Genomic DNA, 57,060 nt, shown 5'->3' with positions numbered 1-57,060 from the left:
AAATCTGAAACAGAAATTAACTTACCTATCGTATGATAACCAAGGTTTTCCACGAGATATATACGTAAGACTTTGGAGAGATAAGTTGATTTAAGACTCTCATTGGTGGGAGAGTTTTGACGTAGAACTTCCGAACGGCTCTGAAGAACAACGGAGCCTTGTTGCTGTGAATTAAAAGCACGTTTTAGTACTTCTTCTGAACGATTTTTAATATTGACTCTTATTTTTTATTGAGTTAACTTTTTCCAGGCTAAGACAGTTCTCTAAATCCTACTGATAAATTATTACTCAGAACCAAGCTACAATCTCATCGGATAACTCATACCTTGAAGATAAATTAATTTATTTGAGTACTTTTTACATCAGACTCTCCACCAATAACCAAATGTTCAATACAGTAACAATCGTAGCAAGAAAATATAAGAAAGCCGAATTCCACGAACGATTGGCGTAAATTCCCATCACACGCTTAGAAGACGTAAGACTCACTTGTAAAAAAACGGTAAAGGGAAGTTGAACACTCAAAATCATCTGTGAGTAAATCAATCCTTCAAATGGATCAGCAATGAAAAAAATGATGAGCAATGCCGCACCGAGTGAGATCAAAATCCCCACAATGGAGTGTGTATCTTTGGTATTATACGCCTCACCGAACATCCCCGCAAAAATACTTCCGGCTGCCATTCCACTCGTAATCGTACTCGAAATTCCCGCTAAGAGCAAAGCAATGGCAAAAATATTACTGGCATTATTACCCAATAACGGTGCAAGAAGAGCCTGTGCTTGGGAAAGTTCTTCCACGTGTGTACCATTTTGGAAAAACGTAGAGGCAGCGAGCAAAATCATAGCACTATTGATTGCCCAACCTGCGGCCATTGAGAAAAGCGTGTCCATAAACTCATATTTCAGCGTCTTCTCTATATTCATTTTTCCTTGGATATTGATCTGCCTACTCTGAATTACTTCAGAATGAAGGAATAGATTATGGGGCATCACGACTGCTCCAAGTACACTCATAATAATGAGCAAACTACCGTGCGGCACACTTGGAATGACCCAACCATAAGCTGCTGCAGGCCAGTTGATATCGACAAGAAAAAGTTCATAAACAAACGACAAGCCAATCATTGATACAAACCCGATGATGGCACGTTCCATCCGCCTATAAGAATTGGTGAAAAGCATAATGAGTACGGCTGCCACGGTAAGAATTGACCCCCACGCAATTGGGATTCCGAACAGCATTTGCAGCGCAATGGCAGCCCCAAGTATCTCTGCCATCGACGTAGAGATACTCGCCAGGACAGCACTGATGATGATGGGGCGCCCCACCCAACGTGGTGTGTACTTCTCGGCTGCTTCGCTCAAACACAATCCTGTCACGATACCAAGATGCGCCACATTATGCTGCAAGGCAATAAGCATAATCGTCGAAAGTGTTACCACCCATAACAACGCATATCCGGACTCTGACCCAGCAGCAAAGTTGCTGGCCCAATTTCCTGGATCAATAAATCCGACGGTAACAAGTAATCCCGGTCCGATATATTTCAAGATATCAAGTCCACCCAAAATTCTCGGATGATCTTTCCTTCTCAACTCCTGTAAAATATTCATTGCAGTGCAAAGTTACAATAAAAAGCGATATACTCCTTATCTTTCCTACACTATTAGTTTATTAAATAATAATAATAATAATTATAGGTATATGCAATATCGTACTCATTCCACAAATTACTAAGATTTGAGTATCCCTAAGATAGACTGCGCTATCTACTTTCAATAACGAAAATCATTTTGAGCCCACACATCATTGGCAGTCAGGACAAAAGAAGAAGAAGAAGAGGAAGCTCCGGAACCATCGAAAAACCTACCGGTATATTGTGTAATCACATTACGTTTAACAGGTACTTTACTGAATATTTGCTCTTTAATAGTATTGCCGGCAGCATCCAAAGCCGTGACCGTTATTTTCAATTTATCTGCTTCTTCGTGAGGGAAAGTGTAAATCTCGAATTTTCCTGACTTATTCACTGAAGCTGCATCAATGGTCCGTATCTCCGTTTGACGCGATTTGACACAACCGAATCCCGTCACAGCATTCAGTGAACTACTACCTCCGGTATAATAAAATCGTATTGCTGCAACTCGCTCCGGAATCGCATCTTCGGTAATCAGCCGAAACATAGATACAGCTCGTTTAAGCTCTATATTGTATTCTGTATCATTCCCCACGGTAACATTACTACAATAATAAAAGGTATCAGTCAACTTATTATCAGGAAATGAAATCTTTTCTGGCGAAGTTATAGTTGCCGTTCCTTTACAACTGTGAGCAATAAGAACGATTTTATAAGTACCTTTCGGTAAATCGGCTGTAATTGTTCCGAAATGTTCATCGCCGGCTTTCTGACTGATTGTCTTTACTTTCCCACCATTATTAAATACGGCCAAATGGATATGCGTACAAATATTGTCAACACTTACATTCGCCTTTGTTACATCGATACCATCATTAAATGGAATCTGTTCAAAACGTTTGACATTGAACACCACACGAACTTCATCTCCCTGAACCGGTTTCTGACCTCCATCATCCCAATTCGCTTTCTCACACGCCGTCAGTATCACACTCACCAGTACAACAACAAATACCCACAAAATGTTTCTTTTCATCATAGTTCTTAGTTTTTTATTGACTGCAAATATAGCGATTATTATTGAAAACAGAAAATAAAATAACATTTTATTTAATTTTAATAAGGAGAAAGACTATTATATATTAAACTAACCAATTAAAGGACTGCCAACACACAGACCCAATTATTCTAATTTGCCTAATTCACTCCGTATTTAGTTAAAAAATCACACAAACCTCACTTATTTGAAAGAAACTTTATACCTTTGCAAAAAAATAAGTTTAAGCTTGTTGAGGTAACAACGAACTCATAGTTTTATTACGAGGTATGTATTATATTTAATAATAGTGTATAAATATTAAGAGAATAATTTCTAATTTATTAATTACAAAAGTTTTATGAAAGAAAAATCAAACAACTGGTTAGAGCAAATCTATGCTACGCCGGAAATTGAAATTATTGCATTACAGGATGAACAGCCATTGATGGCAGGTAGCAAAGGAAAAAAACCGAAAATCGTACCAGGCGAGGGAGGAGGTAGCGAAGACGAGGAGGACCTTATTATCCCGGGATAGAATCATTCCCAGAAGAGACAAAGAGATCAATTACTCTACTTGAAAAACGGATATTTCGATTTCAAGTAGTTTTATTATTTAAATTCCGCAAGTCCATCAGTCTTGCGGAATAAAAATAAAAGTATGAAAAATATAAAAGAGAATCGTTTTTTTAGAAGCACTACCACGATATTCGGCCTCATGCTGATGGCGATACTGGCGGTAGGGAGTTGCACAGACAGAGAGTTGATGGATAACAGCCAAAGAGATGGCAATGGCTCTTCTGTACGTTTTAATGTCATCGATGGCCAGCAGACGGCTCTCGAGCAGATGCAGAATGCGTTTACGCGAGGAGGCTATTTTTCTCCTGCATTCAAGAAGTTCATTCCCCAAGAGCACAAGGTTATCGGTCCGGCAGAGTTTGCTAACACCTGCCTATTAGAAACTACCGTAGAGGGAGTGAACCCTGTGATGTATGGTGCTGCTACGCGAGGGAAAATAAAGTCCGCAATTGACAGTGATTTTGGCGTTTTAGCATACACCGGAATGACAGAACAAGGTATCTCCAAGACGCCCAATTATCTGTACAATGCCCAGAGCGATAAGAGCGGGAAACTCTATACTCCCAAATCATGGCCACAGAACCATAAATACGGAATCTTCTATGGTATTTTCCCCTATACGGAAAATAAGGCGACAGATAAAATACGCCTTTCTGAGGCAACCTATGAAGGTGTACCTTATGTAAACTTTACCGTGGAGGATGAAATCACTAAGCAGGTTGGATTATCCACCGCTTGTTCGGGAATCGTTCAGGATAATTTGCCTAACGAAGGGCCTACTGCCAACCTTACATTCCGCCCCGTACTTACTGCCATCCGCTTTGCTGTCGGTCAGAATCTCTCTTGGAATAAAGTGATCGACAGATTAGAGATTAGAAATGCTTATAGCAAAGGCCGTTACACGCTCTCCGATAAAGCCGACGGAACAGGTGGCAAATGGAGCAACCTGAGTGATAAGAAGAATTTTGTTCTCGACGGTATCAACGTGAGCACCAAGGAGAATCCAAATACGATCATTATCGGAAAGGATGACGATGACTATGCATTCCTGATGGTTCCTCAGATGCTTACAGGAAAAAATGTAGAGGTACGCATTCACTTTACAGACGGGACGGAAGTCAAGGTCCCTCTGACAGGCGAATGGGAACCCGGTGTAACCAAGACCTATAAACTGAGCAGGTTGCAGAGCAACTGGGAATACGTTCTCACGGCTTCCTCTCCTGCCACCATCGACTACAAAACATCTGTGACAGGCAACTATGGCATTACGAGTTATCGCCAGGCGCCCGACGGCACGCAACAACCTGTGGCTTGGGAAGTAGTAGGCTACGATGGCAATAATGACGGCAACTACACGATGACACAGGAAGATAAAGCTTGGCTTACATCTTTGAGTAAGACAGAAGGAACCGGCGGTATGTTCGAAGAAAAAGGACAAGCCACTGTTAACAACACTGGAGCTATCATCAACCTGCTTGAGCAGCGTAACAATAACTTGCGGAATGCACCTCGGAAAGGCAATATTGGTAAAGAATACGACCTGTCCACTCATCTCGCCGATGGAACCAAAACAGCGATGACCACAGCCAATTGCTACGTCATTTCTGCCCCAGGGTATTATAAACTGCCGCTTGTCTTTGGTAACGCAATGGTCAAGGGCCGGCCGAATGAGAGTTCGTATAGATATACGTCTTCCAAACCTTATGATCAATATGTTATGTACCGCTTCCAGAACCATATGGGCAACCCTATAAACAGCCCATACATCTGCGGCGTGAAGCATGCGCGCACTAACCTGTTCGAGTTTAAGCCCACAGGCGCGAAATTGATCTGGGCAGACGGGGAGAGTCTTGTCAAGAACCTTCGTATCATCGGAAGTGGGAAAAAGAGTTATCTGGCTTTCGAAGTCACCAAAGACGACATCAAGCACGGCAATGCAGTAGTAGCTGCACTTGGCAAGCTCATCACATCCAGTGGTCTTCGGGAAGAACGTGTGCTGTGGAGCTGGCATCTGTGGTTCACAGAATCGGATGTATTGAAACCAATTGAAGTCAGCGACCATGATTATATGAAACATGGATTTACCACCGAAGATTTGGGCTGGAAATACACGCAATGGCGTGGAACTTCTTACAAAGAACGTAGTATCAAGGTAAAAGTTATGCAGAAAGTTGGTAATCAGCCCAAACAGACAGCAATCATCACTATCAGCCAGACCGGTGGTACCACAGCAAGCGAAGGCTATTCCACCCATTATCAATGGGGACGCAAAGAAGCATTCCCGGGAACGGAAAGTCTGTCTTCTCAGTCTATGTCGATAGCAACGGGAGGTAATGGTGTATTCCAGAGTGCAGCCCTCCAACACCCAGCTACATTCTATGTGGGAATCAGCGCGAATCCGGATTGGAGCTACTGCCACTACAAGAACCTGTGGTCTGCTGCCAATGAAGACCATGGTTACAGCGCAGCACCTGTCGTCAAGACCATTTACGACCCCAGTCCTGTCGGGTTCCATGTACCGTCGTCCTCCGCATTTACCGGCTTTACGACGTCTGGGAAAGAAGAGTCTGCACCCGCAGGCATCAAGGTAGATGGTGAGTGGAACAATGGATGGAGTTTCATCGGCATATCCCGATTCTCTCCGGCATACTTCCCCGCAGCCGGACACCGAGGTAGTCATGATAACAAACTATATAAGAACAAAGTAGCCGGCTATTACTGGACAGCCATACCGTCATCCTTATATCAGGCAATATCACTATATCTCGACCAAAACAAGGTAAACCCTGTGCACAGTGCATTCCATCGTGCCAACGCCTTCTCTATTCGTCCGGAAACAGATAATTGATATATTACTTGATACAATTATAAATAAAAGCATTACCATTTAAAATGGTAATGCTTTTTTGGTTCTTTATATAGGTTTGTAAAGTTATTATTATGACAAAATAAAGCTTAGTAGAAATCGTAGACCATCCTAAACTCATATTACAAAAATCTATCCATAAAAGCCCTTCTAATATGAGAAGAAGTACGGAACTTCTGCCCCACAAGTCCCATAGTTCTCATCATCAAGTCGTATAGTTCTTATTCGACACAAATATACTCAAAACAGAATAAAACAAAAGTATAACAGAAATATACCAATAAAAAATCGACAGAAATATAAGTGTTTTTCTTTCAAATCTCAACTCGTTTTAAATCCTCAAACGGTATTATCTATTTGCTTTATCTGTTCATTTTCATAAACAACTACTTTTATTCAATCGATTTTATACTCAGTTTATACAACAATAGAAAATGGAAGTGTTCGGATTTTATTTACTGCAAGAAATTCCCGGAGGAGATAACTAATCGATAGAGCTGATATCAAAGTGACAGATCGGCCAAAAGACCATTCTCGATAGGTATGCTATCAGCCACCAAACATTAGGTCTATTAATTTATGAATACCGACTTTCTTTATTGAACATTATATATCTAAACAAAATAAAAACAGTCTTTCCAATGCCTCCCATCCGGAATAACTCCTATGGGATGACAGTGAAAAGACTGTTCTCTTTAAGCGATATTATTGCAAAGACCTGTAATAAATTACTGATCTACAAACTGGATTTTCTCATCTAATTTAGCTAATTCGGCTTCTGTATCCCGAATCTTCTTTTCCAACGTTTTGACTTTCTTTTGGCTCTTTGCCAATTTATCATTAGCTTTCTTTACTTTCTTCAAAACTTTAGCGCGCTCTTTGGCAACTTTGGCTGTGGCCGATGCGTCGGAAGTAGAGTAAGAAGCTGCAGTGGTCGAGCTATTAGCTTCGGCATTGGCCTCAGCAGCTTTTTGTTGCAGTTCAGCTGTCTCTTGGATAGCTTTCTGATAGTCCATTCGTAGCCCATTTAATTTAGTATTGAGCTTCAATACTTTCTGTTGCTCTTTCATAGACTCCATTTTCGAGTCGCCTTGGGCCAGACAAACGGTACTTAACGAGAGCATCATCAACGATGCGAGAAATAATTTTTTCATAAACTTGCAATCTTAATGTTATTTCTTTTTTACCTTAAAACGCTGCAAAGTTATAAAATATTCATAAATAAACAAATAAAATCATCATTATTTCTATCGATTATTTAGGACATTTACTAAACAGGAAAAAGCCCTTCGATATATTTGCAGAGGATTCCGATGCCTTTGACATTCTCGCCACCTTGCGGTATGATGAGGTCGGCATAACGTTTCGTAGGTTCAATAAACTGTTCGTGCATCGGTTTAAGCACTTGCAAATAGCGCTCAACGACCATCGAAACGGTACGTCCGCGGTCAATGGTGTCACGCTGAATATTGCGGATCAATCGTTCGTCGGGATCGCAATCGACAAAGATTTTCAGGTCCATCACGTCGCGCAACTTTTTATTGAGTAAGGTCATTATCCCCTCAATGATGATCACAGGCTTAGGTTCGACGTGAACGGTTTCAGCCAAACGGTTACATTGCAGATACGAGTAAGTGGGTTGCTCGATGGCTTTACCCTCTCGCAGTTCATTAACTTGCTTGATCAGGAGCTTCCAATCGAAAGCATCGGGATGGTCGAAATTGATGGCGTGGCGCTCTTCTTCGGTCATCCCCGTTGTGTCGTTGTAATAAGAGTCCAAAGGAACCACAGCCACATAATGCGGCGGCAGCGTTTCTACAATCTTCTTGACGACGGTGGTTTTACCTGAGCCCGTTCCGCCAGCGATACCAATAATAGTCATATGTGAGTTTTTAGTTGATGGGGTTGTAAGTTGATGAGCTAACCGGTTGGTGAGTTCTTAAGTTTTTGAGTTTGTAAGTTTTTTTAGTTAACGAATTGCTAAGCAATAACAGAGAACTCATTAAACTTACAAACTCAAAAACTTAAGAACTCATTAACTAAACAGCTTTTATATATTTCGGCCTTGCTTTCTACACGCATCGGATATGCGCGAGAACTGCTCGGCATTCGGTAAAGACGCATCAAACGCCCCTCGAAGGTAAAGTTTGTGAAATGACCGACCTTGGGCGGAGTAATACCGAAATGATCGACGGCAACCGAAGTGGCCAATTGCCCCGTAGTAACAATGGCTTGACAATGTCTCAGTTGTCGCAACATTGCATCTAAATCCGACTGTTCGACAATTTCTAAGTCTTTATCTGAGGCTGTATTTTTAGTACGGCAGACACGTCTGGCAGTATCAAAGATGGCAATTCCCTTATCTTTCAACAAAGCAACAATATCGTCAACATCGAATGTCTTACGGTCTTTCACAACAAAATGATTCTTATCTCCGAAGAAAACAAGGCCGAATATGCGCCACATATCATTCTGAAAATTGGGGTAATAAAACTCCATACACCAGCGTTTCCGAGCCGGAGGAAACGTGCCCAACATCAACATCCGAGCGTTCTCGGGCATAAACGGTTCGAAAGGGTGTGTTTCTATCTCTTTCATTACTTTTGTTCTTTAACGAGGTAAACTACCACCGGCAAGTGGTCGCTATATCCGTCGAGCCACACGCCACCTGACGTAGTACGTTTGGGAGCACCTTTATACGCACCCTCGGTTTGCAAAAGATAATCGAAACGGCACACTTGATTCTTCCAAAACTTTAATGTAGAGAAGTCTTTCTGCCCTTTCTCATTGAGCAAATTAGGCGTCAATACAATCTGATCAAAGAGATTCCACGAACCTTGATACTGCAACGTGCCTTTTCCCTCCTTAACCAAGAGATTATACCAAGGATTAAACATATCACCGTCCTTCACTTCCTCGATATTTCCTTTGGCGCTGAGTTCGTTGTACATACTCTTATTAATGGGGTCGTCATTCATATCACCCATTACTAATACCTTACAGGCAGGATTCTCTTTCAACACAGAATCCTTAATCGCTTTAACCTGCCGAGCAGCTGATTCGCGATAAAATGACCCGCTGAAACGGCTCGGCCAATGGCAAACAATCACAGTCAACGGTTCGCCTGCAAGTTGGCCGCTTACTGTGAGAAACCCTCTCGTATAGAAAGCGCTGTCTTTCTCCAATTCCTGCATATAGGAGACAAGACGTGAATTCGTCACTTTAAAAAGCACAGGATTATAAAGCAAGGCACAATCTATTCCCCGTCTATCAGGTCCTTCGATATGTACATATTTATATCCGCGCGCGTGTAAAGGAGCTTGTGCTGTGAGATCGTCCAACACTTTGTCGTTCTCTACTTCGCTCAATCCGATGATCGCACATCCCACTTGCGGCAAGACGTCGGTTCCCATATCGGCAAGCGCCCGCGCCATATTACGGAGTTTATGGGAATATTTCAGTCCGTCCCATTTATAAGAACCGTTTGGCAGAAAATCATAGTCATTTTTTCCTGCATCATGACACGTGTCGAAGAGATTCTCCTGATTATAGAAGCCTACGGCATAAACAGCAAACTTCTTCTCGGCAAAAGCCGAAACCGATATCAACAGCGATAACATGATCGCAAAAAGATGCTTCTTCATAATGTATCTCATCTCCATATAACTTCTCGAATGTAGTGAATCTAACGTGCAAATATCGCAAAATAATCCGACAAAAAGGCAATATTGTCGATTTTTCTTAAAAAAATCCTTTCTTTTTTAAAACTTATTTTGTTACTTTGCAGCAATAAGAATAATAACTATTAATCGTTTTCAACTATGCAGAAAAAGCTGAGATTAGCTGTAATCGCCCTGTGTTATGCTCCTTTGACATTTGCTCAGAGTACTAAAACACAGCAACAGACGGCCAAATCTATTGACGAATCGGCCTTCACTTTCTCTGAATCGCAGTTGGGAGAGGATGATGATATGTCTCAGAATGTGACGATTCTCAATTCCAATACCAACATCTACGCATCACAAGTAGGATATCTGTTCTCGCCGATGAGATTTCGTTACCGTGCTTTCAATCAAAAGTACAATGATATTTACATCAATGGAATGCCGGTAAATGATATGGAGTCAGGTCAGTTTCGTTATTCAATGATCGGCGGTCTCAATCAACAGACCCGCAATGTAGATTTCGCATTGCCATTCGAAAACAGCAACTTTGCTGTAGCCGGTATGGCCGGAAGCAACAACTACAACTTTCGGGCCGGCAATATGGCAACCGGTCACCGTGTATCTTTACTCGGTTCAAACGGCAATTACACATTGCGCGGAATGTATACCTATGCTTCCGGTTTCAACAGCAAGGGCTGGGCTATTGCCGCTAACGTCACTTATCGCTGGGCTAATCGGGGTTACGTAGAGGGCACTTTCTATAATGCACTCTCTTATTTCTTCGCTGTTCAGAAGCAATGGAACAACGGCCATTCTGTATCATTCAGTACTTGGGGTAATCCGACCGAACGTACGTCACAAGGCGCTTCTACCGATGAGGCTTATTGGTTGGCTAATGATTATTATTACAATCCTTATTGGGGCTATCTCAACGGACATAAACGCAACTCGCGAGTTATCAACGATTTTGCACCATCTGCTATCCTTACGTGGGACTGGGATATTAATAAGGATATGCGACTTACCACTTCTCTTTTCGGGAAATATAGTGTGTATAAGAGCACAAAGCTCAATTACAGCAATGCAGAGAATCCTCAACCCGATTACTGGAAGAATATGCCGAGTTCATTCTATGATGTTTGGGGAGAGCGCAATGCAGCCAATCATAACACCAATGCTGCCGCTTTCAACGACTGGCAAGCTGCTTATGATTACTGGACTGCTGCAAAGGCTAACCGACAAATCAATTGGGACCGTCTCTATTGGGCTAACGAGCAGGCCGGAAAGAATGGAAACGACGCGCTCTATTACGTTCAGGCTAAACACAATAACAATGCAACAATTACACTCTCATCTGTTTTGACCACCCATATAGATAAAAATAAGGTATGGAATTTGGGACTTGTACTAGGACAAAACGAAGGTCGCCACTATCAAACAATGGAAGATCTCTTAGGCGGAAAGTCTTTCCACAATATCAATACCTATGCCTTGGGCAATTATCCTGCATTGAGCAACGCAATCCATTACGACCTTAATACAGCCGGTCCTAACCGTTTGGGCAAGTTGGTATACGAAGGAGACAGGTTCGGTTATGACTATCGACTTACCATTCACAAAGGTTTAGTATGGAGCAACTATGCCGTTACCACCGGGAGATGGCATCTGATAGCGGCAGGAAAACTCGGAGCTACGGATATGCAGCGTTATGGATACATGCGCAACGGCTTGTTCCCGGAAAACTCTTACGGCAGAGGTAGGCGCGCAAAGTTCGGTGAAGGCGGAGGTAAGGGGGCCGTAACGTTCGACGCTGGATACGGACACGTATTCAAATTCGGCTTCGGTTACGAGTGGCGCGCACCCCAAGCAACAACCGCTTTTATGGCACCCGAAATGAATAACGATTTCGTTTCCAACCTGAAAAACGAACACGTACTGAGTAGCGATATCAGTTATCAATACCAAAATGCATGGCTGCACGCCAATCTGAGTGGCTATTACAGTCGGTTAGACCATGTAACGGAGTGGCAAAACTTTTTCTTCGACGACGTGAATTCATTTACTTATGTCTCGATGACAGGCATTAAGAAAGCGTATTACGGTATAGAGTTAGGGGTGAAGTTCAAAATTACTTCATATCTTGATCTGAAAGCTATCGGCACTTGGAGTGAAGCAAAGAATACCAACAATTCGCGCGTGGCTTATCTGAATTCAACTTCGGCCCAAATAACCGAAGACATTGTGATGAATAAAGGTATGCGCGAAGCCGGAACACCGCTTACGGCTAGCAGTATCGGACTAAGTTTCCACCAAAACGGCTGGTATGCGGATCTGAATATGAACTATTATGATCGCATCTACTTGTCTTATACGCCGAGTTTCCGCTATCAAGGCACCCTCACCACGATGCACAGCATCGACAACGAAGGCAATTTCATCGTGCCGGAGCAGGCGAAAGGGCACGGCGGATGGATGATGTCGGGCAGCATCGGCAAGTCAATCCGTCTCCATACAGGTCAACTCAGCTTTAATCTCATTGTCAACAACATTCTGAATAACCAACGAATCGTAACTGGCGGATATGAGTACAGCCGGAGCAATTACACCGTTAAAGATGACGGTACGCTCAACAAGATGCGCACTTACTCATTCCTTCATAACCCCAAAAAGTATTATGCTTTCGGAACAATCGGTATGTTCCAAGTCGCTTACAGATTCTAAATAATTTCAAAGATATGAAAAGACTGACATATATTATAATGGTAATGGTCGGCACACTGCTCACTTCCTGTATGGGAAGCGATTACGCAGGGCCTGATTTCAACCGAAAGGGGGCACCGTGGGGTAACAACAGCCTGACGGAATCAAACGTAATCACGGTCGCCCAATTGAAGGCCACTTACCAATCTGTTATCTCCGGTAATAGTTATAAAGAGATAACCGAAGAGCAACAACTGAAAGTCATCGTCACGGGTAACGATATTCAGGGAAATCTTTATCAGCAAATCGCCGTGCAAGACAAGACCGGCGCCTTACTTGTCGGCATTGGTGCGACTGGCCTTCACGGCTATTTGCCCGTAGGACAAGAGATTCTTATCAGCCTTAAAGGCTTGGTAGTAGGCGGTTACGGACAACAAGCTCAACTCGGAGGTATATATACCAACACCGCGACTGGTGCCCAATCCGTGGGAAAAATGAACCGCTTCACGTGGCAGGAACACTTCAAACTCATCGGCGAAGCAGATGCCACGAAGGCTCAGGCACTGGCAGAAGAGTTTGATATGAGTCGTATCAGCGATGCCAAATACCTGGAATCCAATGCAGGAAAACTGATGACGATCGCGAAAGTGGTCTTTGTAGGTGCTGATGGTAAGGCCGTTTACGCGCCCAAGAGCCAGAAAGATAAGGGCGGGAGTGTTAATCGGCAATTGAAGGATCTGATTTCAGGCACGAATATCAGCACCGGAAATCTGGTGGTTCGTACCAGCACATTTGCAGATTTTGCCAATGCGCCAATGACAAAAGACACCATCAATCTCACCGGAATCTTCACCCGCTACCGCAACACGTGGCAGATATCGATGCGAACACCAGCAGACATCGAGAAGACCGTATTGGCTTATTTCAGCGAAAAATTTGCAACGGGACAGGGGGCATTCACTATTGACAGTCTGAAATTAAGTGGAGACCTCAAGCAAGTGTGGGCACACACCACCTATAATGGCATTTCTTATATGAAAGCCAGTGCTTATGCTAATGGTAAAAACAATGACGCCAAAGGTTGGTTGATATCGCCTGTTATCGATTTGAGCAAAATTAAGAAAGCAACGCTGACTTTCAAGCAAGTCATCAATGCTTATTTCGGAAAGCTGGAAGAGGAAGCTATGGTTTATATCAAGACCGAAAAGGGCAAATGGGAGCCCTTGAAAATCGGTTATCCGGCCAAACCCGAGAAAGGCTTTACAACGTTCTCAACTCCCGGAGCCACACAACGCATCGATATAACGAAGTATGCCGGCAACAAGATTCAGGTAGCTTTCGTCTACAAGGGAACGTCAACCACTGCGGGAACTTGGGAAATCAAGGACTTCACCATCGAATAATTATATCATCATCTGCAATTAATAAAAGAACATCAATATGAAAAAGCTCATTTATTCAATGCTTGTGCTGGCTCTTATAGCAATGACTTTCGTCAGCTGTGAAGACGTTCCGGCGCCTTACAACACTCCGACCAAGAATGAGGAGAAACCTCAACCAGTCGATCCCAAAGGTACAGGCACACAGGCAGATCCATTTAATGTGACAGCAGCACACAACTTTATCAAAGCTGGAATCGGCTTAGATAAAGAAGTATATGTAAAAGGCAAAATCGTGTCGGTGAAAGAAATAGATGGCAAAAAATATGGCAACGCCACCTATTATATATCCGATGACGGTACGGTTAACAACCAATTGGAAGTATTTCGCGGCTTCTCGCTCGGTAAAGTCAAGTTCAAGACAGAGGGCGAAATCAAAGCAGGCGACGAAGTGATCGTCTGCGGCAAACTCATCGACTTCAATGGTACACACGAGTTTGCACAAGGCAACTATATTTATTCGCTCAACGGAAAGACAGCCGGCGGCTCTTCGGACGAAGGCGATCCCCAAGGCAGTGGCACGCAAGCCGACCCTTACAATGTAGCAGCAGCTTTAAAGACAATCAAAGCACTAAAAGCCGATGTCAATTCAGACGATATGTACGTAAAAGGTAAGATTGTATCGATTAATAAAATTGACCTACAATATGGCAATGCTACCTATTATATTTCCGATGACGGCACTGAAAAGAATCAGCTTTACATCTTCCGCTCGAAAGGATTGGGCAATCAGAAGTTCACATCCGACAAGGATCTCAAGGTGGGAGACGATGTAGTGGTCTTTGGGCCGTTCGTCAATTTCAAAGGCAATACACCCGAATCAGTTACCAATAAGACCTATCTTTACTCCTTGAACGGTAAAATTTCGGGCGGTGTTACACCTCCGACCCCATCGAGCGACGTTGTAACCATATCGGAAAAAACTGTCACCATGATCAACAAGGCTGCCACAGCAGGCACTGAAACGATTGAAGTGGATTTGGCAAAACAAAGTTTTGTCCATAACAAACCAGTCACAACATTCACTCTAACAGATGGAACGACCATCACCTTTGATGCTAACGGCGAGACGAATGCTCCTCTATTTCATTCTAAGACCAAAGGAGTACGTGTCTACAAAAACAACACCATCACGATCAACGGCAAGAAAGCAATAGCCAAAATCGTATTTACCTGCGATTCGTTTAAAGGCACCAATTATGTGGGTAATGCCAAAGCAACTGTCAAATTTGATGGGGTGAAAGCCATTTATACCAATGTCTTTACCGAAGCAACAGGCGGTGGCATTCAACTTCGCGTGCAAACGATCACCATTACATATGCAAACTAAAAACATCGAGAAATATTTGGCGGGCTGCGAAATTCTTAGTAATTTTGCAACCCATATTGAATAGAATCAAGATTAAACAATAAATTAAAAATGAAAAAAGGTATTCACCCAGAAAACTATCGTCCCGTCGTATTCAAAGATATGTCCAACGGCGATATGTTCCTTACAAAGTCTACTTGCAAAACAACTGAGACAGTAGAATTTGAAGGCGAGACTTACCCCGTGGTTAAAGTCGAAATCTCAAGCACTTCACACCCGTTCTATACCGGTAAGAGTAAACTTGTTGATACGGCTGGTCGTGTCGATCGCTTTATGAACCGTTACGGTAAGATCAAGAAATAGAATATCGTAAGATACATTAAGGAAAATAAAAGTGCGTTCGGCCGTAGTTGCATATGCGGTTGGTCGCACTTTTTTATTGTATTATAGCTATGAGAGTTATCAAAATCATTATTTGTCTCGTCTTCTCTGTTTCAAGTTTCATATCGTGCAGCAAGGATGATAACGACAACAAACATCCTACTACCCCTAATGCCAACGCCAATATACCTACGGCAGACATCCCCGAAGAAATCGTCCGACTTGAATTTCCAAAACTCAAAAACGGAAACAGCATCGTCCTTGTGCATAAAACAAACGACCAATATGGCGTAAACTATTCTACGGAGTGGGATACCCGGTTGTCGGCTCAGCGCTGGTCGTGTTATCAGATGTATGATAGCAACAGCGGCGGACACGTGGGTCGCTATGACACTAGCAACGGTTATCCCAACGATGAATTGTTGCCGCATGACTATCAACTGATTCCCGATCCTTATTACGGTTCCGGATTCGACCACGGGCACATTTGTCCGTCGGCTGATCGACAATATTCAAAGGAGGCAAACAGACAAACTTTCTTCCTCACGAATATGCAACCGCAGTTCAAAGAGTTCAACCAAGTGGATTATCCGTGGGAACAGATGGAAGAACAAGTGCGTAGTTGGAATATGTCGAGCTTTCGTGACACGCTTTATGTGGTCAAGGGAGGAACTATCGACAATGGAAATATTCTACAATATCTCAGCAGAGGCTCTGTAAGAATCCCCGTTCCAAAATTCTTCTTCGTAGCAATCCTCTGCAAAAATGCAACCGGTTACAAGGCGCTGGGCTTTTGGTTCGAGCACAAGAAATATAAAAAGAAGCGTCGTCTCGGCGATTACATCACGAATATCGACCAATTAGAGGAGCTTACGGGAATCGACTTCTTCTGCAATCTACCCGATAATATAGAGGAACACGTAGAGAGTCAACATACCGATAACATTAAAAGAGCGTGGGGATTGAAATAAACTTAGTCGGAAAAATTTGGAAAGAAACGAGCCCAAAGACTTAGAAGCAAAATAAAATCAAGCAAGCCTAATAGGATATTCCTATCAGGCTTGTCTTATTTTATACAAATCAACCGAATCGCCGGCATCATTCTTCAAATACGATTTTCATCTGTTTGACATTCGCTGAATAACGTTTGAAATAGAAATCATCTATTTCACCGCCGTCTGCTGCATAGAGATAGCCCGTGAAAACACGATCATTAAGATTCAACTCTTTGTAAGGAATCCGCATTTTATAATCTCCTTTCTGTTCTTTATACGTGAGATAGACGTCTCCCGATTGTCGGTCAATCTCCCAAGAGAATGCTCTCACATAGTCGGCATTATCCGATGAGTTTCCTTTCTTAAAGTCATACTGTGTTCCTGTGCCGTTGATTGCACGACTATTGCTCTGTATAAACTCGATATCCGTACTGAAATCAATACTGTCTATGGCTTTTCCGCTCTTATCAATTTCATAAGCTCGCATCGTGCCTCTCCACTTTCCAGCCATTGTCTGGGCCATTGCCACCCAGAAATCATCATCATTGCTCTGCCTTTGTTGCCTGTTCCCATTGGGATAATAATGGTTATCCCTCCGATAATAATGTTCCTCTTCACATCCGATCAGAGCTAATGGCAGTGCGGTTATTGCCACAACAGCCATCAATGTCATCATTTTTCTCATATCGCAATACTATTACTTCTTATTTCTCCCGAAAGAATCTGACAGGCTGTTCATTCGTTGTCGTACTGTCTACAACGGCCCGACCGTAAGGGAAATGGTTCCGACCATAATCATAGTCACTCCAATTAGGCGACGAAACGTGTGTCAGACGGAAATCCACGATTTGTTTTCCATAATAGATCGTGCCTTTAAAGTACTTTCCATTCAGTCCATAATCCCGAATCTGAACAGTGGTTCTCTCTTCCACGAAATAAACAGTGATAGTACCGTTATCCACCGTCCATTCAATATGATTAGCCACATAGTTCCTTCCCCAACCCGTATTACGATAATGATCAATCCAATAACCCGTTCCCGAAGAGTAAGTATAAGGATCGCGTAAGAAACAAATCTCCGAATAAGTAGTGTCATAAGTCCGGCCATTATAGGTCGATGAAACATACATATTGCCTTTCCACGTACCTTCCAAGGTATAAGCTATACCCGAATCTTCATCACACGAGGTAAAGGTAAATGACAACAACACCGCCAGCATCGCCGTAATCAAAGTCGAAATCTTTTTCATTGTCTTACTATTTAAAATTATTTATTCTGTCGTTTATTTCTGCTGCAAATATAGAAAAAACATAAAGCCGAGGCAAATCATTTCATCTATTTCTGCATAGGACAACTCCTACCCCTACGAGGGATTTCCCTAAATATCATTAATTCCACCTACTCGACCGTCGTTTTCCATCTAAAATTACTATCTTTGCAATGTTATCAATTAAAGAAAAGATAAAAATGAAAACAGTTTACGAATTCTCTGTCAAGGACAGAAAGGATAAAGAAGTATCTCTCAAAGAGTATTCAGACGAGGTTCTCCTCATTGTAAACACAGCCACCAAATGCGGTTTCACTCCCCAATATGAAGAGTTGGAAAAATTATATGAGAAATATCACGCACAGGGATTTGAAATATTAGACTTCCCCTGCAACCAATTCGGACAACAAGCACCGGGTACTGACGAGTCAATTCACGAGTTTTGTAAGCTCAATTATGGTACGGAGTTCCCGCGTTTTAAAAAGATTAAAGTCAACGGAGACGATGCCTCCCCTCTCTATAAGTTTTTAAAAGAGCAGAAAAGTTTTGCCGGTTGGGATATGAGTCATCCCATTGCACCTATCTTGGAAAAGATGTTGACTGAGCAAGATCCCGACTATAAGCAGAAAAACGACATCAAATGGAATTTTACTAAATTCCTCATCAATAAGAAAGGACAGGTTATCGCTCGCTTCGAACCTACTGAAAAGATCGAGAATATAGCCAAAGAGATTGAGGAATTGCTGAAATAGTAGCGTGAGTTTGTTAGTTGATGAGTTTTTAAGTTTATAAGTTTTCTTACTAACTTAAAAACTCATCAACTTATAAACCAACAATTTATAGCTGATAGTGAACGGTAAAACTGAAGCTCCATCAACTAAAAAACTTATAAAATTCAAAGATTTATCAATTTAAAACTTATCAACTTATGGATTCACGAGAATACACACGCTGCTTAATTATCGGCAGCGGACCGGCAGGATATACAGCTGCCATTTATGCAGGACGGGCTAATCTCAACCCCATCCAGTACGTCGGATTGCAGATGGGAGGCCAACTCACACAGACCACAGAGGTAGAAAACTTCCCGGGTTACCCACAAGGCATAGACGGCAATCAGATGATGATGGACCTGAGAAAGCAGGCCGAGCGTTTCGGTGTAGATATCCGCGACGGAATTATCACCAAAGCCGACTTAAGCAAACAACCTTATGTACTCACTACCGACCGTGGAACGGAAATCGAAGCAGAGACTGTCATTATTGCAACAGGTGCTTCTGCCAAGTATCTTGGCCTTGAAGACGAGAAGAAATACAATGGACAGGGGGTCAGTGCGTGTGCTACCTGCGACGGCTTTTTCTATCGCAAGAAAGTTGTTGCAGTTGTAGGTGGCGGCGATACAGCCTGCGAAGAGGCTACCTATCTGGCCGGATTGTGCAGCAAGGTATATATGATTGTACGCAAACCTTATCTTCGTGCTTCTGAGGTTATGAAGAAACGGGTAGAAGATAATGAGAAAATCGAAATTCTTTACGAGCACAATACACTCGGCCTTTACGGTGAAAACGGACTTGAAGGGGCACATCTCATTAAGCGAAAAGGTGAAGCAGATGAACAGAAATACGATCTCCCGCTCAATGGTTTCTTCCTCGCCATCGGTCATAAACCTAACACCGACGTGTTCAAAGACTGGATCGACCTCGACGAAGTGGGGTATATTAAGACCATCGAAGGTACTCCTCGCACCAACATTCCGGGTGTCTTTGCTGCCGGAGATTGTGCAGATCGTGTCTATCGGCAGGCCGTCGTGGCCGCAGGAAGCGGTTGCAAAGCTGCCTTAGAAGCCGAACGCTATCTCGCAGACATCAATAAATAACGATGAAAAGGTGAAAAGTAAAGGGGTGAAAAGAATGATTTTACTTCTCTAATCATTCTTTTCACCCCTTTACTTTTCACCTTTTTCACTTTCTCTTATGCTCCTTTGTATTGCAATTAACCGTTAAATGAAAGGCGATTGGTTGTTGGTTGACTTCCATTTGTATATTAGTACTTTCTGAAAGATACAGATTTTCTGATTTAAAAGTCCATACTTTTTTATTTGATTGAATAGAGCCCGTGCTGAAATCGGTTCTCATTCGATTCAGAAAGCTGATGGAATGGTGATGAGATAAGAGATTACACGAGTCTGATTCCTTGCTCGTCGAGCACGATCAAGCATCGTTTATACAGATCGCCGACGGCCTTTTTGAATGTTTTTTTGCTTACCTGAAAGCGGCGTTTGATATCTTCAGCATCACTCTTGTCGCCTAAATCACAGAAGCCTCCGTTGTTTTTGAGATATTGCAGCAATGTGTCCGAGAAAGCACGGGCCTGCTGATAGCCTAAGGGTTGCAGTGTTACGTCAAGTTTCCCGTCTTCGCGCACCTGTGAGATATAACCTTTCATCCGGTCGCCGGTATGAATTCGCTTGAATATTTGGTCTTCATAGACCAGTCCCTGATATCGATTATCAATAATAACTTTAAATCCCAAGTTTGTCTTCTGCCATATCAGCAGATCCGTTTCAGTACCGACGGTATAGGGCGGAGTGTCTTTTTGCAAGTAGTGTTCAATCTTAGCAGAGGCCGCGATACGATAACTCTCTCTGTCGATATACACAAATACGATGTAACTTTCGCCTATTTCCATCCTCATTTTCTGCTCGCGGAACGGGCAAAAGAGGTCTTTCAGCGGTCCCCAATGCAAAAATGCGCCGTATTCGTTGACCCATGACACCTCCAAATAGGCAAAATCGCCTACCTTTGCCAATGGTTTCTGGGTCGTGGCAACGATTCGTTCTTCATTGTCGAGATAGATAAAAACATCTAATTCATCACCAATCCGACAGTCTTTCGGCACATATCGACTTGGCAAAAGAATCTCTCCCTCATCTCCTCCGTCGAGATAGAGCCCGAAATCCACGGCCTTCACAATGGTAAGTCGATTGTATTCGCCTAATTTGATTCGTTTCATCATTGCTTGTTGATATCTCCCTTACTTCTCGATTTCAGATATTTCGCTTTCAGGGAGCGGAGTTTTTGTCGGAGTATCGGTATCGACAATCATTCCGTCTTTTAAATGAATGGTGCGATCGGTGATGTTTGCAAGCTCTTCGTCGTGGGTGACTATGACGAAAGTTTGCCCGAATTTGTCACGCAAATCGAAAAATAGTCGGTGGAGTTCTGCCTTGTTTTGGGTGTCAAGACTACCGCTCGGCTCGTCTGCAAGGATAACGGCGGGGTTGTTGATCAGGGCTCGTGCTACGGCAACACGCTGTTTTTCGCCTCCCGAGAGTTCGTTGGGCTTATGGTGAATGCGGTCGTTCAGTCCCATAAAAGCCAGCAATTCTTTGGCTCGTTCCTTGGCTTCGCTCTTACCGATACCACCTATAAAGGCCGGAATCATTACGTTTTCCAAGGCCGAAAACTCAGGTAACAGCTGATGGAATTGGAATACAAAGCCGATGTTTCGATTGCGGAAGTCGCTCAATTTCTTTGTATTCAATGAGCAAATATCGATTCCGTTCACCTCAATTGAGCCGCTGTTGGGTCTGTCGAGCGTACCGATGATTTGCAGAAGCGTAGTTTTTCCGGCTCCGCTCGGGCCGACAATACTTACCACTTCGCCCTTGTCGATATGCAGGTCAATGCCTTTGAGCACCTGCAACACCCCGAAACTCTTGGTTATTCCTTGAATATTGATCATTGTGAGTACAATTGTTCCTTTGTGAAAAATGTGGAATCTACTTGTGCTCGTTGTAGTATTGCAAACCCAATTGCACGTTCTTGATCAGTGCCTTGGATGAATATGTAGCTCCGCTGACACCGTCTACATCTTGTTTGGCTGCTTTCTTAACAGATTTTCCTTCCCAAGTGGCAAGCACAGTCTTGGCTTTTTCAAAGAATTTCGGCGTCTCCTTGTTGGACAAAGCCTCTATTTTCACCACCTTATCCTTTTCTATATAGATTTTAACGGGTGTCGAACCTTTAAATCCTTTGACGTTTTTACTTAGTGAAGTTGTATTGACAATAGTTATTCCTTCACGCTTGGTGATGACTTCATCATCTTGTTTTGCACTGGCAAATACTACAATTGCGGCAACAGCTAAGGCCGGAAGCATCATCTTGAAATACTTATTCATCGTTTTTCTATTTATATTTTACACAATTTTTATACCAAATGACCGATTAATTCGTCTCTTTCGCCCGCGAGCATATCAATGACCGGAATTTCTACCATCGTGTAGCAGCCCGGCTGTTGACGCATAGATGCGCGCGCAACGTTGACCAACACTTGTCCTGTCAGTGCCGGATTGTTGATACTCATATCAAATTCAAGACGCTGATTCTGTGTTTTTCCGCTCACACCTTTACGTACCAGATGTACGCCGTGACCCATATCGCGCACAGCATCAACCGAAGGTACGGAGAAAACATGTGTTTCATCGTTGGCGAAATACGGGTCTTCTTTAATCAGTTTACTTACATTCTCTATCTTGGCACCGTCTTCCAACTCCACATAGACCATCCTTCGATGGATTCCTTCACCCAAAGGGATGGTCATCGAAAGGGCATTCTGCACCCCCGCTTTGCCGCGAGCACATACCGAATGGCCCATACTCATACCCGGCCCGAAGTTGGTATAGGTGAGACCTTTGGGCGCGAGGCTCTGCATTAAAGTACGAACGATGGAGTCGGAACCTGGATCCCAACCCGCAGCAATCACCGAAACAGCTTGATGTTCTTTGCAGATGGGCGCCAACTGAGCACGATAGTCGAGAATACTTGTATGAATATCGAAGCTGTCTACGGTGTTGATGCCCAACGAGAGAATCTCTTTGGCATACTCAGGGCAGCTTCGTGTGGGTGTTGCCAAGATGGCAACGTCTACGTTTTCCAGTTCTTTGATATTCTTAACCACCGTGTATGGGGCCAACTCCATCGGTTTATTGTCAGCGCCGTTTCGGCGAACGATACCTGCGATCTCAAGGTCCGGGGCTGCTTCCAATGCCTGCACGGCATAGCGTCCGATGTTGCCGTAACCTACAACGACTGCTCTTATCTTTTTCATATTCATCTATTTTGGTAGCGTTTAATTATTACCTGATTACGACGACAAAATTACTCTTTTTCTCATAAATGTCTGTTTATTCCGTCTCTTTTTTATATGAAAGTTCGTTAAAGGGCTTTCGAAAAGGCATTCGGTCTTTAAATTATGTATTATGCGTTATAAATTATGAATTAATCCGTATCTTTGCAGCCTACAATAATGATAAAAGAAATAGAAAATGAAACATTTACGTATGGCCATCTCATTGTTAGCGATGGCGTTTTCTGCACTTTCTGTCACGGCACAGACGACTCCCGAGTCGGACGACGATGCCAAGTATGCCACCGAAATGCTGAAACCGGGAGTACAGGCTCCGGCTTTCAACTTGAAAACTCTCGACGGAAAGGATTTCGATTCGGCCCGACTCCAAGGCCGTTATGTGGTGATTGACTTTTGGGCTTCGTGGTGTCCGGATTGTCGGAAAGATGCTCCGAATGTGGTGCGGATGTACAACGAGTTTCACAAACGCGGCGTGGAGTTTATCGGTGTGTCATTCGACACCGATCGTGAAGCCTGGCGCAAAGGGGTGGAAAAGTTCAATATCCCTTACGTTCAGGTAAGTGAGCTGAAGAAATTTCACAATACCGACATTGCAAAAGCATACGGCGTGAAATGGATTCCGGCCCTGTATCTCATCGGGAAAGACGGTAAAGTGATTCTTGGAACCGTACTCTCGGATAAGTTGGAGAAAGCACTCAATGAGCTATTCGATACAAAATAAGCACTATCTTGCCTCTGCATCTGAATGAATGGTAGGTAAGGCGAATCATAGCTCGTATATTGTTGAGAATCAACAGAATATAAAGTGCATTCCAATTAACCGTTAAACACCTTGCATTTAACGGTTAAACGGCGTATAATTAACGGTTGATTGCAGTGCATTTAACCGCGACTTGCAATGCGGGAAATCGTTAATTACAGAGTATCTTATATCTATCTGATTATCAATAAAATATAAAGAACAGCCTCTCCCCTCTCCTTTTGGAGAGGAGACGGGGATGAGGCTTTCATCAATTATGCATTTTCCGTTCGGATTTTTTGCATTACCTGTGCAGCGATGAAATTAGGGATAATGTTCTTTTTGCTGCTTCCGATTCTCGGAACAGCCTATTCTCTTTGGCGTATTTGGCAGATTCTGCCATTGAATACAGGTTTTAAAGCCGGCATTGTGGTACTGTTGGCTCTGTCGATCGTGCTGCTTTTCGTAGACTTCGGTCTCGGATTGGATCGCGTACCAATATCAGTAGCCGTGCCGATGTATGAGATCGGCACATCATCTATCTTTATTTTGCTTTATGTAGTGATGCTGTTCGGGCTTTTAGATCTTGGTAGACTCGTACACATCATGCCTTCATCGCTGCTCATCAACAGTGCGAAGGGGAGCTTGGCAATGCTGTTTCTCATTGTGGGAATCTTTGTTTACGGTAACGTTCATTATCGGAACAAGGTGCGTCGGCCGATTGAACTGCTCACAGCCAGGTCGTTGAAGCAACCGCTCAAAATCGTGATGATGAGCGATTTACACCGGATAGGCACTTGTTCAGAATATCTTGTAGCCGAATTACATAACAAATGATTAGTTTATCAATATTTTCCATTTACTATTCAATCATTCTCCCTTCTTTCAGAGGGGCTGAGGGAGGTCATCCTTTATGACGATTGATCTCGCGTGGCTTACCTTTTGGTTTGACCGATTCAATCGAGAATACTTCGGCGGAGGACTTCCTCGTCCGAAGTTAGCACTCTCCCAGTCGCGTACCCAATTGGGAACGATGGCCTGTAAGAGACGTATTCGCTGTGGGAAAACAACTTTTTCTGACTACGCGATACGCCTGAGTATCTATTATGAACAGACCGAACGGCAATTCCAAAACACGCTTTTACACGAAATGATACATTATTCTATTGCTTATACGGGCGTGAAAGATACTTCGCCTCACGGCATCGTGTTTCGCGAAATGATGGATGCACTCAATCGAAAGTACGGTTGGGAAATCTCAGTTAGTGCCCGAATGAATAAGATTGGATGTGCTGTCGTATCTCAAAAAACAACTGATTATTTAGTATTGGCATTGGAAATGCAAAGCGGTGAGTGCTATTTCTCGGTGGTAAATCGTGGTTATGCTACTCGTATCAACGCACAATTGAAGCAATTATTTACAGTAAATCATTTCGCGTGGTACATCTCTTCGGATACTCGTTTTGCTACTTATCCAGTTGTCCGAAGCCTTCGCGGACGGCGTGTCAGTCGTAACTTGTTCGACGAGATGCTGCCCTCGATGCGACAGATAGTAGTTGATTGAGCATTCAAACACTGAAAAAGAAAAGGAGTTAAGCCATTCGTTTTACATTCGGCTTAACTCCTTTATTCTTCAAATTCTTAATCCCAGGCTCGTATCAAAGCTTCGCCAATTCGACAACTCGATCCACTGCGGCCGTCAAACCATCGAGATGCTTGCCGCCGGCAGATGCATAATGCGGCTGACCACCGCCTCCTCCTTGGATGAGTCGGGCTGCTTCGCGCACCATCTGACCTGCATTCAGGTCGTGATCCTTCACCAAATCGTTGCTCAACATCACGCTCAGCAGAGGTTTTTCGTTAGCGGTTGAACCGATAACACACAGCAAATGCGTTGGAATCGATTCCCGAATCTTGAACACGAGGTCCTTAGCCACGTTGGGATCGATAGGCAACACGGCTTTGATCACAGTCGTTCCGTTGATTGTTTCGGCACGCTCGATGAGCAGATTCTTGGTCCGTTCCACAGCTTGTGCTTGAAACTTATCAATCTCTTTACGCATTGCTTCGTGCTCGTCGATATACTTTGTGATGACGGTTTTCAGATCTTTGGCATTGTTGAAGAGGGCTTTGAGATCCTTGATCGTATCTTCCAAGACATAGACAGACTCTTCGCAAGCCTTTCCGGTGATAGCTTCGAAGCGGCGAATACCTGCTGCCACGGAGCTCTCACTGATGATTTTGAACAGCCCGATACGACCGGTGCTCTTGGCGTGGATGCCTCCGCAAAACTCGCAAGACGGTCCGAAGCGTACCACGCGCACCTTATCGCCGTACTTTTCACCGAACAATGCCACAGCGCCCATTTGTTTAGCTTCCTCCATCGGCGTGTCTCTGTGCTCGTCGAGAGGGAAGTCTTGGCGAATCATTTCATTGACCAAGCGCTCCACTTGACGGATTTCTGCATCACTGACCTTTTGAAAATGCGAGAAGTCAAACCGCAATGTGTCGGACGAAACATACGAACCCTTCTGCTCAACGTGGTCTCCCAAGACTTGTTTCAGCGCGTAATCAAGCAGGTGAGTGGCTGTATGATTAGCTGCACTGGCCTCTCGTTTCTCAGTGTCTACACACGCCATAAACGGCGCTTCGGGGTCTTTGGGCAGTTCTTTAACGATGTGTATGCTTTGGTTATTCTCTCGTTTGGTGTCGAGAACGTTGACAGTCTCGTTCTCATTGACCAGCACTCCCTGGTCACCTACCTGTCCGCCCATCTCTCCATAGAATGGAGTGAAGTCGAGAACGAGCTCGAAAAACGAGTTCTTTTTTTGTGTAACCTTGCGGTAACGCAGTATTCTGCACTCGTATTCGGTGTAATCGTAGCCTACGAACTGCTGTTCACCACTGTGCACTTCTACCCAATCACTGTTCTCAACCTGCGCTGCATTGCGTGCGCGAGATTTCTGTTTCTGCATCTCCTCATCAAATTGCGCTTCATCGACAGTTATTCCATGTTCGCGGCAAATCAGTTGGGTGAGATCTAAGGGGAATCCATACGTGTCAAAAAGTCGGAATGCTTGTATCCCGTCGAGCTGTGTTTTGCCGGCCGATTTGAGTTCATCGATCGCATCGGAAAGCAGCGAGATACCTTTCTCTAACGTGCGGAGGAACGAGTCTTCCTCCTCTTTCATCACCCGTCCGATGAGTTCTCGCTGCGCGGATAACTCAGGATAAGCCTCGCCCATCTCGTGAATGAGCACCGGGAGGAGCTTATACATAAAGGCTTCTTTCTGTCCTAAGAACGTGTAAGCATAGCGAACGGCACGCCGAAGAATGCGACGAATGACATAACCGGCCTTTGCATTGCCCGGCAATTGCCCGTCGGCAATGGAGAAAGCCACTGCTCTGAGATGGTCGGCAACCACACGCATCGCCACGTCCGTAGCTTCGTCTTTGCCGTATTCGTGGCCGGTGAGCCGACAAATCTCTTTGATAATGGGTTGGAATATATCCGTATCGTAGTTAGAGTGCTTGCCTTGCAGGGCACGAACAAGGCGTTCGAAGCCCATACCCGTATCAATAACGTGCATCGGAAGCGACTCCAACGACCCGTCGGCTTTGCGGTTATACTGCATAAAAACAATGTTCCAGATCTCGATTACCTGCGGATCGTCCTTGTTGACAAGCGTTCGTCCCGGTGTCTTTGCTTTCTCTTCGGGTGTGCGCGAATCAAGATGTATCTCCGAACAAGGGCCACACGGCCCTGTATCTCCCATCTCCCAGAAGTTATCGTGCTTGTTACCGTCGATGATATGACTGGTCGGAACGTGCTTCGCCCAATAGGAAGCCGCCTCCGAATCACGACAAAGTCCCTCCTCGGGAGCGCCTTCAAACACCGTTACATACAAGTCGTCGGGATTGAGATGCAGCACATCTACCAGATATTCCCACGCATAATCGATGGCGCCTTCTTTGAAATAGTCGCCGAAACTCCAGTTTCCAAGCATCTCAAACATCGTATGATGGTAAGTGTCGTGCCCCACTTCTTCGAGGTCATTGTGCTTACCGCTCACGCGCAGACACTTCTGTGAGTCGGTGCGGCGGCGCGGTTCGGGCTGTTTGTTGCCCAAAATGATGTCCTTCCACTGATTCATTCCCGCATTGGTAAACATCAGTGTGGGATCGTCTTTGATGACCATCGGCGCAGAAGGCACGATGGTATGTCCCTTCGACTCAAAGAATTTCTTGTATGAGTCGCGTATTTCATTCGCTGTCATCATCATTTATTTCGCCAGAATTGATATATTCTTGAATAATTGAATGCAAAAGTACGCAATTTTTTTCAAACCTTATGGTTGGGTGAATTATTTTTAGAAAGAAGCCCCCAAGGGAAAAATGTTGCGGCTTATTATATGTTACTGATAATCAATGATATACAAATTGCTTCCTGATGAACTGTCAATCGTCCTGTAATTAACGGTTAAACACTTGTCGTTTAACCGTTTTTCATTGTGCGTTCAACCGTTAATTGCCGTGCAAGTAACCATTAATTGAAAAAAGATCTGTATGTTGCAGAAAATCAATCACATACAAATTCTGTTCCGTTTTTATTCTTTTGGATTTATGTTTGATTGGAGGATGATGTACCAATCGTCCTCCAATACAGATAAACAAGACGTTTTCCTCTCTAATACAGATGATTATAAGCTGTGCGTTTACCGACTAATGGATATGTTTTCTCTCCCAAGGGAGAGAGATAGAGGGTGAGGCCGTTCTCTAAGATATATAAAATAAGGAGAAAAGGGAATAGTTTTCTTGAATATTTTCAGTATTTTTGCAGACAAAGTAGATTGTTATGCCACTGAATCCGGATAAAAATTTGAAGTTGTATTACTCCATTAAGGAAGTTGCAGCGATGATAGGCGTGAACGAAAGTACCCTGAGATATTGGGAGACGGAGCTCCCGCAGCTCAAGCCTAAGACGCAATCAATTACGAAAGTCAGACAATATACCGAGAAGGATATTGAACTCTTGCGCAGTATCTACACGCTGGTGAAAGTGCGGGGATTCAAATTAGCAGCTGCGAGAAAGATGATCAACGAGAATCGAAAGGGGGTTGACAAAAGTGCGGAAGTACTTACTACCCTCATCTCCGTACGTGATCAACTGAAAGAACTCAAGCTTCAGCTTGACGGTTTGGTGTGAATTTATAATAAAGAGGGATGTCATTTTGCAAGATGGCATCCCCTTTTCGTCTTAGTAAAAGCTCAAAGTAGCTCTTGGAGTTCTTGCATATCGGGAATTTTTCGGAGCTGATCCATAACGGTTTTTACATCTTCGCGGTCGTGAACGCGCAGTTCAATGATTCCGTTGAAGATACCTTCATCGCTGGAAATGGTGATTTTATGGATGTTTACATTAAGTTCGCCGGAGATGACATCAGCCACATCGTGCAACATTCCGGTACGATCGATACCGTGAATAGCAATCGTTGCATCGAAGAGTAACTTACGGTGCATATCCCATTGGGCATCAAGAATGCGATTACCGAAGCTGGATTTGAGTTTGCTTGCTACCGAACAGGTACGCTTGTGAATCTCAATCTGATTCTTATTATCGATATATCCAAGGATATCATCGCCCGGAATAGGATGGCAACAGGTAGGAAAGATATAGCGACCAATGGAATTTTCGGTGATAATACAGGGCTTTTTCTTGTTGAAATCTTTATCGACGATAAGTGGATCGGTGGTTTCCGCCACTGCTTTTTTCTTTTTATCGTGGCCCAAGAAAGGTACATATCTGCGCCAACCCGATGTTCCCGATTCCCTATCCCGGTTCCTTCCGTGCAGCTCATCGAGATCTTTGTCACCAAGAATAATGGTTTTTTCGCCTAAAGCTAAGAAAAGATTATCGTACTTTTGCACTTCATGAAACCTACAAAGTTGGTCTAACACCGAGGTCGTCAACTCTAAATTGTTCTTTTTCAACCAGTTGTTCAGTAGCGTTTCACCGTGCTTTTGCACCTCGCGATTGTTTCTTCTGAGAATCGCTTGAATCTTAGCCTTGGCCTTGGCAGTAGATACGAAGTTGATCCACGAAGGCTGAACGTGTTGTGATTTGGATGTAAGTATCTCCACTTGATCGCCGCTTTGCAGACGATGACTTAACGGAACAAGTTTGTGATTGACCTTGGCACCAATGCAATGACTACCTAAGAACGTGTGAATTTGAAATGCAAAGTCGAGCGCCGTGCATCCGGCGGGCAGTGTTTTAATTTCTCCTTTGGGCGTGAAAACAAATATCTCGGACGCAAAAAGATTGAGTTTGATGGCATCGAGAAAGTCCATTGCATCCGGTTGCGGGTCATCGAGAATCTCTTTGATGGTTCCCAACCAGTCGTTCAGTTCGCCCTCGTCTTCGGCTATTTCATTACCAGCCTTGTATTTCCAGTGTGCTGCGAACCCCTGTTCGGCAATTTCGTTCATCCGTTCACTGCGAATCTGCACCTCGATCCATCGTCCTTGCTTGCTCATCAGCGTCACGTGGAGAGCCTGATAACCGTTGGCCTTGGGATGATTGAGCCAATCGCGCAGTCGGTCAGGGTGTGATTTGTAGATTTTACTGATGGCAACGTAGATATTAAAGCATTCGTTTATTTCGTCTTCTTGCTGTTTAGGCGTGAAGATAATACGCACAGCGAGGATGTCATAAATCTCGTCAAAGGTGACGTGTTTATTCTGCATCTTACTCCAAATAGAGTAAGGACTTTTTACACGAGCCTTGATTTGGTAACCGATTCCCATCTTATCGAGAGCCGATTTGATAGGACCCGTGAACTGTTCAAACAGTAGGTCGCGTTGCTCTTTGGTCAGAGAGAGTTTGCGCTTAATATTTTCATATTCTTCGGGATGCTCGTAGCGGAAACTCAAATCTTCAAGTTCGGTCTTGATTTTATTCAATCCTAAACGATTGGCTAACGGTGCATAGATATACAAAGTTTCACCAGCGATCTTGTATTTCTTGTTTGCCGGTTGGCTGGCCAACGTGCGCATATTGTGCAACCGGTCACAAATTTTGATGAGAATAACACGTATATCATCGCTCATTGTGAGCAAAAGCTTCTTGAAATTCTCTGCTTGGGCCGACGCTTTATCGCCGAATATGCCGCCGCTAATCTTTGTCAATCCGTCGACTATTTGTGCAATCTTAGGGCCGAAGATGTTTTCAATATCCTCGACAGTATAATCCGTGTCTTCGACTACATCGTGGAGCAAGGCCGAACAGATGCTGGTCGACCCGAGTCCCATCTCTTCACAGGCAATCTGAGCAACCGCAATGGGATGCATTATGTATGGTTCGCCGGACAGTCTACGCACTCCTTTATGTGCCTGACGCGCAAAATGGAAAGCCTTAGTGATGATATCCACCTTCTTGCGATGGCGTGATGCCAAGTATGTTTCAAGCAAATGCTGAAACGCCTGGTCAACCATTCGATTCTCGGTGGCCTCTTTCTCTTTGTCGTCTTGCTGTATCTTGTCTGTTTCCATATTGTTGATTGCTGTATGAAGACGCCTTACTTAACTTTGATTTTCTTGCCGGTGCGAATATTAGAACCGCTTATATTGTTCAGTTTTCGCAGTTTCTTGACTGTTGTGTGATTACGGGCGGCAATTTCAGAGAGCGTATCACCATCCTTAATTGTAATACTCTTGCCCTGCAAACGCTGCTTTTTCCCGTGCCGACGAGTCTCTTTTGTGCGCCTGCCCGACTTACGACTGTAAGTCTTCCGAGGACTCGTATACATCGGAACATCATCATTCACAACAACCTCTGTACGCTTGTTGAGCAGCTCGTCGGGGTTATACGCATAAATGGAGTCGGCTTTATCAATAAAGGTATTGATTAAAGCAGCGGGCAAACGCAATGCAGACGGCTGCGAACTGCCATTGATTACATTGCGACGATACTGTGGATTAAGTTCCAATAATTGCTCGGTATCGATATGAAGCACATGGGCAATCTGGTCAAAATGAATATCACGGTTCACTAAAACGGTATCGGTCTTGGCTGGAAGATCTGTTACTAACGGGCAGATATTGTGCTCACAGTAATAGTTCATAATGTAGTTGGCCGCGATAAAAGCAGGTACATAGCCTCTCGTTTCTTGCGGAAGATAAGGGTAAATTTGCCAATAATCGGTCTGACCTTTGGCTCGATGGATGGCCTTTGTTATCTTATCGGGGCCCGCATTATAAGCAGCGATGACGAGATTCCAGTCTCCGAAGATCTTGTATAAATCGCTCAGGTAATGTGCAGCGGCATAAGATGCCTTTACGGGGTCGCGTCTTTCATCGACAAGCGAGTTCACTTCAAGGCCGTACCGTTTGCCCGTTCCAAGCATAAACTGCCACAATCCCGTGGCACCTACACGTGAAACGGCTTTCGGGTTGAGCGCAGACTCGATTACGGGAAGATATTTTAGTTCGAGCGGAAGCCCGTAAGTCTCAAGCGCCTGTTCAAAGATCGGAACATAAAAGTTAGATGCACCAAGCATATAACTTACCGAACGGCGCAGACGCCCGCTATAACGGTCGATGAACTTTTGCACAACTTCATTGTAGGGAAGCTCTATCACCGACGGGATTCGCCTCAAACGATCGATGTAAACACTTTTATCGTAAATCGGATTCACGTTGGGCAGATTGCAACCGGTATCCGGATGGAGGTAGTTTTTCGTGTAATATAAATTCAGCAGACTGTCAACTTCTGTGTTCATAGCCTCGGGCACATCGATCACTTCTTGTTTGCCTTGTGCATTAGTAACCGTAATCTCGTTAGCTTTCTTATCTTCTGTCTGCGCTTGTATGGTGCAAACGCTAAAGAAGAACATTGTGACTATCTGTAAATAAATTCTTTTCATTATTTTGTTTGCTGTTTTTTCTGTTTCCGTTTTAAAAGTTCAAGCTGCATTGTAGTCCCACAGCAGAAGCCGTAAATGGGTTACGCGAAATACGATTATTGATGATGGCCGGTTCAACTCGTAGACTGAGATTATTTGAAATGTCAAATTCAGAGAGCGAAGCATCTACATAAGCGTCGATGACCGACAAAGCATAGACGCCCAAAAGACAAAAGAAGCTGAGATCGCGCCATCTCCGATAGCGATCTTTTCGCTGCTTGAAGAGATTCTGATAGGTAGCCATATTTTCCTTAGTAATGGCTTTTCCTAAATGCAGAAACTGGTTATAGCTCTGCGTGTTGGGGTCATCATCCGATATATCTAAATATGCCTGTGAGTAATCGTGGTACATCTGGTCGTTCCATCGCATTGCATAGACACAGCCAACAAAGCCTCCATATACTAATGGTAACTTCCAATACTTACGATTATAGATTTGTCCTGCACCAGGTAGAACCAATGCAAGCCACAGTGCTCGCTTGGGATTGGGATGCCAAGTGGCCCAATCGCGTACCGGTTTCTTTTTAGGCGTATTCTGAAGAACGGTCTTTTGCAGTGTATCTAACGGTGTTTCGCTTTCCAATTCGATGCTTTTTGCATCGTGATTGACCGTTACTTGCAATGTGTCCAGTTCCCCAGCGAATACCGATCGGGGGGCAATGACTAATAAAATACTGACAATCAGCAATAAAAGTAATATCTTATGATGATGTCTGTCCACGCTGTTACTGCTCTTTCAGTTTATCGAAAATGTTCATAATGCGTTCCAATTCCTGTTCGTCTGCAAACGGAATAGTAATTTTTCCTTTGCCTTTTGCCGAACAACTCATTTGTACTTGGGTATTAAGGAACGCAGAGAGGCGTTTTTTCAAGACATTGAACTCTTTGGGGAGTTGGGGTCGCAGGGTAATCTTCTGTAATTCGTCGCCATCGGTTTCACTGCTTTTAAAATTGCGCACAAGATCTTCCACTTTGCGTACCGAGTATCCGTTTTTCTGTATTTCCTTGAAAAGTTTGATTTGCATAGACGGGCTTTCGAGTGAGAGTAAGGCCCTGGCGTGCCCCATATCAATCTCTTTCTTTTGTAAAGCCATTTGAACCTGGGCGGGAAGTTTCAATAATCGCAGATAGTTAGCCACTGCCGTACGACTCTTTCCGACTCTTTCAGCCACCTTCTCTTGTGTCATTCCGCTGTTTTCCATCAAATGTTCGTAGGCCAAAGCAATTTCGATGGCGTTCAAATCTTCACGTTGGATATTCTCGACAAGTGCCATTTCCATCACAGTTTCATCGTCGATGGTACGGATGTAGGCTGGAATGGCTTTCAATCCAGCGATCTGTGAGGCTCGCCAGCGCCGTTCGCCGGCTACGATCTGAAATTTGTTGTCGGCAATCTGACGCAGTGTGATAGGCTGAACAATGCCGATTTCGCGAATACTATGGGCTAATTCTTGCAACGATTCTTCGTCAAACTCGCGCCGAGGTTGGTTCGGATTGGCCTGAATCTGGTCTATCTGGATCTCGTTTATCGTCGAACTGCCCTGAGTACGAACTGCTTCGGTGGAAATAAGAGCATCGAGTCCACGCCCCAGCGCATTGAATTTCTTATGTACAACCATATAAGTTGATGAGTTATTTTAGTTTTTGAGTTCTCAAGTTTTTTAGTTTTTGAGTTCAGAGCCGATATATCTCAATAGAGAAAACCTATCAACTCGAAAACTCAAAAACTAAAACCCTAACTCTCGCTCTTGCTGATAATCTCCTTAGCCAGTGCCAAATGATTCTTTGATCCGGTAGAATCGGCATCGTAAAGAATAACCGGAAGACCGTGGCTCGGACTCTCGCTGAGCTTCACATTGCGCTGAATAACAGTCTTGAAGACCAGTTCTTGGAAGTGGCGTTTTACCTCGTCATAAATCTGGTTGGCCAAACGCAACCGGCTGTCATACATTGTCAGCAAGAAACCTTCAATCTCCAAAGCCGGATTGAGCTTGCTTTTGATAATCTTAATTGTATTCAGCAGTTTGCTGATTCCTTCCAAAGCGAAGTATTCGCATTGTACAGGAATGATTACGGAATCAGCAGCCGTGAGAGCATTTACAGTGATCAGGCCCAACGAAGGTGAGCAATCGATAAGGATATAGTCGTATTCTTGGCGGATGGTATCAAGCAAATTCTTGATCACTTTCTCACGATTCTCGATATTGAGCATCTCTATTTCCGCTCCTACAAGGTCGATATGGCTTGGGATTATGTCTAAACCGTCGATATCGGTGGTATAGATTGCATCGCGCACATCAGCGTGATCGATGATGCACTCATAAAGAGAACAATCCACCTCTTTGATGTCTACGCCCAAGCCACTTGATGCATTGGCCTGCGGGTCGGCATCAACCACAAGGACACTCTTCTCGAGTGTAGCAAGCGAAGCAGCAAGATTGATGGTCGTTGTCGTCTTACCGACACCTCCCTTTTGATTGGCTAATGCGATAATTTTTCCCATTTGATTCTTCTTTCTTCTATGAAATGTAGATTGCAAAGATACATATTTTATGTGAGAAAGCGGTAGATTAAAGGTTTTTTCGTACTTTTGCAATCTGAAAACAGTTATAATTTATGGATAAAAAGAGACCTTTTATATTAATCTCAAACGATGACGGTTATCACGCCAAAGGGTTACGCAGTTTGGTAGCAATGCTCAGTGATTTAGGCGATATTCTTGTTTGTGCCCCTGAATCGGCCCGCTCGGGATTCTCTTGTGCCTTTTCTGCAGCCGAGCCTTTGCGCTTGAAGCTGCGCCGGCCGATTGAAAATGCCGAAGTATGGTCGTGCAGCGGTACACCGGCTGACTGTGTAAAGTTGGCTTTGGATCAGTTTTTCCATGACCGAAAGCCTGATATTATAATCGGCGGAATCAATCATGGAGATAACGCTTCAGTTAATTCGCATTACAGCGGAACGATGGGTGTTACGATGGAAGGCTGTATGAAATATATTCCTTCGATAGCTTTCTCGCTCTGTGATCATCGTGATGACGCCGACTTTACGCCCTTGCGACCGCTTGTTCGACAGATTGTCACACGTGTGTTAACGACCGGTTTGCCCAAAGGCGTGTGTCTAAACGTCAACTTCCCGAAGCTGACTGAGTTCCGAGGTGTGAAAATTTGCCGGATGGCTTACGGCACGTGGGATAACGAATGCGTGAAAATGCGTCATCCGCACGGTTATGATTACTTTTGGATGACGGGTGAATATACCAACGATGAACCGCAGGCTGAGGACACAGACAGCTGGGCTCTCACACACGGTTACGTCTCGATAACGCCTACAACGATGGATGTCACGGCATATGAAGCAATGAAAGAGGTGCAGAAGTTGATCGTTGAGAACTGACAATTGACAATTCTAATTGGACAACTCTTGACTTTCAGCCCTTAACTTTCAATTAAAATGAGGTATTATTTGATAGTAGGCGAAGCCTCGGGCGACCTTCACGCATCACACCTAATGCGCTCCTTGCAAGCTGAAGACCCGCAAACCGAGTTCCGGTTTGTGGGCGGCGATCTGATGACTGCGGTTGGGGGCACATGCATTCGTCACTATAAGGATATGGCTTATATGGGATTCGTGCCTGTGCTACTGCACTTGCGCACCATCTTTCAGGCAATGGCCACATGCAAACGAGACATCATTCAGTGGCAGCCCGACGTTTTGATTTTGGTCGATTATCCCGGTTTCAACCTCAATATTGCCCGTTATATCCACGCGCACAGCCGTATCCCCGTCTACTATTACATCTCACCGAAGATCTGGGCATGGAAAGAATACCGCATTAAAAACATCAAGAGAGATGTCGACGAACTGTTCTCGATTCTGCCATTTGAGGTCCCTTTCTATGAGCAGAAGCATCATTATCCTATCCATTATGTGGGAAACCCTACGGCAGATGAGGTTCGGCTGTTCCGAAAAGATTATCAGCAGACGGCCGAAGCTTTTAAAAGAAAGAATGGATTGGCGCTCGACAAACCTGTCATTGCTTTGTTGGCAGGCAGTCGACGACAGGAAATCAAAGATAATTTACCCGCTATGATCGAAGCTGCCGGCCGTTTCCCGAATTGCCAAATGGTGTTGGCGGGTGCGCCGTCGATTGAAGAGGCGTATTATGAGAAATTCATTTCGGGTACGAATGTCGTGTTGATGAAAGATCAAACATACGCACTCCTCTCGCATTCGGCCGCAGCGCTTGTCACAAGCGGAACTGCAACGCTCGAGACGGCATTGTTGGATGTTCCCCAAGTGGTGTGTTATGAGACGCCCGTTCCGCATCTCATCCGTTTCGCTTTCAATCATATCATCCAAGTGAAATATATCTCTCTGGTCAATCTCATTGCCGATCGTGAAGTCGTCCAAGAGCTATTGGCTGATCGGTTCACTGTAGATAACATCGCCGGAGAACTCAACCGGCTCCTCAACGACATGTCTTATCGCGCGAAAATGTTGCAAGACTATGCCGACATTCGTCATCGTTTGGGTGACGATATAGCCCCCGATCAAGCTGCAAAGATGATGATCCGCTTGTTAAAAAACGCCTGAAAGGGTGGCCGAAAGGGGAAAGGCGATCAAGTGATACTGCCTTTTTGTCGCAGCCAAAACGGCAGTCCCGAAAGTGATCAAGCGTAAATTGGCTTGCGAAAAGCCGTTAATCGTCGTCCGATTAACGGCTTTTCGCGTTGTAACTAACTGTTAATTGCAATACAACTAACAGTTAGTCGCAATCAGTCGAATAATCGAATGTCATAATTCTAACAAAGACTCAAAGTATAAAGATATACCACAGAGGCAGGAATCGCCATTAAAGATGAGTCGAAACGGTCGAGCATTCCGCCGTGTCCAGGCAAAATATTGCCGCTGTCTTTAATGCCCAAGGTACGTTTGAAGAGGCTTTCCACCAAGTCACCCCATGTTCCGAAGACGGTAACAACGAACCCCAGACCTAACCATTGAACAATGGTGAGCCCCGAAAGCGCATTACTCTGTGATTCTAAATAGCCCACAACAGCAGCTGCAATGAGTACGAAGAGAGCTCCGCCAATGCTGCCTTCCCAGCTCTTGGCAGGTGAGATACGTGGAAATAGCTTGTGTTTGCCCAACAACGAACCAGTGCAATAAGCACCGGTATCGTTCGTCCACAGAAAGATAAACACGCTGAGCGGCAGGAGATAATAATAATGTATGTCGCCGTCGGGGGCCTGTCGGAATGCCAAAACATTGATCATTGAGAACGGAAGAGCGATATACATCTGCGAAAGCATTGTATAGGCCCAGTCGTGTATGGCGTTTTCGTTGCGCGTGTAGAGTTCGCTGACGAAGAGATAAACAATCGTCAGCAGATAAGGAACAAACACACCGTTGGTCTGAATGTAACCGCTGTTGATGCCGGCAACAGCCAGAAAGAAGTAGACTCCGGCCACCGTAGCGATAAAACGATTAACGGTGACAGTCTTTAATTCATTCACTAACGAGCAGTATTCCCATATCGTGAGGCCCGTAATGAGACTGAATAGGAACACCATAGCCTGCGGACGCAGAAATCCCGATACCATTATGGCTATGAAAAGCACGCCCGTAATTGTACGGACAATAAGGTTTTTGGTCTTGCTGCTCATCTTTTTACAGTTAAAAGACCGACTAGGGACTGTGCGTCCCAAGTCGGCCGTGATTGTTATTTGTTGTTTTCGTCAGCCTGTTTATCGGCTTCCGACTGTTTGAATTCAGCCTGTGCCAGCTTCACTTCGTCAGGCATATCTTCGAGTTTAGGTTCGTTGTCTTCCATCAGTTCTTGCGAGCGACTCACCCACGGACGCTTACCAAAGATGCGTTCCACATCCTCTGCCATAATGACTTCACGCTGAATGAGGAGCTCTGCCAGCTGATTGTGCCCCTCTTTATGCTCTATCAGGATTTTCTTTGCACGCTCATACTGTTCGTTGAGCATTTTGATCACCTCGTCATCCATAATCTTTGCGGTTGTATCTGAGTACGGACGCTGAAATTGATATTCCTGATTGTTATAGTAACAAACATTCGGCAGTTTGTCGCCCATACCTGCATAGGCAATCATTCCATATGCACTCTTGGTAGCTCTTTCTAAATCGTTCATTGCACCTGTCGATATATGACCGGTGAAAAGTTCCTCGGCTGCACGCCCGCCGAAGAGTGCACACATCTCATCGAGCATCTCTTCTTTAGTCGTTATCTGGCGTTCTTCGGGCAGATACCACGCTGCTCCCAATGCGCGCCCACGCGGAACGATGGATACTTTGACCAAAGGATTGGCGTGTTCGCAGAACCACGACACCGTAGCGTGACCAGCTTCGTGCAGTGCAATGGTGCGTTTCTCTTTGGCGGTCATCACTTTCGTCTTCTTCTCCAAACCTCCGATGATGCGGTCTACGGCATCAAGAAAATCTTGTTTACCCACTTTTTTCTTATCGTGTCGGGCAGCAATCAGGGCAGCTTCATTGCAAACGTTGGCTATATCTGCGCCTGAAAAACCCGGGGTTTGCCGTGCCAACAAGTCGATGTCAAGACTTTCGTCTATCTTGACAGGGCGAAGATGCACCTGGAAGATTTCTTTTCGCTCGGTCAGGTCAGGTAAATCGACATTGATCTGACGATCGAACCTGCCCGCACGGAGCAATGCACTGTCGAGCATATCTACTCGGTTAGTGGCTGCGAGAATGATAACGCCGCTGTTGGTACCGAATCCGTCCATCTCGGTAAGCAGTGCATTGAGCGTATTTTCGCGTTCGTCGTTACCGCCCATAGCCGGATTTTTGCTCCGGGCACGGCCAATCGCGTCGATTTCATCAATAAAGATGATGCTCGGAGCTTTCTCTTTGGCTTTTTGGAAAGCGTCGCGCACACGACTGGCACCTACGCCTACAAACATTTCAACGAAGTCTGAGCCGCTCATCGAGAAGAACGGCACGCCCGCTTCGCCCGCAACAGCTTTAGCCAGCAACGTTTTTCCCGTTCCGGGAGGTCCCACTAATAATGCGCCTTTCGGTATCTTGCCCCCCAAGTCGGTGTATTTCTGCGGATTCCGAAGAAACTCCACGATCTCTTGAACCTCTTGTTTGGCACCTGCCTGACCGGCAACGTCTTTGAAAGTAATGCCTATCTCGTTTCCCTTTTCATACATTCGGGCCTTGCTCTTGCCTACATTGAACACGCCGCCCCCACCGGTTCCACCGCCCCAACGCCGCATCAAGAAGATCCAAACCACGGCCATCAGAATGAAAGGAGACAGATTGAGGAGGATGTTTATCAGATCGTTGCCTCGCTTGTTTTCGTAACTGAAATCAACGATCTTACCCTTTTGCTGTTCAACGGTGAGATATTTGTCCAGCTCATCGATAGAGCCGAAGTCAACATTCACATATGGATGTGCTCCCACTTGCTTGGCCGACATATTGAAAACATCGCGAACATTCTTGGCTTTGACATACATTCGCAGCGTACCCTCATTCTTATTGACCACCACACTCTGTGCGTAACCTTTCTCGACATACTCTTTAAACCTGGTGTAAGTGGCCTGTTGGCTGGCTCCGTTGCCGCCAAGCGCCTCGCCGCCACCCGAAAGAAACAGTACGATGAGCGCTACCAACACGATGGCATAGACCCAATTCATATTGAATCGGGGCATCTTCGGCTGTTGATCCGGGCCGTTAAAGGGATTGTTGTTATTGTTCATTTGTTCTTAATTGATTAATCTATGTCTGGTAAACGGGTCAATTTCGCGTCCTGCCAAAGATTTTCCAAGTCGTAGAATGCGCGTGTCTCAGGCAAGAAGATGTGTACCATCACATCACTGTAATCCATCGCCACCCATTGGTCTGTTCCCAATCCGACTACGTGAGTAGGCTTTTCGCCACCGTCTTTCCGAGCAAAATCACCTACCGATTCGGCAATTGCTTCTACTTGTGAGGGCGAATTGCCTTGACAGATCACGAAATATCGGGCAATGGCTCCGTCTATATTTCCGAGATCTGCAATAACTATGCCACTCCCTTTCTTTTCTTGAATCCCCTTGGTTATCGTCTTTACCAGTTCGTTTGTCTTAATCATTCAATGTTGTTTCATTATGAATTACAAAATTACAGTTATTTATTGAGATAGCAATATAATGCCGCTTTTATTTGGATTTTTTTGGAGATATCTTGTTATCCAGTTCGCCTATGTTCCTACTCGTTGAGCAGTCGTATACTTGTGCCCCACTACTCGCATAGTAGTGGGGCACAAGTATACGACATGTCGATGGACGGCATAGGTCGGGTATCATTAGAATAAGTTATAAGTAACTGCATAAGATAATGCTTCTGCAATATCCACGACTTTGAGTTTATCAAAAAGTTTATGCTTACAAAATTTGATCGTATCAGGCAATTTATATAATTTAACGGCAATCTGATTTTCCGATAGTGCGCCCATACGGCTGCATAATAAATATCTCCTTAGCAAGAGATTAGGTTCGTGTTCTTTGAAATAACCTACTACCAACCGACTTATCCAAAGGGGAAATCCAATGGGGAGTGTAGCATGTCGGTAAAGGCATAAGTCCACAAATTGCCATGTGGCGACTGAATGACGAGGTAGAAAGACAAGCACAAGGATGAAGCCTAAATTGGTTGAACGATAGTCCAGTGGCTGTTAAATGAGCCGTAACGGAAGGCAATTATAAACGTCTCGCTGTAGTACTCTTCCGATGTATCGGACGGATAGAGCAAAAGAACAGACTACAGCACAGCCGCAATATGCGGAGAAAAGGTCGAACGTCGCATCCGACAGCTTGTCGCGCTAATAGTTATTATGCTAGCTAAATGGGGATTGCCTAAGTTGGGGAGCCGAAAGGCTATGAGGTATAGCCTCTGAAAACCTGATATGGCAACGGAGCTTCCGTAGTAGTCCGAGCAGGATAACGTCCTGTACATGGCGAAGGGAAGCAGTTGGAAACTTTAATACAAACAAAGAAAGACGTGTGAGACGTATGAGAAATTCAGAGAATGTATTAAACATTTTAAGTGAACACAGCACTGATTCGGACTACAAGTACGAAAGGCTGTACCGTAATCTATTTAATGAACAGATGTTTTATACTGCTTACCAGTGCATTTACGCTAAGCAGGGCAATATGACATCAGGAACAGATGGCAAAACAATTGACCAGATGAGTATTCAGAGAATAGATAACCTTATCGTAAGTCTCAAAAATGAGACTTATAAGCCACATCCTGCCAAGAGGGTGTATATTCCAAAGAAGAACGGCAAGAAAAGACCGCTTGGAATTCCCTCTTTTGAAGACAAGTTGGTACAAGAGGTAACACGAATGATTCTTGAAGCCATTTATGAAGGGTATTTTGAATACACCTCTCATGGTTTCAGGCCCAATAAGAGTTGCCATACTGCACTGACCCACATTCAGAAGTCGTTCAGTGGAACAAAGTGGTTCATTGAAGGAGATATTAAAGGCTTCTTCGACAACATTAACCACGAAGTTCTTGTAAAGACCTTGAAAGAACGAATAGCCGATGAAAGGTTTATACGCTTAATTTGGAAGTTTCTGAACGCAGGGTACATGGAAGATTGGAAATTCCACAAAACATATAGCGGAACACCGCAAGGAGGATTGATAAGCCCCATTTTGGCAAACATCTACCTTGACAAGTTCGACAAGTATATGAAGGAATATGCCCAATCTTTTGATAAAGGCAAGGAAAGACGGGGCAGTACGGAGTATAAACGTCTTGAAAATAAAAGAAGCAGGCTGGTAGCAAAAAACAAATCCGAGCAGAATAAATCTGTCAGAGAACAACTGATGGATGAGATTCGGAAAATCGAGAAAGAGATGATTAATACGCCCTATGGCTTAAATATGGACGAAACATTCAAAAGATTGAAATATGTGAGATATGCTGATGATTTTCTTGTTGGAGTTATTGGCAGCAAGGCTGAGTGTATGCAAATCAAAGCGAACATCGCTCAATACATGAGTGAGCAACTCAAATTGAAGTTGTCAGAAGAGAAAACGCTAATAACGCATGCACAAAATCCTGCCAAATTTCTCGGTTATGAAATCTATGTTCGCAAGTCCCAAGCTCTAAGGCGTAATAGAAATGGAGTTTTGAAAAGACCCTTCAATGGTAGAATTGTCCTAAACGTATCCAACGAGACGGTCAGACGGAAATTACTGGACTATGATGCCGTATACATCAAGCAAGTTAAGGGTAAAGAAGTCTGGAAACCGAAAACTCGTTCATACATGATAGGAATGAAGCCAGAAGATATTCTCGCACAATACAATGCAGAAATAAGGGGATTCTACAACTACTATTCTATTGCTAACAACATTTCATATCTCGGCAATTCATTCGGATTCAATATGAAGTACAGTATGTTCAAAACTATTGCTCAAAAACAAAACATGACTATGGCGCAGATGATAAAGAAACTCCGCAAAGGCAAAGACTTTATCATACCCTACATAGACAAGAAAGGGCAAAAGAAAGTCAGAGTGCTTTATAATGAAGGTTTTAGACGAAAGACAGCTAAAGATTATGCCCAATGCGACAACATTCCGAACACAAACATCAGTCCTTATCCGAGTCTTGTTGAGAGACTGAAAGCTGAAAGGTGTGAATTATGTGGAGTGGAAGGTAAAACGGTGATGCATCACGTGCGTACACTCAAAGACCTCAAAGGAGAGAATGAGTGGGAACAACAGATGCTCAAAAAACACCGTAAAACTTTGGCTGTTTTGAAACCTGTAATGCTAAAATTCATGTTCACTAAAATGAGAAAAACCAACGGAAAGCCGTATACAAGGAGACTTGTACGTACGGTTCGGGGGCAGGCTCTCGGAAACCTACCGTCGCAAGACGGCAAGGCGCCGAGTGCCGAGCCTACAGCATAAAACAGCTTTTTCTATTTCTTGGATAAAACGCCTGTCTTTGGGAAAGTCTTTATTGTCGGTGATAGCATTCGGGTTGTGCGAGCTATCGTTAAACTGCAAGATAATAAGATTATGAAGAGAAAAGATTTAAAAGAAATGGTTTAAAAGCGAGTGAAGATGATGAAAAGACATTGATGAGGAGCTACAAAATTCATAACGCATAGCTAAAAAACTCGACGAAAAAGTTTGTTATTTCGGGAAAAAGGCGTATCTTTGCACACGAAATTCAGAAATGAATTGATAGACAAGACACATCTTGGGATATGGTGTAATGGTAACACTACAGATTCTGGTCCTGTCATTCCAGGTTCGAATCCTGGTATCCCAACAAAACGCATCTCTATGTCAGAGATGCGTTTTTATTGTGTCTGAAAAAACGATAAGAGAGCGAACAAACACAACAGCCACGCAAATGACAGTACATTTGCGTGGCTGTTACATTTCTAATTATATACAGAGATTACTCTTCGGCTTCGCTTTGCCTGTCGATGGCTTTGATTTTCTCGCGTAAAAGCGTCATATCATCTTTGAGTTTCTGTACTTTTCGGTTCATCTCGTCAATCAAACTATTACCCTTTTTACTGCTGGCATTGAGGAAACCAAGATTGTTTTCATACGTCTGAACTTCTTGTTTCACTTGCTCATAACGCCGCATCAGGCGACCACGCTCGTTGTCCAAGGCGTCTTCCCCACGCTTAGCCACGTTCTTCAAATTGTTCTTGAAATTGTCAAGACGCTTCCGTGCAATAGAGATATTCAGTTCTTTATACAGTTTATCAAGTATATCGTGATACTCTTTGTACAGCTTATCTTTTTCTTTATATGGTACGTGCCCCACTTGATTGTATTCGTCTACCAGACTCTGAACCTTTTCCTGAATATTGTCTGCCTTTTCTTCGGCCAGTGTTTTCAGTTGAGCAATAATGTCTCGCTTCTTTCCGAGGTTGTCTTTCTCCTCATTTCGTGTGCCAGCATTAGCCGAATTACGTGCCTCGAAGAAATGATTGCAAGCATTGAGGAAGTCATTCCATAGCTGATCACCCAACTTTCGGGGAACCATTCCGATGGTTTTCCATTCTTTTTGCAGAGCAATGAGTTTGTCACTTGTAGATTTCCATTCAGTACTATCTTGCAGAGCGCGGGCCTTTTCTACCAAAGTCTTCTTCTTTTCTGCATTCTCTGCATATTGCGTTTTCAACTCTTTGAAAAACGTTGCTTTACGACTGAAGAAATCATCACAAGTCGAACGGAAACGCTCGAATATTTTAACGTTCATCTTCTGCGGTGCAAATCCGATGGTTTTCCATTCTGCTTGCACGGCGATAATCTCTTTGGTGAGCTTCTCCCAATCGGCTGCGGTCTTGCATTCTTGCTGTGCTAAGGTTTCAACTTGCTCACAGAGGAGCGTCTTTTTGGTCAGATTCTCATTCTCCTTAGCTCTAAGTTGTTCAAAATGTTGCTGATGGCGTTTGTTAATAACAGTGGAAGCAGCTTTGAAGCGAACCCAAATTTCTTCACGCAAATCCTTAGAAACGGGGCCGATCTCACGATACTGCTGGTGCAACTCCTGCAATTGATGGAAAGCACTGATTACATCTGACTCATCAGCCAACTTTTCTGCAGCTTCACAAAGCTTTGTTTTACGTTCAAGATTTTTCTTGAAATCATACTCGCGCGCTTCACTATTCAATTTCAATAAATCATAAAACTGCTCCACATAGAGTTGATAATTACGCCAAAGTTCATTGGCTTTCTCTGCTGGGACTGCCTTGATCTCTTTCCACTCTTGTTGTAATTCTTTGAATTGCAGATATGATTTGTTAGCCTCATCGGGCGAAATGGCCATCGCTTTAATCTTCTCTATGATCTCGAGTTTGCGTTTCAGGTTCTCCGCTTTCTCTGCTTCTTTCTCTTGGAAGAGCTTCGCACGTCGCTCTTTAATAATGATCATCTCGGCCTTGAACGCCTCTTCATCATCGTCGGGAAGTACGGAATAGGTATCAGGATTGCCTCCCGCCTCCAAATACTCACGTTGTTGGACATCGCGTTCGGCAATATGCAGTTTGTAGAAGACGGTTTTCAGATAGTCTACTTCCTCCTTGCGAGGGGCCTCTTCGCCGTGAGCGATTTCACGAACGCGTTCCAATATCTCTTGCTTGGTTGTATAAACCTTTTGCAAGTAATCGTTATCGGCATCCTGCTCTGCCGTTAATTGCTCTACATTTAACGGCGTGTCAGAAGGCGATTCAGTGTCTTTTACATCGTCATTAACCATCTTACTGTCTGGCAATACTTTCTCTTCTTCATTCATTCCCTGTTCCAGGGTGTTCAACTGAGAGTCCATCATTTCACTACTTTAAGTTTATGATTCGGTTTTCCAATACGTTTTAATTGCTTGCAAACTTAAACAAAAAAAGCGTAATCACCTAATTTAAAACGCACTTTTTGTACTTTATGGGGTTAAAGTAAACGTTTAAAGCGTAAAATCCACCACGAAACGCCCGATACAACGAACGAGATGAGCAGTGCAATAACGAATCCATAGCGGCTCGTTTCCATTCCATTGATGAGGTTCATACCGAAAAGCGAGGCGATAAGCGTGGGAAACATCATAATAATACTTACCGAAGTGAGGGTTCGCATCACCGTATTCATATTGTTGTTGATGATGCTCGAATAGGTATCCATTGTCGATTCGAGAATGTCTGAATAGATGCTCGTAGTTTCGCGAGCCTGCGTCATCTCGATGTTTACGTCCTCGATAAGGTCGGCATCCAGCTCATCCACTTGGAGTTTGAATTTCAATTTAGCTAAGAGATTTTCATTTCCACGGATCGACGTAATGAAATATGTGAGCGAATCTTGCAGCCGGCTCAGTCCGATCAATGATTCATTGTTCACGCCATGATCCAAGTTGTGCTTGGCTTTTTCGATGAGTGCGTTGATCTGTTTCAGTCTTTTGAGATACCAAACGGCCGAAGAGAGGAACAGGCGGAAGATCATATCGACATAGTCTGTGAATCCTTCGCCGCGCTTCTGTTGATAAGTGACGAAATCAATCATCATATTACTCTCATAGTAACACACCGTAATGGTGACGTCGCGCTTGTGAATGATACCGAGCGGAACAGTGGTATAGGGTGTACGCGACCGTATTTCTTTGACGTAAGGGATGCGTAGGATGATGAGCATCCAACCATCATCGTACTCATAACGCGCCCTTTCGTCGGTGTCGCTGATGTCAGAAAGAAAATAATCAGGTATTTTAAATCGGTCTTCTAAAAACTGTTGGTCTTCGTCCGTGGGACAAGTGACCTGTATCCAACAGTTGGGCTGCCATTCATTGATGACTTTCAGATTTGCGTTTATATTCCAGTATGTTCTCATTTCGCTCATCTCCAAGATTAAAATCAAGGTGGAGATCAGCCCATAGAGCATCCTTTCTCCAACCTACAAGTCTTTATTTTCCGCGTGATAATCGTCCATCGAATTGTTGTTCATTTCTGTTTGGCGGTGCAAAGGTAGTGAAATAAGTTGAAAGTGCGAAAAAATGGGAAGAAAAAAGACCATTGGCGGTAGTGAAAATCACAAAAGACCGTTCTCCTAAACGGAAGAACGGTCTGTGATTATCTGTCAATAGCTGTTCCGATCGGTTTATTTGACCGGCGCCTCTTCCATTGTTCGTTTCATCAACTCCCAAAACGGCGCCACAGTTTCAACAAGACAACGCTCGTTGGTAGTGTGCGGAGAACGAATGGTTGGGCCCATTGAGATGACATCTAAATGCGGATACTTGTTCAGAATGATTGAACATTCGAGGCCGGCGTGGTCTACTTTCACGACGACTTCTTCGCCAAACATCTCCTTGTAGAGGCATTTCAGCAGGTTAAGTATCTCACTATCGGTGTTAGGATCCCATCCCTGATAGCTTCCGCTGAACTTAACTTCAAAACCGGCCAATGCCAATGGGCCGAGCAATGTCTTGCAAATACACTCTTTCATCGTCTCACTCGAACTACGGGGAAGCACCTTGATAGCGACTTTTCCCTCCTCGATGTCGATGATTGCGAGGTTAGATGATGTTTCGACAACAGTCGGAATGGCGGGAATCATCCGCATTACACCGTTATGCAGACCATAAATAGCACGCAGAATCATCTCTCGATCGGTTTTGTCAAGTTGCATCTTGGGTGTCGGAATATCCTCAGCTGTGAGTTCAACTTGGTTCTCGATGAATTTATATTCAGCCTCAAACATCTCTCTGAGCTCGTTGATGAGTACCTTGGCATCGGCTACTTTTTCTTTCGGCAGCACTACAACGGTCTCAGCTTTGAACGGAATGGCATTGCGCATATTACCGCCGTGCCAACTCGAAAGCTCGGCATTGCACGTTTCGACGAGCTTCAACAGCACGCGAGCCATCAGTTTATTGGCGTTAGCTCGGCCTTCATTGATCTCCAAACCCGAGTGTCCACCCTTCAATCCCTTAATGATCACATGCAGTGCCGCGTGATTTTGGTCAGCGGGAACTTCTTTGTAAGTACGCGATGCATCTAAATCGATGCCTCCGGCACTACCTATTACGAGATTTCCCCACGTCTCCGAGTCGAGATTGAGCAATATATCACCTTGCAGAATGCCCTTGGCCAAGTCATTGGCACCGAACATTCCCGTCTCTTCATCTGCCGTAATAAGTCCTTCGATGGGGCCATGTTTTAAATCTTTTGCCTCCATCACGGCCATAATGGCAGCCACTCCGATACCGTTGTCAGCACCGAGCGTAGTATTCTTAGCCTTCACCCATTCGCCGTCGATATACGGTTGCAGCGGATCAGTTTCAAAGTTGTGATCGCTGTCAGGCGATTTCTGCGGCACCATATCCATATGTGCCTGCATAATAATGCCTTTTCGGTTTTCCATTCCGGGCGTAGCAGGTTTACGCATCACAATGTTCTGTGCATCATCGACAAAGGCTTCTACACCGTTTTGCTTCGCAAAGTCGAGCAAGAAACGTTGTACTTGCTCCAAATGTCCCGACGGACGCGGCACTTGTGTCAGTGCATAAAAGTTGCGCCAGATGCACTCGGGATTCAGATTTTTAATTTCACTCATAATTATTGATTTTGGTTTAGGGTTAAAGTCGTTTTCTTTGTAAATGCTAATGCAGCCCAAGCATAGATACCGAGCACGACAATGAGCATCGTTTGTACGGTATGTACAATGAGCACGAAATAGAGAGCGTCTGTCTCGATGATACCATATAGAATGAGCATTGTCTTGACTGCGAAGTGCCAAGATCCTGCTCCGTTAGGCGTCGGCACGATAACGGCAATACTTCCCACGATGAATGTCACCAGCGCACACGTCATTCCTAAATGCGAAGTGGCTGAAAAACAGAAGAATGTGAGATAATAATGCAGGAAGTAACTGCCCCAAATGGCCAGTGTAAAGAATGCGAACAGCGGAATATTGTGTACTTTTCGCAGGGAGATCACGCCTTGCCAAATACCTCGCAACATATCTTTCACCTTATTATATATATATAATCTGCGAAGAAGAATGTGCAATAAGATGAACACTGCAATGCCACAGATCCCTGTTACGAGATAACCTGTGAATGAGAAACTACGAATCAACGTATCGATACTCATTCCCGTGTGATCGAAAAACGTAGAGAAAACCCGTATTTGGGCCAGAATGGTGAGTCCGGCAATAACTGCCAGCAGTAAAGAATCGATGGCTCGCTCGGTGACTACGGTACCGAGCGCTTTTGGAAAAGATGTTCCGTCATAGCGCTTGAGTACACCACAGCGTGCAAATTCGCCTACGCGCGGAACAATTAAACTCACCGCATACGACAGAAAGACTGCATTGATACAGGTGGTTGTGCGTGGATGCTCGCCAAGCGGCTCCAAAGTCTGCCGCCATCGCCATCCGCGAAACATCTGGGCAAGTATTCCGAAAGGAAAAGAAAGTAACATCCACGTCCAGTTCATCTCGTAAAGCACTACGTGTTCGATGCGTTTGAAATCGAAACCTCGATACATCCAATAGAGGATTGCACCTCCGAGAAACAGAGGGAATATAATCTTTACAATCCGATTAAGTATTGATTTCAATTCCAATGTTGTGCTGTCTTTTTCTTTATTTGGGCAAAGTTACGGTAATTTGAGCGTAATTCAAAATAAAAACGGCGATTATTTCGACCTATTTTTGATTTGAATCAACAAAACACCGTTTATCGGACGATTGATGTTTAAATTGTTTGCGCACACAGAAAGTTGTCGTATCTTTGCATCGTCAATAAGAAAATAGGATAACAAATTAATTGAAGAGAAAGGTAAAAAGATTATGGTAGTATTTGGAATCGTAACAATTGTAGCAGCAGTTTTGGCCGAAGCATTGGTTCTCAGCAAGAAGATCGACCTCGGTCGGATGTAAGTCGAGAAGGCTTATAGATGCTATTCACAGGATAACAAAATGTGAAATCAAAAGAGCGGAAGTCGTAAACGACCTCCCTTTCATTGAAAATAAAAAGACGGACGGTACTTAGACAGTGTTTAAGTATCGTCCGTTTTTTCGTTGATTCTTTTGTTCTTTCTCCGAATCTGACTACCTTTGCACGCAAAAACAACACAATACGATGAAATCAGTCAAGCCCAAGAAGAATCTCGGTCAGCATTTTTTGATCGACCAAAACATAGCTCGCCGCATTGCAGACACCATTGATGCTTGCCCCGCTATCCCCGTTTTGGAAATCGGACCGGGTATGGGCGTGCTCACGCAATATCTTGTGACCAAGGGACGAGAGGTAAAAGCCGTAGAGATCGATGTCGAGTCGGTGGCCTATCTGCACGAGAAATATCCTGCTTTGCGTGAAAATATCATCGGCAAAGATTTTCTTCGGATGGATTTGAATGACGTTTTCGACGGTCATCAGTTCGTTCTCACGGGCAATTATCCCTATGACATTTCGTCGCAGATATTTTTCAAGATGCTCGATTATAAGGATTTGATACCCTGTTGCACCGGAATGATTCAGCGGGAAGTAGCTCAGCGAATGGCATCGGCGCCGGGTAGCAAAGCTTACGGCATCTTGTCAGTGCTCATTCAGGCGTGGTATGATGTGGAATACCTTTTTACTGTGGATGAGAACGTGTTCAATCCGCCGCCCAAAGTGAAAAGTGCCGTCATCCGAATGACACGCAACGACGTTACGAATTTAGGCTGTAATGAAATGCTTTTCAAGCGTTTGGTCAAGACGGTATTCAACCAACGCCGCAAGATGTTACGTGTAAGTCTTCGTCAATTGTTTGCCGGTGCTCCCGCACGAGCCGCATTTTACACACAGGATATAATGACACGGCGTCCCGAACAATTATCCATTGCCGAGTTTGTTGTTTTGACCAATCTCGTGGAAAACGAATTGAGAATTAATAGTTGACAATTGAATATTCTCTGATAAAATTAGAGTTAGAAGCCCGTTTCTTTTCAATCGGAAGAATAAAAGAACAGAAATGAAAGTGGATTTTTATATACCTGGGAATCAATGAAATATGAGTTTCTTTCCAATTAACGGTCAATCGCATCGTAACTAACGGTTAAATGCGTTGCATTTAACGGCTTTTCGCACGCCAATTAACAGTTAATCGCAAGTCAATTAATAATTAATTAAAAATCTATTTATATCTTATTGATTCACAGTAAGATATAAACTTCTCTTCGTTTTTAGTCTTTCATACTTCTATATGAGAATAAAACTCCTTTTGTTTAATCATTATCCTATGCTAATATTGCATAATCTCGCGATTTATATTACCTTTGCACGTATGGAGACAAAGGAAGAACGATATAAGATGTTGTGCTCGCAGATTGGAGAATTAATTGCGGGTGAACACAATGAGATGGGTGTTTTGGCTAATGTTTCAGCTGCAATGTACGAGGCTTTCGCCGACCGTTACTTTTGGGTAGGTTTCTATTTGGTGCGTGACGGGGAGCTGCAGCTTGGCCCGTTTCAAGGTCCTGTGGCCTGTTATCGTATCAAACGCGGGCGCGGTGTGTGCGGAACGGCTTGGGAAAAGGCGCAGACGGTCATTGTTCCAGATGTAGAACAGTTTCCGGGGCACATCGCTTGCAGCAGTCAGTCGCGGTCTGAAATTGTGGTTCCGATGTTCAACCGCCAAGCTGAAGTGTGCGGTGTGATTGATATCGACAGTACAGATACAGATGCATTTGATGCTGTCGACGGTCTGTATTTGGAACAATTGGCCCGAATTGTGGCTGAGTCGTTGTATGGTTAATATCGGTCGGAATTGTCAAAAACTTGGATAAAGAGTTGCATAATTGCAAATTAATCTCTAAATTTGTGCATCATTGTAACTAATATAGACATAAATATGATTGACGTTAAAGCAACACTGAAAGACGCAGAGGAGCGAATGGAGATGGCTGCAATGTTTTTAGAGGAGCAACTTTCACGCATTCGAGCCGGTCGGGCCAATGTAGCCATCCTCGATGGAGTGCGTGTTAACTCTTACGGTTCAATGGTTCCGCTGAACCAAGTGGCCAATATCTCGACGCCGGATGCCCGTACTATCGCAATCAAACCGTGGGATAAGAAGGCCATTAAGGATATAGAGAAAGCCATAATGGATAGTGATGTGGGCATAACTCCTGAAAACAACGGAGAGATTGTGCGCTTAGGTATCCCTCAACCCACGGAAGAACGGCGGCGCGATTTGACCAAACAGTGCAACAAAATAGGTGAAAAGGCGAAGGTGGAAGTGCGTAACGTGCGTGCCGAAATTAAAGAGAAACTCAAGAAAGCCATCAAAGACGGACTCTCGGAAGATAACGAGAAGGATGCTGAAAACGACTTGCAGAAGATTCACGACAAGTTTATCAAGAAGTTAGATGACCTGTTGGAGGCAAAGAATAAGGAGATAATGACGGTGTAAGAAGCCTAACCTCCGTCCCTTTTTCAATGGGAGAAGGGTATAATATGCCTCTGTTTGAAAAGAAATTAATTATTTTTGCCGATCCCTTCCCTCTCTTTTTGGAGAGGGGTTAGGGTGAGGCTATCTTTAACTAATGCGTGGACTCGTGATAAAAAACACCGGGAGCTGGTACACGGTACGTACAGACGACGGGCAAACGGTGGAAAGTAAAATCAAAGGTAACTTCCGATTGAAAGGTATCCGCAGTACAAACCCTGTGGCGGTAGGCGATTATGTGGAACTGATTACTAATCAAGAGGGTACCGCTTTTATTGCTTCCATTGAGGAACGACGCAATTATATCATCCGAAAAGCCTCTAACCTGTCAAAGCAAAGTCATATCCTGGCAGCTAATGTTGATCAAGTCTTCCTCTTGGTGACGGTGAATTATCCGCAGACCAACACTGTTTTTATTGACCGTTTCTTAGCTTCGGCCGAAGCATATCGTGTTCCCGTTTGTCTGATTTTCAACAAAACGGATCTTCTCTCACCCGAAGAGCGCCGTTATCAAGATATGATGATGACGCTCTATGACACCATTGGATATGCCTGTTACGCCATTTCGGCAACCTCAGGAACAGGTATCGATAAGCTGAAACCATTGCTTCAAGATAAGATTACGCTGCTGAGCGGCAACAGCGGAGTGGGTAAATCGACATTGATCAACGCTCTGATTCCCGGCGTCGGGCTGCGAACGGCCGAGATTAGTGATGCTCATAATACGGGAATTCACACCACAACGTTCAGCGAAATGCTTGAAGTGCCCGGTGGAGGATACGTCATTGACACGCCCGGAATTAAAGGATTCGGCACTTTCGACATTGAACCCGCCGAACTGACAAGTTACTTTAAGGAGATATTTCATTTCTCGAAAGACTGCCGTTTCAATAATTGCACACACACACACGAGCCCGGTTGCGCCGTGCGTAAGGCTCTTGACAACCATTATATAGCTCAAAGTCGCTACCAATCTTACCTCAATATGCTTGAGGATAAGGATGAAAACAAATATCGCGAAGCGTATTAAGAAAGGTGTAATAGTACATTTTGGTTCACCGCAAACAATTGATCCACTTTTCCATATCCGTTAACACCTCGGGCGAAAAGGTTTCTTCTATATGCGAATATTCGTCAGGGAAACCAGTCTGACAGTGTTGGAAAAGGTGGTTGAGACCCGGATACACCTTGATAAAGTTTTGCTTGTTCGGCGGAAGCAGACGTTCGATGGTAGAAAGATTGGTTGCTGCAATCACTTGTACATCTTTTTCGCCATTTAAAATCATTGCAGGGCACTTCACTTTTTCGATGTATGGCTGCGGGTTAAAATCTAAAAAGGATTGGAGCCACAGGTTAGTAGGGGCGGATTTCAGCTTTTCGCGCAGGCTACGAACGGTCATCCTGACAGATGAACCGGCACGAGTAAGCAATCGATTGTTCTGTTCTGTGCTGATGCTATCGCCTTGAACGCCAGGCGAAGCCAATGCAATGGCGAAGTCGATTTTACCTTCCGAGGCCAACATTAACGCAATAGCAGCCCCTTCGCTATGGCCGATGACACCCACTTTACCAAACTTTCCCAACCCGCGTAAGTACTGAACACCGGCCGCGGCATCCTTAGCGAAATCGTAAATCGTGGTATTTTTCCCATCTCCTGTCGACTTTCCGAATCCCCGATCATCGTATCTCAGCGTGGCTATGCCGTGTTTTGCCAATGCATCTGCTATTACAGCAAAGGGCCGATGACCGAAAATTGCTTCGTCTCTGTCCTGCAATCCACTGCCAGTAACCATCAATGCTACCGGCCTTCGACGTCCCTTGCCCCACTCTGATGGGTAAGATAAAGTGCCCGAGAGCACTGCTGTACCCTCGGGATTGGTAAAACTAACTTCCTCTGTACGGTAAGACAGCTTGGAACTCGGTGTCTGCGGTCGCTTGGGTTCGTACGATCCGGGGCACAAGTCGAGTGGAAGCGTATAACCACTCTGCGTAAATCGGCCTCGAATAACACCATCTTGCAACTTGCCTGCATACGACGCACCGATGATCGGAATACTGATATGCAGCGAATCGGCTGAAACGAGATCGGCAACGGCCTCTATTCCCATCGCACTTTGATCCGGACTATCTAATGTGCAGACATCTGTGCCACGCTCATTTTGACTAAGATTGAAGTTGACACGCAGTCTCTGAGGACCTATGGTGAGCTCACCCGACCACGTTCCGGTGATTTTCTGCCCCATTGTCAACAATGGACAAGCAAACAACAGTAATGCAATAATATGTCTTTTCATCTTATTCATACGATTGTTTTGATTAGTTTTCCTCTGTCGTTTTTCGTTTTCGGGGAAGTCGACCGCCCTTATGCAATGCCTCGGAAATAATCCATTGCAGTTGTCCGTTGATGGAACGAAACTCATCTGCGGCCCATTTCTCTATCGCATTCATCGTATCGGCATCAACACGAAGCACAAAACTCTTGATCTTACTTTCCTTTTTAGACATATAAAGTCGATTCTCTTCTCCCTCAGAAAGGAGATATGAGCTATCCATTTGCTGCTTTACATATTCAATGTACCCGTATTTACTACCGGTTGAGCTGTGTTGTCACCACACAAAACTACCATTAAATTGCTCACCATAGCGGCTTTTTTCTCCTCGTCTAACTCCACGATGCCGTCTTCGGACAATCTTTCGAGAGCCATTTTCACCATCGAAACAGCTCCCTCTACAATCTTTTCGCGAGCCGAAATGATAGCACTGGCCTGCTGACGACGCAACATTACGGCTGCAATTTCAGGTGCATAAGCCAAGTAATTGATGCGAGCCTCTACGATTTCGATACCTGCCATTGCCAGTCTTTCATCAAGTTTTTCTTCCAATTGACGGTTAATTTCTTCGCCGCTGTCCCGTAACGTGGGCTCGCTAGTGTCCACTTCCGCATTGTCATAGGCATATTGACCGGCCACTTGGCGCAGAGCGGCATCGCTTTGAATCTGTACGAAACGTTCGAAAGCACGCATAATGCTTGTCACATCAGTGCCGAGCGTATTGCTTCCGGCCGTTCGTGCCATTGTCTGCGAGTCTATTTCAAAGATGGCTTTATACGTATCGCGCAGCTTCCATACCAAAACCATTCCAATCATTACGGGATTTCCCACTTTGTCATTTACCTTGATAGGTTCTGCATCCAAGTTACGCGCCCGAAGAGAAAGATGTTTTGTATTGATGAAAGGATTCACCCAGTGAAAGCCCACAAGTGTAAACGTACCGCGATATTCGCCGAAAAACATCATCACGCGGGCTTCGTTGGGCTCCAATCTGATGAAACCGCGGAAGATCAACACGCCGAACAGAATGGCAAGAACACCTACTATACCTACTACCGGTGATATATTACCTTCTGATCCGATACCACTGACAAAGATTGCAATACCTGCTATCGGGAGCAGAAAGCCCACAAAAAGCATCAGAAAGCCGTTCAGTACTAAGCCGTTAAATGCAAATTCTTTTGTTTCCATCGTTTTATTCGTTTTTAGATTAATTTAATTTGATATTATTTTGATGTCACAAAGATAGTATACTTATTTGATTTTGTCAAGTGTTTGGTTATTGATTAAATTTTATTTAACATATCGTTAAAAGTGAGAAAGTAAAAAGTGGGAAGTGAAAAAAATGAGACAATAGCTTTGATCATATCAATACGATTTTGTTTCTCTCTCTGCGGAGGAGGGGATTAGCGGCAAGGTTTCTTGGGAAAAGATATGTGTAACGTTACTGTCTGTATATATATGATAATCAGATATATACAAATCTCTCTACGGTTAACGGCTAAACGGCGTGTAAAAGACCGTTAAACGACGGGCGATTAATGGTTAAACGCACGGTAATTAACGGTTAAATACGCAGTCATTAACCATTAGTTGTTATGCACTTTGTATCTATATGATAATCAGTAAGATATAACTCTCTTGCCGAATCAGTTTTCCCAATCGGTCCTACCCTATCCTATTGAGCGAAAAGAGAGATGCTGAGACAAATCGATTTACGACGATTTATTATGCAATCGACGTCGAATGGATAAACATTTCTTTAAAAAACATCGGAAAGAATTTGGTCGGACGGATTTTTATCACTACCTTTGCAACCGCTTAATAAAAGCCAAACGAGTCCTGGTGCGTTAGTTCAGTTGGTTAGAATGCCTGCCTGTCACGCAGGAGGTCACGAGTTCGAATCTCGTACGCACCGCTGACTCACTTTTTGAAAAGCCCTGATTGGTGCGTTAGTTCAGTTGGTTAGAATGCCTGCCTGTCACGCAGGAGGTCACG

General features: G+C 44.1%; 47 protein-coding genes, 2 tRNA genes and 1 pseudogene. 22 read left to right on the top strand and 28 right to left on the bottom strand.

Annotation, left to right across the window (positions count from 1 at the left end; translation table 11 throughout):
• Positions 1-357 precede the first annotated feature (357 nt).
• A complete protein-coding gene (locus RWY97_RS08370) occupies positions 358-1,617 on the bottom strand; it encodes an Nramp family divalent metal transporter (protein ID WP_315566616.1) in 1,260 nt (419 codons plus the stop codon).
• Positions 1,618-1,779: 162 nt separating this feature from the next.
• Entirely contained in the window at positions 1,780-2,679 is a 900-nt protein-coding gene (locus RWY97_RS08365) for a DUF6562 domain-containing protein (protein ID WP_315566614.1), read from the bottom strand.
• A gap of 358 nt (positions 2,680-3,037) precedes the next feature.
• Here RWY97_RS08365 and RWY97_RS08360 point away from each other — a divergent pair, with 358 nt between their 5' ends.
• Complete coding sequence (locus RWY97_RS08360) at positions 3,038-3,214, top strand: hypothetical protein (protein WP_155944369.1); 177 nt, start codon at positions 3,038-3,040, stop codon at positions 3,212-3,214.
• A 123-nt stretch (positions 3,215-3,337) separates the two neighbouring features.
• Positions 3,338-6,103 carry a fimbrillin family protein gene (locus tag RWY97_RS08355; protein WP_315566612.1) on the top strand — a complete coding sequence of 922 codons (2,766 nt, stop codon included), beginning with the start codon at positions 3,338-3,340 and terminating at the stop codon, positions 6,101-6,103.
• Between the two features lie 746 nt (positions 6,104-6,849).
• Here RWY97_RS08355 and RWY97_RS08350 read toward each other — a convergent pair.
• From RWY97_RS08350 to RWY97_RS08335, 4 genes are all read right to left on the bottom strand, one after another.
• A complete protein-coding gene (locus tag RWY97_RS08350; protein ID WP_273177692.1) occupies positions 6,850-7,275 on the bottom strand; it encodes a hypothetical protein in 426 nt (141 codons plus the stop codon).
• Between the two features lie 116 nt (positions 7,276-7,391).
• Complete coding sequence (gene udk, locus RWY97_RS08345; protein WP_021584438.1) at positions 7,392-8,003, bottom strand: uridine kinase; 612 nt, start codon at positions 8,001-8,003, stop codon at positions 7,392-7,394.
• Between the two features lie 134 nt (positions 8,004-8,137).
• Positions 8,138-8,719 carry a uracil-DNA glycosylase family protein gene (locus RWY97_RS08340; protein ID WP_315566608.1) on the bottom strand — a complete coding sequence of 194 codons (582 nt, stop codon included), beginning with the start codon at positions 8,717-8,719 and terminating at the stop codon, positions 8,138-8,140.
• On the bottom strand, positions 8,719-9,765 hold the full coding sequence (locus RWY97_RS08335) for an endonuclease/exonuclease/phosphatase family protein (RefSeq protein WP_315566606.1): 1,047 nt from the start codon (positions 9,763-9,765) through the stop codon (positions 8,719-8,721). The genes RWY97_RS08340 and RWY97_RS08335 overlap by 1 nt, the downstream gene beginning before the upstream one ends.
• A gap of 177 nt (positions 9,766-9,942) precedes the next feature.
• Here RWY97_RS08335 and RWY97_RS08330 point away from each other — a divergent pair, with 177 nt between their 5' ends.
• From RWY97_RS08330 to RWY97_RS08310, 5 genes are all read left to right on the top strand, one after another.
• A complete protein-coding gene (locus tag RWY97_RS08330; RefSeq protein ID WP_315566605.1) occupies positions 9,943-12,507 on the top strand; it encodes a TonB-dependent receptor in 2,565 nt (854 codons plus the stop codon).
• Between the two features lie 14 nt (positions 12,508-12,521).
• Positions 12,522-13,889, top strand: coding sequence for a DUF5689 domain-containing protein (locus RWY97_RS08325; protein WP_315566603.1), 1,368 nt, complete (start codon positions 12,522-12,524; stop codon positions 13,887-13,889).
• Between the two features lie 37 nt (positions 13,890-13,926).
• Entirely contained in the window at positions 13,927-15,255 is a 1,329-nt protein-coding gene (locus tag RWY97_RS08320; RefSeq protein WP_315566601.1) for a hypothetical protein, read from the top strand.
• Positions 15,256-15,345: 90 nt separating this feature from the next.
• Positions 15,346-15,597, top strand: a complete 252-nt coding sequence (locus tag RWY97_RS08315) for a type B 50S ribosomal protein L31 (protein WP_021584477.1) — start codon at positions 15,346-15,348, stop codon at positions 15,595-15,597.
• Between the two features lie 89 nt (positions 15,598-15,686).
• Positions 15,687-16,586, top strand: coding sequence for a DNA/RNA non-specific endonuclease (locus tag RWY97_RS08310; RefSeq protein ID WP_024991865.1), 900 nt, complete (start codon positions 15,687-15,689; stop codon positions 16,584-16,586).
• 127 nt (positions 16,587-16,713) lie between these two features.
• Here the strand turns inward: RWY97_RS08310 and RWY97_RS08305 are convergent, their stop codons facing one another.
• Together RWY97_RS08305 and RWY97_RS08300 are read right to left on the bottom strand one after the other, a co-directional pair.
• On the bottom strand, positions 16,714-17,286 hold the full coding sequence (locus RWY97_RS08305) for a hypothetical protein (RefSeq protein ID WP_315566598.1): 573 nt from the start codon (positions 17,284-17,286) through the stop codon (positions 16,714-16,716).
• Between the two features lie 28 nt (positions 17,287-17,314).
• Positions 17,315-17,860 (bottom strand): hepatitis A virus cellular receptor 1, encoded by a 546-nt coding sequence (locus RWY97_RS08300; RefSeq protein ID WP_315566596.1) that lies wholly within the window; start codon positions 17,858-17,860, stop codon positions 17,315-17,317.
• A gap of 218 nt (positions 17,861-18,078) precedes the next feature.
• Between RWY97_RS08300 and RWY97_RS08295 the strand changes: the two genes are divergently transcribed.
• Both RWY97_RS08295 and trxB read left to right on the top strand, forming a co-directional pair.
• Positions 18,079-18,630 (top strand): glutathione peroxidase, encoded by a 552-nt coding sequence (locus RWY97_RS08295; protein WP_021584476.1) that lies wholly within the window; start codon positions 18,079-18,081, stop codon positions 18,628-18,630.
• Between the two features lie 176 nt (positions 18,631-18,806).
• Positions 18,807-19,754, top strand: coding sequence for a thioredoxin-disulfide reductase (gene trxB / locus RWY97_RS08290; protein ID WP_315566595.1), 948 nt, complete (start codon positions 18,807-18,809; stop codon positions 19,752-19,754).
• Between the two features lie 299 nt (positions 19,755-20,053).
• Here the strand turns inward: trxB and RWY97_RS08285 are convergent, their stop codons facing one another.
• The 4 genes from RWY97_RS08285 to RWY97_RS08270 are packed head-to-tail and all read right to left on the bottom strand — an operon-like array spanning position 20,054 to position 22,987.
• The gene (locus RWY97_RS08285; protein ID WP_315566620.1) at positions 20,054-20,890 is read right to left on the bottom strand and encodes a CvfB family protein; all 837 of its coding nucleotides are present in this window, start codon (positions 20,888-20,890) and stop codon (positions 20,054-20,056) included.
• A 21-nt stretch (positions 20,891-20,911) separates the two neighbouring features.
• Complete coding sequence (locus RWY97_RS08280) at positions 20,912-21,622, bottom strand: ABC transporter ATP-binding protein (protein WP_315566593.1); 711 nt, start codon at positions 21,620-21,622, stop codon at positions 20,912-20,914.
• Between the two features lie 37 nt (positions 21,623-21,659).
• Positions 21,660-22,058 carry an FMN-binding protein gene (locus RWY97_RS08275; protein WP_021584479.1) on the bottom strand — a complete coding sequence of 133 codons (399 nt, stop codon included), beginning with the start codon at positions 22,056-22,058 and terminating at the stop codon, positions 21,660-21,662.
• Positions 22,059-22,087: 29 nt separating this feature from the next.
• On the bottom strand, positions 22,088-22,987 hold the full coding sequence (locus RWY97_RS08270; RefSeq protein ID WP_315566588.1) for a diaminopimelate dehydrogenase: 900 nt from the start codon (positions 22,985-22,987) through the stop codon (positions 22,088-22,090).
• A gap of 217 nt (positions 22,988-23,204) precedes the next feature.
• Between RWY97_RS08270 and RWY97_RS08265 the strand changes: the two genes are divergently transcribed.
• The 3 genes from RWY97_RS08265 to RWY97_RS08255 all read left to right on the top strand — a co-directional run bounded on the left by RWY97_RS08265 (position 23,205) and on the right by RWY97_RS08255 (position 25,329).
• Positions 23,205-23,747 carry a redoxin domain-containing protein gene (locus RWY97_RS08265; protein ID WP_315566587.1) on the top strand — a complete coding sequence of 181 codons (543 nt, stop codon included), beginning with the start codon at positions 23,205-23,207 and terminating at the stop codon, positions 23,745-23,747.
• Positions 23,748-24,083: 336 nt separating this feature from the next.
• The gene (locus RWY97_RS08260) at positions 24,084-24,602 is read left to right on the top strand and encodes a hypothetical protein (protein WP_315566585.1); all 519 of its coding nucleotides are present in this window, start codon (positions 24,084-24,086) and stop codon (positions 24,600-24,602) included.
• Between the two features lie 76 nt (positions 24,603-24,678).
• Positions 24,679-25,329, top strand: a complete 651-nt coding sequence (locus RWY97_RS08255) for a SprT-like domain-containing protein (protein ID WP_315566584.1) — start codon at positions 24,679-24,681, stop codon at positions 25,327-25,329.
• Positions 25,330-25,423: 94 nt separating this feature from the next.
• Here RWY97_RS08255 and alaS read toward each other — a convergent pair whose 3' ends face one another.
• Complete coding sequence (alaS, locus tag RWY97_RS08250) at positions 25,424-28,045, bottom strand: alanine--tRNA ligase (RefSeq protein ID WP_315566618.1); 2,622 nt, start codon at positions 28,043-28,045, stop codon at positions 25,424-25,426.
• Positions 28,046-28,620: 575 nt separating this feature from the next.
• Here alaS and RWY97_RS08245 point away from each other — a divergent pair.
• Positions 28,621-28,971 carry a MerR family transcriptional regulator gene (locus RWY97_RS08245; RefSeq protein WP_021584457.1) on the top strand — a complete coding sequence of 117 codons (351 nt, stop codon included), beginning with the start codon at positions 28,621-28,623 and terminating at the stop codon, positions 28,969-28,971.
• A gap of 62 nt (positions 28,972-29,033) precedes the next feature.
• Here the strand turns inward: RWY97_RS08245 and RWY97_RS08240 are convergent, their stop codons facing one another.
• The 5 genes from RWY97_RS08240 to RWY97_RS08220 all read right to left on the bottom strand — a co-directional run bounded on the left by RWY97_RS08240 (position 29,034) and on the right by RWY97_RS08220 (position 35,231).
• Positions 29,034-31,316, bottom strand: coding sequence for a RelA/SpoT family protein (locus RWY97_RS08240; protein ID WP_273177488.1), 2,283 nt, complete (start codon positions 31,314-31,316; stop codon positions 29,034-29,036).
• 26 nt (positions 31,317-31,342) lie between these two features.
• Positions 31,343-32,689: a lytic transglycosylase domain-containing protein gene (locus tag RWY97_RS08235; protein WP_315566582.1), complete on the bottom strand. Its 1,347-nt coding sequence runs from the start codon at positions 32,687-32,689 to the stop codon at positions 31,343-31,345.
• Between the two features lie 31 nt (positions 32,690-32,720).
• Positions 32,721-33,449, bottom strand: a complete 729-nt coding sequence (locus RWY97_RS08230) for a DUF5683 domain-containing protein (RefSeq protein ID WP_315566581.1) — start codon at positions 33,447-33,449, stop codon at positions 32,721-32,723.
• 4 nt (positions 33,450-33,453) lie between these two features.
• The gene (locus RWY97_RS08225; RefSeq protein ID WP_273177483.1) at positions 33,454-34,347 is read right to left on the bottom strand and encodes a ParB/RepB/Spo0J family partition protein; all 894 of its coding nucleotides are present in this window, start codon (positions 34,345-34,347) and stop codon (positions 33,454-33,456) included.
• 116 nt (positions 34,348-34,463) lie between these two features.
• Positions 34,464-35,231: a ParA family protein gene (locus tag RWY97_RS08220; RefSeq protein ID WP_021584448.1), complete on the bottom strand. Its 768-nt coding sequence runs from the start codon at positions 35,229-35,231 to the stop codon at positions 34,464-34,466.
• Positions 35,232-35,344: 113 nt separating this feature from the next.
• Here RWY97_RS08220 and surE point away from each other — a divergent pair, with 113 nt between their 5' ends.
• On the top strand, positions 35,345-36,121 hold the full coding sequence (gene surE / locus RWY97_RS08215) for a 5'/3'-nucleotidase SurE (RefSeq protein ID WP_021584461.1): 777 nt from the start codon (positions 35,345-35,347) through the stop codon (positions 36,119-36,121).
• 57 nt (positions 36,122-36,178) lie between these two features.
• Entirely contained in the window at positions 36,179-37,321 is a 1,143-nt protein-coding gene (gene lpxB / locus RWY97_RS08210) for a lipid-A-disaccharide synthase (protein ID WP_021584450.1), read from the top strand.
• Positions 37,322-37,530: 209 nt separating this feature from the next.
• On the opposite strand, the gene RWY97_RS08205 is transcribed toward lpxB, so the two are convergent.
• From RWY97_RS08205 to rsfS, 3 genes are read right to left on the bottom strand one after another with little or no spacing between them, the layout of a single operon-like run.
• Positions 37,531-38,394 carry a phosphatidate cytidylyltransferase gene (locus RWY97_RS08205; RefSeq protein WP_315566578.1) on the bottom strand — a complete coding sequence of 288 codons (864 nt, stop codon included), beginning with the start codon at positions 38,392-38,394 and terminating at the stop codon, positions 37,531-37,533.
• A 56-nt stretch (positions 38,395-38,450) separates the two neighbouring features.
• A complete protein-coding gene (gene ftsH / locus RWY97_RS08200) occupies positions 38,451-40,484 on the bottom strand; it encodes an ATP-dependent zinc metalloprotease FtsH (RefSeq protein WP_315566577.1) in 2,034 nt (677 codons plus the stop codon).
• A 14-nt stretch (positions 40,485-40,498) separates the two neighbouring features.
• Positions 40,499-40,858: a ribosome silencing factor gene (gene rsfS, locus RWY97_RS08195; RefSeq protein WP_021584454.1), complete on the bottom strand. Its 360-nt coding sequence runs from the start codon at positions 40,856-40,858 to the stop codon at positions 40,499-40,501.
• Between the two features lie 919 nt (positions 40,859-41,777).
• On the opposite strand from rsfS, the pseudogene RWY97_RS08190 reads away from it, so the two are divergent.
• Positions 41,778-43,579 (top strand): annotated as a pseudogene (locus tag RWY97_RS08190) (reverse transcriptase/maturase family protein).
• A 417-nt stretch (positions 43,580-43,996) separates the two neighbouring features.
• A tRNA-Gln gene (locus RWY97_RS08180) sits at positions 43,997-44,067 on the top strand.
• 132 nt (positions 44,068-44,199) lie between these two features.
• Here the strand turns inward: RWY97_RS08180 and RWY97_RS08175 are convergent.
• The 4 genes from RWY97_RS08175 to RWY97_RS08160 all read right to left on the bottom strand — a co-directional run bounded on the left by RWY97_RS08175 (position 44,200) and on the right by RWY97_RS08160 (position 49,864).
• On the bottom strand, positions 44,200-46,086 hold the full coding sequence (locus RWY97_RS08175; protein WP_315566575.1) for a DUF349 domain-containing protein: 1,887 nt from the start codon (positions 46,084-46,086) through the stop codon (positions 44,200-44,202).
• Positions 46,087-46,199: 113 nt separating this feature from the next.
• Positions 46,200-47,126, bottom strand: a complete 927-nt coding sequence (locus RWY97_RS08170) for a magnesium transporter CorA family protein (RefSeq protein WP_024991849.1) — start codon at positions 47,124-47,126, stop codon at positions 46,200-46,202.
• A 267-nt stretch (positions 47,127-47,393) separates the two neighbouring features.
• The gene (locus tag RWY97_RS08165) at positions 47,394-48,851 is read right to left on the bottom strand and encodes an aminoacyl-histidine dipeptidase (protein ID WP_314079801.1); all 1,458 of its coding nucleotides are present in this window, start codon (positions 48,849-48,851) and stop codon (positions 47,394-47,396) included.
• A gap of 2 nt (positions 48,852-48,853) precedes the next feature.
• Positions 48,854-49,864 carry a lysylphosphatidylglycerol synthase transmembrane domain-containing protein gene (locus RWY97_RS08160; protein ID WP_273177464.1) on the bottom strand — a complete coding sequence of 337 codons (1,011 nt, stop codon included), beginning with the start codon at positions 49,862-49,864 and terminating at the stop codon, positions 48,854-48,856.
• 518 nt (positions 49,865-50,382) lie between these two features.
• Here RWY97_RS08160 and rsmA point away from each other — a divergent pair.
• From rsmA to rsgA, 4 genes are all read left to right on the top strand, one after another.
• On the top strand, positions 50,383-51,183 hold the full coding sequence (rsmA, locus tag RWY97_RS08155) for a 16S rRNA (adenine(1518)-N(6)/adenine(1519)-N(6))-dimethyltransferase RsmA (RefSeq protein ID WP_315566572.1): 801 nt from the start codon (positions 50,383-50,385) through the stop codon (positions 51,181-51,183).
• A 385-nt stretch (positions 51,184-51,568) separates the two neighbouring features.
• Positions 51,569-52,039 carry a free L-methionine (R)-S-oxide reductase MsrC gene (locus RWY97_RS08150; RefSeq protein WP_315566571.1) on the top strand — a complete coding sequence of 157 codons (471 nt, stop codon included), beginning with the start codon at positions 51,569-51,571 and terminating at the stop codon, positions 52,037-52,039.
• 96 nt (positions 52,040-52,135) lie between these two features.
• Complete coding sequence (gene frr, locus RWY97_RS08145; RefSeq protein ID WP_021584429.1) at positions 52,136-52,696, top strand: ribosome recycling factor; 561 nt, start codon at positions 52,136-52,138, stop codon at positions 52,694-52,696.
• Positions 52,697-52,829: 133 nt separating this feature from the next.
• Positions 52,830-53,762, top strand: coding sequence for a ribosome small subunit-dependent GTPase A (rsgA, locus tag RWY97_RS08140; protein WP_314079791.1), 933 nt, complete (start codon positions 52,830-52,832; stop codon positions 53,760-53,762).
• 25 nt (positions 53,763-53,787) lie between these two features.
• Here the strand turns inward: rsgA and RWY97_RS08135 are convergent, their stop codons facing one another.
• Genes RWY97_RS08135 through RWY97_RS08125 form a run of 3 tightly spaced genes read right to left on the bottom strand, consistent with a single transcriptional unit; the run spans position 53,788 to position 56,253 of the window.
• On the bottom strand, positions 53,788-55,026 hold the full coding sequence (locus RWY97_RS08135; RefSeq protein WP_315566569.1) for an alpha/beta hydrolase family protein: 1,239 nt from the start codon (positions 55,024-55,026) through the stop codon (positions 53,788-53,790).
• 22 nt (positions 55,027-55,048) lie between these two features.
• On the bottom strand, positions 55,049-55,237 hold the full coding sequence (locus RWY97_RS08130) for a type II toxin-antitoxin system antitoxin (RefSeq protein ID WP_021584431.1): 189 nt from the start codon (positions 55,235-55,237) through the stop codon (positions 55,049-55,051).
• Positions 55,238-55,293: 56 nt separating this feature from the next.
• Complete coding sequence (locus RWY97_RS08125; protein WP_024991844.1) at positions 55,294-56,253, bottom strand: SPFH domain-containing protein; 960 nt, start codon at positions 56,251-56,253, stop codon at positions 55,294-55,296.
• A 653-nt stretch (positions 56,254-56,906) separates the two neighbouring features.
• Here RWY97_RS08125 and RWY97_RS08120 point away from each other — a divergent pair.
• Positions 56,907-56,980: transfer RNA gene (locus RWY97_RS08120), tRNA-Asp, on the top strand.
• The last annotated feature ends 80 nt before the right edge of the window (positions 56,981-57,060 follow it).

This window comes from Hoylesella pleuritidis (genome assembly GCF_963541955.1).
Lineage (GTDB): Bacteria > Bacteroidota > Bacteroidia > Bacteroidales > Bacteroidaceae > Prevotella > Prevotella pleuritidis.
Note: the sequence above shows the minus strand (reverse complement) of the source record. Positions and strands in the feature narration are given on the sequence as shown.

What these genes read in the sequence shown, in the direction of transcription:
- RWY97_RS08370 (WP_315566616.1), bottom strand. Translation starts at nt 1,617, where the DNA reads ATGAATATTTTACAGGAGTTGAGAAGGAAAGATCATCCGAGAATTTTG.
- RWY97_RS08365 (WP_315566614.1), bottom strand. Translation starts at nt 2,679, where the DNA reads ATGATGAAAAGAAACATTTTGTGGGTATTTGTTGTTGTACTGGTGAGT.
- RWY97_RS08360 (WP_155944369.1), top strand. Translation starts at nt 3,038, where the DNA reads ATGAAAGAAAAATCAAACAACTGGTTAGAGCAAATCTATGCTACGCCG.
- RWY97_RS08355 (WP_315566612.1), top strand. Translation starts at nt 3,338, where the DNA reads ATGAAAAATATAAAAGAGAATCGTTTTTTTAGAAGCACTACCACGATA.
- RWY97_RS08350 (WP_273177692.1), bottom strand. Translation starts at nt 7,275, where the DNA reads ATGAAAAAATTATTTCTCGCATCGTTGATGATGCTCTCGTTAAGTACC.
- udk (WP_021584438.1), bottom strand. Translation starts at nt 8,003, where the DNA reads ATGACTATTATTGGTATCGCTGGCGGAACGGGCTCAGGTAAAACCACC.
- RWY97_RS08340 (WP_315566608.1), bottom strand. Translation starts at nt 8,719, where the DNA reads ATGAAAGAGATAGAAACACACCCTTTCGAACCGTTTATGCCCGAGAAC.
- RWY97_RS08335 (WP_315566606.1), bottom strand. Translation starts at nt 9,765, where the DNA reads ATGAAGAAGCATCTTTTTGCGATCATGTTATCGCTGTTGATATCGGTT.
- RWY97_RS08330 (WP_315566605.1), top strand. Translation starts at nt 9,943, where the DNA reads ATGCAGAAAAAGCTGAGATTAGCTGTAATCGCCCTGTGTTATGCTCCT.
- RWY97_RS08325 (WP_315566603.1), top strand. Translation starts at nt 12,522, where the DNA reads ATGAAAAGACTGACATATATTATAATGGTAATGGTCGGCACACTGCTC.
- RWY97_RS08320 (WP_315566601.1), top strand. Translation starts at nt 13,927, where the DNA reads ATGAAAAAGCTCATTTATTCAATGCTTGTGCTGGCTCTTATAGCAATG.
- RWY97_RS08315 (WP_021584477.1), top strand. Translation starts at nt 15,346, where the DNA reads ATGAAAAAAGGTATTCACCCAGAAAACTATCGTCCCGTCGTATTCAAA.
- RWY97_RS08310 (WP_024991865.1), top strand. Translation starts at nt 15,687, where the DNA reads ATGAGAGTTATCAAAATCATTATTTGTCTCGTCTTCTCTGTTTCAAGT.
- RWY97_RS08305 (WP_315566598.1), bottom strand. Translation starts at nt 17,286, where the DNA reads ATGATGACATTGATGGCTGTTGTGGCAATAACCGCACTGCCATTAGCT.
- RWY97_RS08300 (WP_315566596.1), bottom strand. Translation starts at nt 17,860, where the DNA reads ATGAAAAAGATTTCGACTTTGATTACGGCGATGCTGGCGGTGTTGTTG.
- RWY97_RS08295 (WP_021584476.1), top strand. Translation starts at nt 18,079, where the DNA reads ATGAAAACAGTTTACGAATTCTCTGTCAAGGACAGAAAGGATAAAGAA.
- trxB (WP_315566595.1), top strand. Translation starts at nt 18,807, where the DNA reads ATGGATTCACGAGAATACACACGCTGCTTAATTATCGGCAGCGGACCG.
- RWY97_RS08285 (WP_315566620.1), bottom strand. Translation starts at nt 20,890, where the DNA reads ATGAAACGAATCAAATTAGGCGAATACAATCGACTTACCATTGTGAAG.
- RWY97_RS08280 (WP_315566593.1), bottom strand. Translation starts at nt 21,622, where the DNA reads ATGATCAATATTCAAGGAATAACCAAGAGTTTCGGGGTGTTGCAGGTG.
- RWY97_RS08275 (WP_021584479.1), bottom strand. Translation starts at nt 22,058, where the DNA reads ATGAATAAGTATTTCAAGATGATGCTTCCGGCCTTAGCTGTTGCCGCA.
- RWY97_RS08270 (WP_315566588.1), bottom strand. Translation starts at nt 22,987, where the DNA reads ATGAAAAAGATAAGAGCAGTCGTTGTAGGTTACGGCAACATCGGACGC.
- RWY97_RS08265 (WP_315566587.1), top strand. Translation starts at nt 23,205, where the DNA reads ATGAAACATTTACGTATGGCCATCTCATTGTTAGCGATGGCGTTTTCT.
- RWY97_RS08260 (WP_315566585.1), top strand. Translation starts at nt 24,084, where the DNA reads ATGAAATTAGGGATAATGTTCTTTTTGCTGCTTCCGATTCTCGGAACA.
- RWY97_RS08255 (WP_315566584.1), top strand. Translation starts at nt 24,679, where the DNA reads ATGACGATTGATCTCGCGTGGCTTACCTTTTGGTTTGACCGATTCAAT.
- alaS (WP_315566618.1), bottom strand. Translation starts at nt 28,045, where the DNA reads ATGATGACAGCGAATGAAATACGCGACTCATACAAGAAATTCTTTGAG.
- RWY97_RS08245 (WP_021584457.1), top strand. Translation starts at nt 28,621, where the DNA reads ATGCCACTGAATCCGGATAAAAATTTGAAGTTGTATTACTCCATTAAG.
- RWY97_RS08240 (WP_273177488.1), bottom strand. Translation starts at nt 31,316, where the DNA reads ATGGAAACAGACAAGATACAGCAAGACGACAAAGAGAAAGAGGCCACC.
- RWY97_RS08235 (WP_315566582.1), bottom strand. Translation starts at nt 32,689, where the DNA reads ATGAAAAGAATTTATTTACAGATAGTCACAATGTTCTTCTTTAGCGTT.
- RWY97_RS08225 (WP_273177483.1), bottom strand. Translation starts at nt 34,347, where the DNA reads ATGGTTGTACATAAGAAATTCAATGCGCTGGGGCGTGGACTCGATGCT.
- RWY97_RS08220 (WP_021584448.1), bottom strand. Translation starts at nt 35,231, where the DNA reads ATGGGAAAAATTATCGCATTAGCCAATCAAAAGGGAGGTGTCGGTAAG.
- surE (WP_021584461.1), top strand. Translation starts at nt 35,345, where the DNA reads ATGGATAAAAAGAGACCTTTTATATTAATCTCAAACGATGACGGTTAT.
- lpxB (WP_021584450.1), top strand. Translation starts at nt 36,179, where the DNA reads ATGAGGTATTATTTGATAGTAGGCGAAGCCTCGGGCGACCTTCACGCA.
- RWY97_RS08205 (WP_315566578.1), bottom strand. Translation starts at nt 38,394, where the DNA reads ATGAGCAGCAAGACCAAAAACCTTATTGTCCGTACAATTACGGGCGTG.
- ftsH (WP_315566577.1), bottom strand. Translation starts at nt 40,484, where the DNA reads ATGAACAATAACAACAATCCCTTTAACGGCCCGGATCAACAGCCGAAG.
- rsfS (WP_021584454.1), bottom strand. Translation starts at nt 40,858, where the DNA reads ATGATTAAGACAAACGAACTGGTAAAGACGATAACCAAGGGGATTCAA.
- RWY97_RS08175 (WP_315566575.1), bottom strand. Translation starts at nt 46,086, where the DNA reads ATGATGGACTCTCAGTTGAACACCCTGGAACAGGGAATGAATGAAGAA.
- RWY97_RS08170 (WP_024991849.1), bottom strand. Translation starts at nt 47,126, where the DNA reads ATGAGAACATACTGGAATATAAACGCAAATCTGAAAGTCATCAATGAA.
- RWY97_RS08165 (WP_314079801.1), bottom strand. Translation starts at nt 48,851, where the DNA reads ATGAGTGAAATTAAAAATCTGAATCCCGAGTGCATCTGGCGCAACTTT.
- rsmA (WP_315566572.1), top strand. Translation starts at nt 50,383, where the DNA reads ATGAAATCAGTCAAGCCCAAGAAGAATCTCGGTCAGCATTTTTTGATC.
- RWY97_RS08150 (WP_315566571.1), top strand. Translation starts at nt 51,569, where the DNA reads ATGGAGACAAAGGAAGAACGATATAAGATGTTGTGCTCGCAGATTGGA.
- frr (WP_021584429.1), top strand. Translation starts at nt 52,136, where the DNA reads ATGATTGACGTTAAAGCAACACTGAAAGACGCAGAGGAGCGAATGGAG.
- rsgA (WP_314079791.1), top strand. Translation starts at nt 52,830, where the DNA reads ATGCGTGGACTCGTGATAAAAAACACCGGGAGCTGGTACACGGTACGT.
- RWY97_RS08135 (WP_315566569.1), bottom strand. Translation starts at nt 55,026, where the DNA reads ATGAAAAGACATATTATTGCATTACTGTTGTTTGCTTGTCCATTGTTG.
- RWY97_RS08130 (WP_021584431.1), bottom strand. Translation starts at nt 55,237, where the DNA reads ATGTCTAAAAAGGAAAGTAAGATCAAGAGTTTTGTGCTTCGTGTTGAT.
- RWY97_RS08125 (WP_024991844.1), bottom strand. Translation starts at nt 56,253, where the DNA reads ATGGAAACAAAAGAATTTGCATTTAACGGCTTAGTACTGAACGGCTTT.